Below are 56,401 nucleotides of genomic sequence, written 5' to 3' on the forward strand. Positions count from 1 at the left end.
CGAAACTGATTCGTAGAGCATGGATGGAAGTTGATACAGAAATTACTGCCTATAATGAAGCTTTAAACTGTGAAGTAGATGAAGTGCCAATCGTTATGGCTCCTGTTTCACATTCATACGGACTAATATGTGGTACGTTATCCGCAATTACGAGGGGGAGCAAACCTGTAATTATTACGAACAAAAATCCTAAATTCGCATTAAATATAGTTCGCAATACAGAAAAACATATCATATATGCAGTACCACTTATGTTACACATTATGGGGAGTTTTCCATTAGGAACGTTCCAGTTTCATAAAATTATGACATCAGGATCGCCTTTGCCAGAAGCACTATTTTATAAACTAAAAGAAATGACAACATATATGATGCAGCAATACGGTTGTTCTGAAGCAGGTTGTATTAGTATATGTCATGATATGAAGAGCCATTTAGATTTAGGAAACCCTCTATCTCATGCGAGTATAAGCATAGGTTCAGATGAAAATGCACCGGAAGAAATCGTCGTGAAAATGAATGATAAGGAAATTTTCACGAAAGATTTAGGGTATAAATCTGAGCGTGGCATTCATTTTATGGGGCGTATGGACGATGTAATTAATGTTTCAGGATTAAAAGTCTTTCCTATAGAGGTAGAAGAAACGATGCTTCAATTGGAAGGTGTGCAAGAGGCAATTGTATATCGAGGGAAACATCCTGTGATGGGCGAAATAGTTAAAGCGAAAGTGATCTCTCATGTTGATCCAGTGAAAATAAGAGAATGGTGTATTCAGCACTTACCTTCTTATAAAGTTCCGTATGAAATTGAAAGTGTAAATGAAATTCCTAAAAATAAAACTGGAAAAGTAAGTAGAAAGTTACTAGAGATGGGAGAGGTTACAACATGAGACGGGAAGCGTTAAAGAATGCCGTGTTAAAAATTATGATAGAAAAAATGGAACTGAAAAATGTAACGCATTTAGAAGAAACGATGCGCTTAAATCAAGATTTATATATAGATTCGGTAATGATGTTACAGCTTATTGTATACATAGAAATGGATGTAAAGCTATGCGTTCCAGAGGATGAGGTAGACCCAAAGGCATTTCTTACTGTAGGATCTTTGCTTGATTTTATGGAAGAGTTAGAGCCGTTACAGGAAGTAAATGTGAATAACTAACCTTTAGGAAAGGGGATGAGAGTATGACTTCAATTAAAGTGCACTGTTTAGTGAGTTGTTTTTGTGAAATTATAAAAAGGCGTAGCGACATTGATTTTCGTCCATTTTATTTTGGACTATGGGATGGAGATTTTGATATAACAGAAGGCGGAATTATTTCATATCACTCTGAAAACATTAACCATGATCATTATTTACTTTGGTTTGAAAAATTGTACGGTATTAAAGTAAACGAATGGTATGATCATGCAAAAGATAAAGATAGCAATGTAGAAACGTTTTTAGAATTAGTAGAAAACAAGCCGGAAAATCGTTATGTCATTGTAATGGTTGATATGTCTCTATTACCAGAGAGGGAAAATAAATTTCATCAAAAACCGTTTCCACATTATTTAATGATATCAAAAACAGAGAAAGAAGAAGAATGGTTCATGCTAGATCCTGATTTTCGTTGGGAAGGAAATATGGAAAGAGAAAAAGTACTTCACTCTATTCAAGATAACCCATTTGGTGGAGGTTATTTCATTGATATAGAAGGAATTGGAGAGCCAACGCAAGAAACAGTAGCTAGTTATTTCACAGAAACATTCAAAAAGAACGACAATGAACTGACTATGGAACTGAAAAATTTAATTGTAAAAATGGCAAATGAGGAAGAAGGATATGCGCTTTCTGGACTTGTAGCAGCAGTAAAACAAATACCAGTACTTGCAATTCGTAAATATAGTTATGAGCATGCCTTTGCATACTTCCGTGAAACGTTGCAATATTCGGAGCAAGAATTTGATTATTGGTGTGATCGAGTAGAGGATATTGTACAAGGATTTACAAATGTACAGTATCGTGCAATTAAAATGGCAATGACGAATAATAAAGGTATGCTAGTATCGATTATTGAAAAACTGGATGAAATGAATGCAATTGAACTGCAAATTAAGAAGGAATTAGAGAGACAGTTTCTATCATGGAAAGGTATGAAAACAAATCAATCTGTCGCAACTCTTTAATAAGCTAACTGAATTTAAGATAGGAGAGTTTAATGCTATGAAATATTCGCTATGTACCATTTCATTTCGTCATCAATTAATTTCATTTACTGATATTGTTCAATTTGCATATGAAAACGGTTTTGAAGGAATTGAATTATGGGGGACGCATGCACAAAATTTGTACATGCAAGAACGTGAAACGACAGAACGAGAATTGAATTTTCTAAAGGATAAAAACTTAGAAATTACGATGATAAGTGATTACTTAGATATATCATTATCAGCAGATTTTGAAAAAACGATAGAGAAAAGTGAACAACTTGTAGTACTAGCTAATTGGTTTAATACGAATAAAATTCGCACGTTTGCTGGGCAAAAAGGGAGCAAGGACTTCTCGGAACAAGAGAGAAAAGAGTATGTGAAGCGAATACGTAAGATTTGTGATGTGTTTGCTCAGAACAATATGTATGTGCTGTTAGAAACACATCCCAATACACTAACGGACACATTGCCTTCTACTATAGAGTTATTAGAAGAAGTAAACCATCCGAATTTAAAAATAAATCTTGATTTTCTTCATATATGGGAGTCTGGCGCAGATCCAATAGACAGTTTCCATCGATTAAAGCCGTGGATACTACATTACCATTTTAAGAATATATCTTCAGCGGATTATTTGCATGTGTTTGAACCTAATAATGTATATGCTGCAGCAGGAAGTCGTATTGGTATGGTTCCGTTATTTGAAGGTATTGTAAATTATGATGAGATTATTCAGAAAGTGAGAGGTACGGATCTTTTTGCTTCCTTAGAATGGTTTGGACATAATGCAAAAGAGATATTAAAAGAAGAAATGAAAGTATTAATAAATAGAAAATTAGAAGTAGTAACTTCGTAATGTGAAATGATGTGAGAGTCTCGTTTTAGAGGCTCTTTTTTTATGGTAAAAAATAACCAAAAATTTCCATGTATTTTAATTTGAATTTAACACAATTTATATATAAATAAGGAGGTGATTGGTAATGGCTAGAAATCGTAATTCTAATCAATTAGCATCACATGGAGCACAAGCAGCTTTAGATCAAATGAAATATGAAATTGCACAAGAGTTTGGTGTACAACTTGGCGCTGATACTTCTTCACGTGCAAACGGTTCTGTAGGCGGTGAAATTACAAAACGCCTTGTAGCGATGGCAGAACAACAACTTGGTGGCGGATATACTCGCTAATTGTAGAAGGTTATAGGAGAAAGGAAGGATTCTTCCTTTCTTTTTTTTTCAATTAATTGGTATGGATATATTGTGAACTGGATTCAAAGAATAGGAATAATACTATAATTTCCCCAATTTCTTTTGTTGTGAATGGGAAGTAGTAAAGATGTAATAGCCCTGGTGGAATGAAAAGTTACGTTCCAGCGGGGCTATTATATGGTAAGAAATATATGATGAAAGGTTTCGAAGCCAACATGTTAAAAAAAGAAAACTGTTGTTTAATTGCGCTTGCATCAGTTCCACTTGTTATGACATTAGGGAATTCAATGCTCATCCCAATCTTGCCGACTATTGAAAAGAAATTACATATTTCATCGTTTCAAGTATCCATGATTATTACAATTTACTCTATCGTAGCCATTCTACTTATACCGATTGCTGGTTATTTATCAGATAGATGGGGACGAAAGATGGTAATGGTTCCGAGTTTGCTGATTGCAGCTATAGGAGGAGCGATAACTGGTTGGGTATCTTGGAAAGTTGATAATCCCTACAATTGGATATTGATTGGTAGAGCGATTCAAGGTATTGGTGCTGCTGGTGCAATGCCAGTTGTTATACCGTGTGTTGGTGATTTATACAAAGACGAAAAACAAGTTAGTACAGGTTTAGGAATCATAGAAACATCTAATACATTTGGGAAAGTGCTGAGCCCTATTTTAGGGTCTGCTCTTGCTGCCGTTGTATGGTTCTTACCATTTTGGGCGATTCCAATTTTATGCGTAGTATCAATTGTTTTATTACTTGTTCTAGTAAAGGCAAAGAAACAAGAAGGAGAAGTACCACCACTTAAAGAGTTTATAAAATCTATTCTGTCTACGTTTCGAGAAAAAGGAAGATGGTTAATTGCCATTTTTGCATTAGGTGCAATTATTATGCTTATTTTATTCGGAATTCTCTTTTATTTGTCGACTATACTGGAATCAAAGTATGACATTCATGGTATATGGAAAGGGTGTGTGCTTGCTATCCCGTTACTTGTACTGTCACTTAGTTCCTATATGGCCGGTAAAAAAATTGGAGATAATCAAAATGTTATGAAGAAGTGTATTTATATTGGTTTTTTAATGGCAGCTGCATCAGTCATCATTCCTTTATTTATAAAAGGGATTTATTTACTACTTCTTTGTCTCGTTATTATGGGGATAGGGATTGGTATGGCACTCCCATGTTTAGATGCCCTCATTACACAAGGAATTGAAAAGGAGCAAAGGGGAACAGTTACGTCATTTTACAGTTCAATGCGATTTATCGGTGTAGCAGCTGGACCACCTTTATATTCTTTTTTCATGAAAGGGGCGGACCATGAAGTGTTTTATTTGACTAGTATTTTCGCTGCCATTGGTGCTGTTATAGCAATCATTTGGATTAAACCAGCAAAAGATGCAAAGGCGGTAAAACAGAAACCGGAACCTACTTCATAATTTGTAAGAGAATTGCATGATGTTTTGAGTAACATGCAATTCTCTTTCGTTCATTAAGAATAAATAACTTGTTTTAACATATAAAGTGCGACACCCCATATGATGAGACCAGAAAATTTATTTAATAATAAAATTGTCTTTCCGGTTGAGTCTAGTCTTTTTAGAAATTTCCCCGCTAAAGCTAAGCTTATAAACCAAATCCAAGAAACGATAATAGTTGCAAGTGTGAAAGCCCATTTTTCACTTCCTATGTATTGAATAGAATTTGTTCCAATTACACCGATTGTGTCTAAAATAGCATGTGGATTTAATAACGAAACTGATGCTGCGAAAAGGATTTGCTTTTTTAAGGGCATACTTTTTTCTTGTTTTACATCGTTGGAAGGGTTACTTCTCCAAATAACAAAGCCCATATATAGGAGAAAGAAAAATCCAATTATATATAACGAGTTAGTTAGCCAAGAAAAAGTAAGGAGTACAAGGGAGACACCTTGCACCGCAATCAATATGAGTAACGTATCACATATAGAGGCAGTTAATACTACAGGGGCTGCCCTCCAAATGTTTGGTTGGCTAGCGCCTTGGTTAAAGACAAAAACATTTTGTACACCTAATGGAATGATAAGTCCAAATGCAAGAATGATACCATGAATAATTGCTTCACTCATTATATTACCTCCTATTTTAATTCATTATGATAGTGTATATTGTATAGAAGAAATGAAAATTTGTATCCATCCATATGGTTGGGGAGTTTACCAACCAAAAAGAATATAAGGTGATATGATGGAAAGATTCGTTTGGAAACCGGATATGTCTCTAGCGACGCCGCTGTATAAACAAATAGAAACGTATATAAAAGAAAGGATCGTTAATGGAGAATGGACCGTTGGAACGAAATTACCTTCACAAAGAGATTTGGCCCATACATTTGGTGTGAATCGAAGCACAATTGTAATGGCTTTCGATGAACTAGTTGCGAAGGGATATATTGAAGGGAATGGCAGGAAAGGAACAATTGTTGTAAATAATAATGAGAATGCTTCAACTTACGCATCCCCGCCTAATTGGCAGTCTTATGTAGAAACAGGAGTTCATTATCCGAATCTCCCAGCTATTCAAGAGATTAATCAAGCTGAATTTTATCCACATGTAATTCGGTTAGGAACAGGTGAGCTCGCGCCGAGTCTCTTACCTGAGAAAAAGATGAAAGAAATTATGAATAAGCTTTTAAAGTCAAATGTGACGCTTGGGTATGAAGAGCCGAAAGGAAATCTGTATTTAAGGGAAAAGATTTCCGAATACTTAAAGGAGCATGGCGTATATGTATCTCCTGCCTCTATATTAATTGTTTCAGGAGCAATTCAAGCGTTGCAACTTATTTCTATGGGGCTTCTTTCGAAAGGGGCATCAATCTTATTAGAGAAACCATCCTATTTATATTCGCTTAATGTTTTTCAATCAGCAGGAGTACGTTTAATTGGAATCCCAATGGATGAGAGCGGGTTACATACATCATATATTAAGAAATATAAGAAGCAGTTCAATGCCTCTATTTTATATACAATCCCGTCTTTTCATAATCCGACGAATTTTAGTATGAATACTAAGAAGCGAAAAGAAATAATGGAAGTATGTAATGAAATTGGATTACCTATTATAGAGGACGCAGTGTATCAAGACTTATGGTTTGATGTACCTAGTTCGAAACCTTTAAAAGCCTATGATAAAAATGGAATTGTACTACATATTGGAAGCATGTCCAAAGTAATTAGTCCAGGTTTAAGAATTGGATGGATTGTTGGACCCGAGCCAGTAATTCAAAGATTGTCAGACATAAAAATGCAAACAGATTATGGTTCAAGCACTATATCTCAGCAAATTGCAGCAGAGTGGTTTACAAATGGTCTATATGATGAGCATTTGCGATTTGTAAGAAGTGAATTGAAAAAACGAAGAGATTTTATGTTACTAATGTTAGATAAATATCTTCATGAAATAGCAACTTGGCATGAACCAACAGGCGGGTTTTATATATGGGTACATATAAAAGTACCCATTTCATATCGCAGTTTATTTGATAAAGCTCTGCAAGAAAAGGTTTTATTAAACCCAGGTACTTTATATGATAGAAGTGCAAATCAATTTTTGCGCCTATCGTATTCATACGCAACGTTAGAAGAAATTGAAATAGGTATAAAAAAACTTGCACAACTAATGAAAAAGTAAGAGGAGAAAGTAATGAAACAATATGTAATTTGCCAAATGATCAATGGAGAAAAATATTTAGCTGCTTATGCGGAGACGCAGCAAGAAGCAATTGAAAAAGCAGAACTGTTAGGATTAAGAACGGGAAATCGTTACATAGTTATTACTGCAGAAGAAGCCGAAGGGTTATCGTACCCTTAAACAATGTACGAGATTGTATAGGAAGTAAATAAGCCTAGTAATATAAGAAATTACTAGGCTTATTTACTATTAATTTGTCAAACGTTTTTGTATGCAAAATAATAATATTATGAGTCAAGTTGACGAAAAAATCGATTTGTCTTTCGGTCTTGATTTCCTTTTCTATATTCATCAATATATTGCCTAAAGTTCCAAGCTTGTAAAAATTTATTAGCAGAGTTATAACCAGAATTGTAAAGCCATTCTTTTTCTTCCTTTGTCAGTTCAAAATTAGTACTTGTAATCGTTCCTGTTGGAATTGTAATGGTTCTTGCTTTTGATTCCTTATCTAAATGACGTAAATCGTGAGCTTGCATCATTGTTTTAAATAGTCCTTTGAACATAGAAATAGGCTCGTTATAGTGAGCAGGGTCAGCTTGAATCTCATCTTTTACAAAATGAAATCCGAAAGTCGGCCAGCGAGGAGCGGTAGGTGAATCGAAGATCCAAATTGGATAATTACTTAGAATTCCTCCATCAACCATATAACAAGGCTGCTTCCATTTTGGAGTTCTCCATTTTACGGGTTCAAAGAAGAAGGGGATTGTACTACTCATTCTTACCGCTTTAGCGATAGAGAAGCGATAATTTAAAAATCCGTAGTTTGGTAAGTCGTCAGGAAAGACAACCATTTTACCATTACTAATGTCAGAGGCAATGATTTTGAGTTTGTTTAGATCTGGTAAATCAGTAAATAAATGAACACCTTTTTTTCGAAGTAATTCTTCAATCCATTCTTCTATAAATACATTAGAGTATATACCTAGAGTAGTCCATGCACTTAGTCCCTTACCGATAAAAGGAATTCTATCAATAAAAGTTCTTTTCGTAAATTTATTATAATCAATATCAGTAATAATCGTTTTTAACTCTGAACAAGAATATCCTGCTGCTAGGAGCGCTGCAATAATCGAACCAGCCGATGTACCAGCTACACGTTCCCATTCATAACCTTTTTCGGCTAACGCGCAAATTGCCCCGACATGCGCAATACCGCGCACACCGCCTCCTTCAAAAACACCATCAATCTTCATTAAACATACTTCCTTTCGAATGAAAGATTTGGAAATGGCAAAAAAGCACGTATGGTACGTGCTTTTTTACAATAGTTTTTAAGTTTACTAGCAGCCTACAAAGCCGCCCCAACAGCTAGCTCCGATGATGATTAGAAGGATAAATAAAACGATTAATAAAGCGAAACCTCCGTAACCACAACCACCACAGCTACCGCCGTAACCGTAACCGCCGCAACTATATCCGTAACCCATGTGGAATTCCTCCTTATATTAAAAATGAAAATGAACGAGGGGAAAATGTACTGGAAGAACTAAAGAATTATCGTGTTTGTAGGAACAATGTATAGTATGCTTTTTTAAACTTGTTCGCGTACGAAGGATAAGCCCGTTTTTTGGAGGCTTGTTGATTTTGTAAAGAATGAAGTATAATCTTTGTACTATGATATAAATAAGTATGTAAATGTAAGGAGAATTTATGAATAAAAAAATTGAAGTATTAATTGATAAATATGAACTAACACACTTGAAAGAGGAACTTATTAATACTGTATTTCCTTGTATAAAAGTTGTGCCAAAGCAGCAGGAAACTGTTGCGATAGGTAGTTCGAAAATGGGGGGAGTTCCTGATTTACCAGCTTTGTTTGAATATCCAAAGCATAAAGGAAAGCCGCTACAATTTATCGCGCAATTTAACTTAAGTGATTTACAAAACGTTGGTATGGATCACAATCTTCCTAAGACGGGGATGCTGTATTTCTTTTGCATTGAAAATTATTTTGAAGAAAATGTGAATCTAACAGAAGCTGGGCGTGTACTTTATTATGATGTTCCTGTAGAGCAATTACGAAGAGAAAATGAAATACAAACGAAATATAACCAGTGTGCAATTACTTTTGAACTGACATACAAATTACCAGAGCTTTTCATTGAAGATGAGGCTGATTCAGATCGTTTCTTACAATTACTTGAAGAGCTAATTCCGGATAACTACGATAACCATCAAATGTTTGGTGAACCATTCTCTGTACAAGAAGAAGTGTTATATGAGACAGGAGAATATATGGGAGTAAACCCGCAGCAAATGACTCTTTTATTCCAAATTGATTCAGATCATAAAAATTGTAATATGGTTTGGGGAGAACTAGGGATGCTATATTTCTGTATTAGTAATGAAGATTTGAAAAATCAACGTTTTGAAAATACATGCTGCGTATTACAAACTTGCTAATGAAAAAAGGTTGTTCTTTTAAAAAGAACAACCTTTTTATGTGAATTAGTTAATATGCATAATCTCATATGACCTATACGAAAAAGTATTGTATACTCTGAAACTATACGATACTTTTTCGTATAGTTATAGAATGTAAGGAGTGACAAGATGGGAAAGACAAGCAAGTATGTGACAGCTGCCGCACTTTGTTCAACTATAGTAATGGGAGGCTTACAAGCGTCATCTGTATCTTATGCAGCTACAAATCCGACTGCAGTGACAGCACAATCAGATGTAAAGTTATTAGATGATTTCAGAAAAGAATTAAAAAAACAGATTGATAATCGAGAAGAAAATATTACAATCACATATAAAACAAAAGATAGAAATGCTAGAAATATTATGGATCAATTGTATGGTGAGTTTAATAAAATTGTAGATGCTGATGAGTATGTAAAATATAATGTAGCGTCTACTAGATATTCTATTAAAGGAATGCCAGGGAACTATACGTTTACACTGCAAGTAAAATACCGTGAATCAAAAGAACAAACTCAATATGTAAAAGCGCAGGCGAAAGCAATTGTTGGATCAATTGTAAAACTAGGGATGGATGAGCATGAGAAAGTAAAAGCTATTCACGATTACGTTGTGAAGCATGTGTCTTATGATACGTCTTATCAAGCGTATACAGCATATGAAGCGTTAGCGAATCGTTCTGCCGTTTGCCAAGGATATACTTTATTAACGTATGAGTTGTTAAAAGAGGCAGGTATTCAAAACCATATTGTAACAGGCACAGGAAATGGACAAGCTCACGCGTGGAATTTAGTGAACATCGAAAACAAATGGTATCACCTAGATACTACATTTGATGATCCAGTACCAGATAAAGCAGGGCGTATAACTTACTCATATTTTAATATGTCTGACGAACAGTTAAGTAAAGATCACGAATGGGATCGTAGCAAATATCCAGCGGCTACTACAAGTTATTTTGGTGAATTAACAAATAAAATAAAAGCTGGTAGCTCAAAAACTGTTGTATATGAGCAGATGTTAAAAGAAACAAATTTACAATACTTATCTGCAGAATACGGAGCAGAAAATTATAATGAATTTAAGCAAAAGTTGCAGCAACAGTTTGCAGCCAAACCAGAAAAAGTAGAAGTACGATATAAGCAGTCCATGGATGGAACGATGCAAGATATAAAGAAAGTATTAAATGAAATAAATTGGCCAAAAGGTGCAAAGCGTGTGTCTTATCAAGTAGCACCTTATAGTGCATTGGCTGGTTATTCATTGGCGACAATTACATTTACGTATTAAGCAATGAGAAAGAGCATCTGTAAAAGATGCTCTTTTTATATTTGTTGATTACTTTAAAATATTGGGAATTATGTGATAAAATAAAAAGGAGAGGATGTGAATGCTGAATGAACTTGTTCGAAAGTAATATTTTCATATTGATATATACTTGTTTAGTAATCGGACTTATCGTTTTGTTTTTCATATCATTTACTTTGTTTATTAGAAGAGTATTACAAAGCAGCGTTGCAAAGAAACACCACGTGATTAATATGAACCAGAAGCTAGATCGAATTATTGAATTGCTTGAAAAAGATGAGAAATAGCGATAGAAGAAGTATGAAAAGGGGAAGAGAATGGCGAATTATATAAAAGAATTACGTGAAAAAGTAGGGCATGATTATGTTTTCTTAAACTTTGCCGGTGGTTGTGTATTTAATAAAGAAGGAGAAGTATTACTGCAAAAAAGAGGAGACTTTAACGCTTGGGGCTTTCCAGGTGGCGCAATGGAGATAGGAGAATCGGCTGCGGAAACTGCAATCCGAGAAATAAAAGAAGAAACCGGGTATGATGTAGAAATAAATGAGCTTATTGGAGTGTATACAAAATATTTTCAATCATATCCAAATGGAGACAAGGCACAGTCAATTGTGATGTGTTTTTCATGCTCAATAGTTGGGGGCGACAAAAAAGTAGATGGTGATGAAACGTTGGATTTGAAGTTTTTCCCGTTAGACGACATGCCACCGTTATTTTGTAAACAGCATGAAGATTGCCTGCAAGATTTATTGGAGAAAAGAGTAGGGGTATATCGTTAACATATAAAAAAGAAGCTAAATGAGATTAGCTTCTTTTTTATGTTTTATTTCCACCAATCATCAAACATTGACGCTGGTACTTGTCTTTTATGCTCACTCACTGTGTAACGTTTTTCAATTTTCTCTGCAACGTCAGCTGGAACTGCTTTACCTTCTAAATAATCATCTAATTGATCATAAGTAATACCTAACTCTGTTTCGTCAGCTTGACCTGGTTTTTCATCTAATAAATCAGCTGTTGGCATTTTTAAGTAAAGTCGCTCGTCTGCACCTAACTCTTGTAATAATGCACGTCCTTGGCGCTTCGTTAATCCCGTTAATGGTAATAAATCTGCACCACCGTCTCCGAATTTTGTAAAGAACCCTGTTACAGCTTCTGCAGCGTGATCTGTTCCGATAACAAGTAGCCCTTTTTGTCCACCAATTGCATATTGAGTAACCATACGGATACGTGCTTTCACGTTACCTTTATTGAAATCTGTTAATGATTCACCCAATAAGTTTTCATATTGATTTGAAAAAGCATCAACAGTTGAAGCAATATCAAATGCAACAGATTGATCTGCTTGAATGAATTGTAATGCTAATTGTGCATCATCTTCATCTTTTTGTACTTTATAAGGAAGACGTACGGCGATAAACGTTACATTACCACCTTCGTTACGAATTTCTTCAACTGCAAGTTGTGCTAAGCGTCCTGCTAATGTAGAGTCTTGGCCGCCGCTAATACCAAGTACAAATCCTTTTGCGCCTGTTTTTTTTACATAATCTTTTAAGAAATCAACTCGTTTACGAATTTCAACTTTTGGATCAATTACAGGCTGAACATGTAATGCTTTCATAATCTGTTCTTGTAATGTCATTATGTTTTCCTCCTATTCATATTAAAGCGGTAAATAAGTTTATATGTATAATGGTACATACTTCTATCCTTTATTATTTCGCAAAACTAACGAATATACAATAGGATGTGTGTATGAATATGAATGTAGTCATTATAAATAAAGTACTACGTATAAGCAATTTTTTTAAACCTTTCAAAACTGTAAGGTTTTTGTCATTTGAATCGATGGAAGGTATTTCCGTACTTTACTAATATAAAAACATAGTTAGTAGAAAGAAGGGCGGAGAAGTAATATGAACATTAGAGAACTCGCATATCGGAATGTAACGCGAAATAGACGGACATACTCAGCCTATTTTTTGAGTAGTGCATTTGCTATTATGGCCTTTTTTGTGTATTCATTTTTTGCGTTTCATCCGGCATTAAGTGCAGGAGAATTGGGTCAGTACGTATTCGTAAGTATGTCTTTTGCACAGTCTATTATTTATTTATTTACATTCTTCTTTATTTTATATTCGATGGGAATGTTTTTAAAAACGAGAAAGCGTGAGCTAGGAATTTTAATGATGCTAGGTATGACGAAATATCAATTAAAGCGTCTTATCTTTTTTGAAAATATTATGATTGGAATAGGGGCAATTATTTTTGGTATTCTTTCAGGTATGTTATTTTCAGGGGTATTACTATTTGTCGCCCCGATGATATTAAAACTAGATATATCCTTATCCTATTACATACCGATGAAAGCAATTGTTGTAACAAGTATTATGTTTTTCATATTATTTATGATCATATCATTGTTTAGTGCAGGAATGATTCGTAAAAATAAAATTATGAAGTTGTTTAGAGGGTCAGCAGAGGCAAAACCGGAACCGAAAGCATCAATCATTTCTTCAATATTAGCAGTAGTATTGCTTAGTGCTGGCTATGTAGGAGCTCTTCTATCGCATGGCGCAATGGTATTTATTATGATGATTCCTGTTACAACGGTAGTTATTATTGGGACGTATTTGTTGTACAAGCAGCTGAGTGTCTTTATTATTCGATTATGTAAAAAAAGTAAACGTTTCTATTGGACACAGACTAATATTATTACGTTATCAGATTTAGCGTATCGCATGAGAGATAACGCAAGAATGTTCTTTATTGTAACCATTATTTCTACTGTAGCATTTTCCGCAATAGGGACATTAGTCGGATTCGCATCCATGACGAAAGGGATAATGGAGAGACCAATTGCGTTTCATTACCATTCTAAGCAAGGGAATAGTAACGAATCACAACATATACAAATGATTGACAAAGGATTAAAGAAACATAATATAGCAGCTTCAAAAACTAATATTTCGACAAAGAAAACGGAGGAACAGTCGTTAAGAAGCGCCACTTTTATAAAAGAATCAGATTATAAGGAATATGCAAAGTTAACAGGAGAACCATTTAATACTGTAGCCAATAAAGAGATTGTATTTTTGTCAGCTGATATACCAGGGCCAGCGATGAAAGAAAGAAAAGAAATTACTTTACCCAATATGAATGAAAGTTTAAAGGTGAAAAAAGTTACTTCATCTTCATTGGGGAAAATATTAAGAGGAAATGTTTATGTAATTTCTAATAATCAATATGATTCATTACAAGATGGATTTATAGAGACAAAAGATTATATGTATAAAACTGAAAGAACGAAAGATGAGATTGAAATTGGTAAAGAGCTTACTCATCAAATTAAACCGTATCAAGAACAGTCAACGTTTAGTGCGGAAGAGTACGAACAAAACCAAAGTTTACAAATTGCAGGACCGATTTTATTTGTAGGTTTCTTTATTGGTATAGTATTTTTCGTTTGCGCAGGAAGTTTCCTTTACTTCCGTTTATTCTCCGATTTGGAGGATGATGTTCGCTTGTTCGAAATGATTCGAAAAGTTGGATTGACGAGTGGGGAATTATCGAAGGTAGTTACAATTCGATTGGCGCTTTTATTCTTCGTTCCAATTGGTGTTGCAACATTACATGGGGCAGTAGCCTTAACTGCGTTAGGGCAAATGTTTGAGTACTCATTGTTTAAAGAAAATACAGTTGTATTAAGTATTTTCATAGGTATTCAAATTGTATACTTCTTACTTATAAGATCCCGTTATGTAAAACAATTGAAAGAGAGATTACGTATGCATTAAATGTGTTTTTTTAACTCGAGTACAAAATTTTCTAAAAAGAGGCAAGTATTGCCAAAAAGTGATAAAATGGAAAAAGCGAGGTGAAAAAATTAATATAGAGTAAGGGGGGGAGAAATATGAAAGCAACAGGAGTTATTCGAAAAGTAGACGAATTAGGACGAATTGTTATCCCTAAAGAATTACGCGATGTATTGGGAATACAAATCAAATCACCGCTTGAAATTTTTGTAGAAGCAGATAAAATCATTTTACAAAAATATCAACCTTACAATGCTTGCCAAATCACAGGTGATGTTTCAGAACAGAACATATCATTAGCAAATGGAAATATTACTGTTGGGATAGAGGGAGCGGAATATTTAGTAAAAGAAATAGAAAAGTTTTTAAACAAGAGTGAGGTTTAGTCTTAATTTATATTATTTTTCAAATTACATATCATTCTTTTAAAAGACTGTAAGAGGACCATTAATTGGTTCTCTTATTTTGGTTAGTAGTTGAACGACATGGGGTGTTACTTCCTACAAATCATAGGGAAAATAAAAAAGTAGTATAGAGTTAGTAAATGATGTTGAGAAATATTTGAAAAGAAGGAAAACAAAAAGAATAAAACGAATGTTACATTTACACGTATTCAAAAGTGGTCTGAAATGAAAATAATACATTTTCAGGAGGGATTACGATGAGTAGTACAGTGAATAAACAAAAAGGTATACAATTGATTCCGTTTACCGTAAATAAGGTGGTAGAACAAGTAAATGAAATTCCACCAGGTGTACAAATGATTCACGCTCCGCAAGTATGGGAAAAGAGTGTGAAGGGGCAAGATGTAGTCGTTGCCGTATTAGATACAGGGTGTGATACTAATCATATAGATTTAAAAGATCGTATTATCGACGGAAGAAATTTCACAAAAGATTATGAAGCTGATCCAAATGTGTATCTTGATAATAACGGACATGGTACTCATGTAGCGGGGACGATTGCCGCGACTGAAAATGGTGTCGGTGTATTAGGAGTTGCACCACTTGCTAAAATGTTAGTATTAAAAGTTTTAGCGGGAGATGGTTCTGGAAGTTATGAGCAAATTATTGAGGCAATTCATTATGCTGTAAATTGGAGAGGGCCGAATCAAGAGAAAGTGAGAATTATTTCAATGTCACTTGGTGGTCCGCAAGATGTTCCAGAATTACATGAAGCAATTCAAAATGCGGTAAAGCAGGATGTTCTCGTTGTATGTGCTGCTGGAAATAATGGAGATTGCGATGATGAAACAGAGGAATTAGATTTCCCAGGTGCTTACTCTGAGGTAATTGAAGTTGGTGCTGTTAATTTAGAGCGGAAGATTGCATGTTTTAGTAATTCAAATCAAGAAATTGATCTAGTAGCGCCAGGTGATGAAATATTATCTACGTATCCAGATGGGAAATATGCTGTGTTAAGTGGAACTTCTATGGCGACGCCGCATATTGCTGGGGCGCTCGCCTTGCTCATTAAACAGTGTGAGAAAGAATACGGTCGAAAGTTATCAGAGCCGGAAATATATGCACAACTTATTAAAAGAACTGTACCTTTAGGGTACGAACGTACATCTGAAGGGAATGGATTAATAGATTTATTAAAAGAATAGCCATATTAAAAAACATCTCATATGAATATGAGATGTTTTTTAATATGGCTTTGTCGCATGTAATACAACTTGTAACAAACCTGGGAATCTAGCATTTAAATCTTCTTCACGAATTGAAATGAAACGTTGTGTTCCTTCAAGGCGCGTGTACATAACACCTGACTCACGTAAAACTTTGAAATGGTGAGATAAAGTTGATTTCGCAATAGGGATGTTTAAAGCACCACAAGATTGTTCACTTTTCTCTAGTAACATATTTACAATTTGTAAACGAATTTGATCGCTAAGTGCATATAAGACAGAAGAAAATTGAATTTCTTCTCGATTTGGATGATAGAGTGTACGCATATTTCACCTACTTGTATAAGTTAAGATATTTGCACTATAACATATAAAGTGGTATATTTCTATTGTTCGAAAATATTCGAACAATAGAAATATAGGGGGAGAAAAAATGAAGTATACAAAATTGCAAAAGGCAGGATTAAATATTTCAAAGTTGGGTTTAGGTACAAATGCAGTAGGGGGACATAATTTATATGCTGATGTGAATGAAGAAGAAGGAAAGCGATTAGTAGAAGAAGCTATTCAGCAAAGGATTACATTTTTTGATACAGCAGATTCATATGGTTTCGGTAGATCAGAGGAATTAGTAGGAGAAGTATTAAAGGGAAAACGTCATGAGTTTATACTTGCTACAAAAGGTGGAATTCAACCGTTGTTAAATGGAGAAACTTATATTAACAATGAACCAAGTTATTTAAGAAATGCTGTGGAGAATAGCTTAAGAAGATTACAGACTGATTATATTGATTTATATTATTTACATTTTACAAATCCTGAAACAAGTTACATAGATTCAATCGGAGAGCTTACTCGTTTAAAAGAAGAAGGGAAAATTCGTTCAATTGGAATATCGAACGTAAACATAGAACAATTAAAAGAAGCGAACCAACATGGTCATATAGATGTTGTACAATCTCCGTACAATGTGTTAGAACGTACGGCTGAGGAAGAACTGTTGCCGTATTGTATAGAAGCGGGTATTTCATTTATTCCATATGGGCCTCTTGCTTTTGGAATATTAGGCGGAAAATATACAGAAGATTTTAAATTGAACGAAGTTGATTGGCGCCAAAATGTAAATCTATTTGAAGAAAATACATATAAGAGTAATTTTAAGAAAGTGGAAAAGTTAAAAGGGCTAGCTAAAGAAAATGATATTGAAGTGTCTCATTTAGCGTTAGCATGGTTATTAAATAAAGAAGGAATTGATACAGTTATACCTGGTGGAAAGCGGGCAGAGCAAATAAGAGAAAGTGTGAAAGCGGTAGACGTTTCATTGAATGAAAGAGTCATGAAAGAAATCCAATCTATTTTAGAAGATTAGTGAAACAGAGGGATAGTACCCTCTGTTTATATAAGGAGAAGGTCTAAATGAATAGAGTACTAGCTGTATTTTTCACGATAATGTTTATGATCGGTACAGACACTTTCTTAATTTCACCACTGTTGCCGACATTACAACAGGTGTATCATGTTTCAACCGAGTTGTCAGGATGGATGGTGAGTTCGTATGCTTTAGGGTATGCTGGATTTGCGCTTATTGCTGGTCCTATATCAGATGGATTAAACAGAAAAAAAGTGATGGTACTAGGTATGAGTTTTTTTGCAATAAGTACGTTTTTGTGTGGAATTGCACCGAGTTTTTTATGGATGCTAACATTTAGATTTTTAGCAGGTGTAAGTGCAGCTTTTGTATCTCCACAAGTGTGGGCATCCATTCCGCTCCTTATAGAGAAAAAGCAAATTGTGAAAGCAATTGGGGTTGCAACAGCAGGGTTATCAATCTCTCAAATTTTAGGGCTGCCACTGGGAGCTTATTTAGCAACGATACATTATACAATCCCATTCTATTTCATTGGTATATTATCAGCACTACTTGTTATTCTTATTTATGTTGTATTACCAGAAATACAGTCGGTTCATATAGGTGGAAATAAAAAAGTGATTTTACAGCGTTATAAACAATTACTTACAGATTCAAAGGTTTCACTTTCTTATTTTGCATACTTTGTTTTTCAAACCGGAAATTTTGCTGCATTTTCATTTTTTGGTGTATGGCTTTCCATTCAATTTGGCTTACAGGTTCATGAAGTAGGTACGGCTATGCTTGTACTAGGATTAGGAAATTTAGCTGGTAATATTTTTGGCCCTAGACTTGTAAATAAAATTGGATACAATCTTTCTTTCTATGGTGGAATTGTATTTACGGCAGTGTTATATGTAATACTTCCCTATTTAAAGAATCTTATTTTTGTTGAATTCTTTTTCTTTGTTTTATTTTTTGTGACAGGAATTTTGTTTGTATTAATGATGGGACATTTACAAAACATGTCTACTATAGCACGGGGAACAGGTGCTGCCCTTGCTAACGCCTCGATGTACATTGGCCAAATGATTGGTGCGGTAATAGCAGGAATGTTATTTGCAACATCTCACAATTTTATACTAGTAGGTAGCTTTACAGCGTTATTATATGTTGTAGCTTTATTTCTGTTTAGAAAAGGTGAAAACATTAGTAAAGATAATGAAAAAGGAATTGCATCATAAAGTTTTAGTAAATCAAAAAACAATTTTTTAGGATAAGTTAAAAAGGTGCTTTTTGATTGCATAGTTGCTGTATTTTTAATAATTCGTCGTTGAGCTGTATGATTGAAAAGGATTTGTAATAAAATTATGGGGAAATAAAAAACCCCTATATAGATAGGGGTTTATATATCGGCATATAGCTCCTCGGAAAAGGATATACCTAGTTTAACATATAGGAGTACTTATAATTGTGAAATAGATGTGAAAGTAATGTGAAAAATGTTGTAATAAAAAGCACTGTTTTAGCTAATGTAGCTAAAACAGTGCTTTTCTCTTTGATTGAACAGTTGCAGCATTTTCATCATGTATACCTGCATCTTTAATAATTCGTTGTTTTGCTTTATTTAATAGATGGTTTACTGCTTCACCAAAATAGTTAGCTTCGCTTTTTGTGCGGGCTTCTCGTAAACATTTATAGTTTTCTAGCAGTTCCTCTTTTTCGGAGTTTGTTAAGAAATCTTCTATTTTCTTTTTTGTCATACGAAACACCCTTTCTCCTGACAAACGACGCAATAGAAAATATTTATTTCTCATTATAACAATAATTTTAAAAGAAAGTATACACTAACGTCGCAATAATTTGTCAATTTCTTGAATCTTCTCATCAGCTTTCCCAATTTGCGTATTTTTAGCCTGTTCGCCACCAAGAGCTTGATGTAGTAAGAAAGTTTGACCGGAAATAGCAGTTACAATGGATACTTTTATAATTTCTTTTATTGCGGTGACATCGAATAAAACGAGTCCAAGAAGTGCAGCTAGGCTACCGGTAAAAACATCAGTTAAAAATCCAAAGTGAAAAAAAGTTTTCAAACGGCGTGGAAGCAATAACTTACCTTGGTTATTGATTAGATGGGAAACGAAGCCAGTAATGCCACCAACGAGAACAGCGGTTAGCCATTGATACATTTCCATCGAATCCACTCCTTTTAGTGAATAAGATTCGATTATTTTATATTGATTCCTTTTAATATTTCATATAAGCATATTGAGAAAGTTTGTTTGGGTATATTTTGTATTCAATTTAATTATAACAGAAAATTCCGATAGATTTCAGTCTATTATATGAATCATTTTTACAATAATATGAATGCAGAAAGGGGTGCGTCATATGAATATAGATTATCGAATAAGAAGTGTAGATGGTTATACAAAAAAAATAGGGGAATTAGTAAGCATGCTTGAGCATACGAGAGCTGTAACATTAGGCGAAGTAAAAAATTTATCAGTTGAGCAATTAGATTTAATTATGCAGAGCAGCGGAAATTCAATTGGCGCCTTATTAAAGCATATAGCAGCTATTGAAAAAGTTCATCAGCTTATTTCATTTCAAGATCGTGACTTTACAAAAGAAGAATTAGAAATATGGGAAGATGCATTGTATTTAGGGGAAGCAGGTAGAGCGATCTGTGGTCATGAAATACAGTATTATGTACAACTTCTACAAAGTGTTCGAGAAGAATCTCTGAAGTATTTAAGTGAACAAGGTAATGAGTGGCTCATGTCAGAAAGAAAGTGGCCTAACGGTGTAGTATATAACCAGCACTATCTTTGGTTTCATGTGCTAGAAGATGAAATTAGTCACCGAGGACAAATTAGAATGCTCAAAAACAAGTTATTTGAAAATTACGTTAAATGATGTAGCTTTTTATAGGAGAATTCCATATAATGAGAGTAATTAAAATAAGAACGGGGTGATGTATTATGGCGAAAATAACTTATATGAATAATAAACCAAATACAAAGGTGGATGGAAAGGGCGAAACGATATAAGTGAGCGCACTATCCTTCCACTTAGCTTAAACTAGGGAGGATATCAATTTGAATCAAAATATTTTAGAATCGTATGGCTGGGATTCTTTTTTTGAGGAACAAGCTGTAGAGAACTTTGAAGTAGGGCGTATTTTACTTGAGCATAAGCATATATATCGAATTATTTGTAATGATGGTGAATATATGGCAGAACTGTCTGGAAAGTTTCGGCATGAAGCAGTAACGAAGGGAGATTATCCAGCTGTTGGTGATTGGGTGTATATAAAGAAAATAGAGAATGAAAAGAAAGCTATTATTCATCGTGTTTTTCCGAGAAGAAGCTCTTTTTCTAGACAAGAAGCTGGTACTCGAACGGAAGAACAAGTAATAGCAGCAAATGTAGATTATTTATTTTTAGTGAATGCACTTAATCATGATTTTAATGTTAGAAGGATGGAACGTTATTTATTATTAGCGTATGAAAGTGGCGCTATGCCAGTTATTGTTTTAACAAAGAGTAGTATATGTAATGATGTAGAACAGAAAATTGTAGAAACGGAAGCTATAGCAATTGGTGTTCCTATTTTCGTTGTTGATAGTTTAGAGCATACAGGTATTGATTCGTTGAAACAATTCGTTTCTTCAGGGAAAACAATTGCTTTAGTTGGGTCATCAGGGGTAGGAAAGTCAACTTTATTAAATGCGCTAATAGGAATTGAGGTAGCAAAAACGGGAGATATACGTGAAGAGGATAGTAGGGGGAGGCATACGACAACGCATCGAGAGTTATTTCAATTGCCAAGTGGTGCTCTCGTAATTGATACTCCCGGCATGAGAGAATTGCAACTTTGGGAAGGAAGCGAAGCGATTCAAACAACATTCTCTGATATTGAAAAACTTGCGACAACATGCCGTTTTCGTGATTGTAAGCATGAGGATGAACCAGGATGCGCGGTGCATAGTGCAATTGATAACGGACTTATTACGATAGATCGTTTGAAAAGCTATAAAAAATTACAAAGAGAACTGGCGTATTTTATGAGAAAACAAGATGTAATCCTTGCCAGAGCAGAGCGTGATAAGTGGAAAAAGCTTTCTAAACAACATAAAAAAATGTAAAAACCAAAGGGTGCCCCTTTGGTTTTTTCTATTTGTAAATTTTATAATAATATTATTCATATATATAGACAAAGGGAACTTAATTGTTTAAACTTTACAAAGTATTCATCATAATGGGTTATGAAAATAATAATTAGGGATTGGGAAATATTCATAATTAACTCAATTTAACTTTAAAATTTGAAAATTAGGAGGTTCATAATGGATAAACTATTAAATTTGTTTCGTGATATGAAAGTAGCAAAAAAGCTATTAATTTCATTCTTTGTAATTTTAATTGCGGCTGTGTCTATTATCGGAGGCATGTCTTATCAAACAGCCAAAAAGAATTTTGAATCGCAAATTAAGAGTAGTGCCAACGACAATATAAAAATACTGGATAATTTAATCAATCAAATGATTGATGCAAAATTTAATGATGTAAATAATTTTGCACGGGTGATTCAGGGGAATATGTATCAAGGAGATAATCAGGATGAATTAAGAAAAATGTTATCTCAATATATAAATTTAAATAAAGATGTTGAACAAGTATATGTTGCCGGAAATGATAAAAAATTTGTACAAGAACCAAATATACAAATGGCAGCAGACTATGATCCAACAGAGCGTTCTTGGTATAAAGATGCAGTTGCAAAACAAGGTGGTATTGTTGTTACTGAGCCATATAAGGCAAAAGGAAATGGACATATTGTTGTAACAATCGCAAAACAAACAGAAGATAAAAATGGGGTTGTTGCGCTAGATTTAAGTTTAGATAATTTATTAAAAACATCAAAGTTAATTAATATTGGTAAAAAAGGATATGCCTTCATTTTAGATGGAAAGCAAAAAATAATTGCTCATCCACAAGAAAAATCAGGGGAAAAAGCGGCTGATTCTTGGGCAAAGAAAATTTATGAAGATAATCACGGTGCTTTTTCATATTCTTATGGCGGTAGTGAAAAGAATATGGTATTTGCTACAAATGTAAAAACAGGTTGGAAAATTGGTGGGACTATGTACTCAAGTGAAGTAATTGAAGCTGCTCAACCTGTATTTTATAATATGTTAATTGTTATGCTTATCTCATTAGTAATAGGTGGAGCACTTATTTATTTTGTAACACTTTCAATTACGAAGCCTTTAAAGAGATTAGTTGTTACCTCTAAAGAAATAAGTGAAGGGGATTTAACGCAAACAATTGAAATTCATTCTAATGATGAAATCGGCCAACTTGCTAAAGGATTTAATGAGATGACGAATTCGTTACGGACGTTAATCGGAAGAATTAACGATTCAGCTGGGCATGTTGCAGCGGCATCAGAAGAGCTAACTGCAAGTGTAAGGCAAGCAAGTGAAGCGACTGAGCAAATCACAATCGCAATGGATGAAATATCAAGTGGGGCAACGACGCAAACAACAAGTGTAGAAAATGGCGCTATGTTACTGTTTAATGTAACAGAAGGAATTCAGCATGTAGCAAATAGTTCATCATCTATTAATACGGCTTCTGCACATACTCGTGAAAAAGCAGAAGATGGTGGGAAACTAGTAGGAAGAACAGTAAACCAGATGCAGTCTATTGCAGAATCTGTGTCACAATCAGATGCAGTTATACAATTACTAAATAATAAATCAAAACAAATTGGTGATATTTTAGAAGTAATTCAAAATATTGCAGATCAAACAAACCTTCTAGCTTTAAATGCGGCGATTGAAGCCGCAAGAGCCGGTGAGCATGGAAGAGGTTTCGCAATTGTTGCAGATGAAGTGCGTAAATTGGCAGAGCAGTCTAGCGTATCTTCTAGTGAAATTAGTAAATTAATATGTGAAATACAAGATGATATGGGTAAGACAGTCAAATCTATGAATCATGTAAATGAGGAAGTTCAATCTGGACTTGTTATCGCAAATGAAACGAAGCAAAACTTTGCTGAAATTTTACAATCTACAAATGAAATAGCTAATCAAATTAAGACGATGGTTGAAACGGCTAATGGAATGTCAAAAGGGGCAAATGAAGTATCTATTTCGGTAGGACAAATTGCAATGACAGCGCAAAATAATGCGACAAGCACACAAAACGTTGCGGCTTCAGCTGAAGAACAGCTAGCTTCGATGGAGGAAATTGGATCCGCAGCGGGCACGCTATCTCAAATGGCTGAAGAGTTACAAGGACTAATTGACAGATTTAAAGTTTAATAGAGAACAGACTATCCCCTAGTAGCATTATGCCACTAGAGGGTAGTCTGTTTTATTGTGTAAAATCAAATAGGGATGTAGACTTTCTTTATGACGTTTAAAATGGCATTTTACATAATGTTTGTCGAAAAATAGAGGTATTTGTTAGCTTTGTGTATAATTATTAACGTATAGAATACAAATAAAAGGAGAGTATTATGGGAGTGTATTGGGGGACAAAAAGACATTCTTGGCTTAGTTACGTCTCATTTTGGCTAAGTATTTCATTTTTTATTGTTTTTCTAATTGAAGTGTTTATATTAAAAACACTTTCGAATAGCTCGGTACAAATTGTTAAATATTTTTATTTTATACTTGTACCAGTAAATATTTTTCTTAGTTTAAAGTTACTATTTAAGAAGAATGAAAAGAAAGCGTTACCTATTTTTAGTTTCATTGTCTCATTATTATTTGCAATTTTAATAATCGTATTAGTTTTAGCAGCTATAGGGAAGTTCTTTTAAGGGGAGTGGTATAAGTCACTCTCCTTTTTTATTTGTGGTAGTCTTATTATATGTAAAAGTATGAATGCTGTGAGCTAATAAAAGCGGAGAGTAGACAATATTTGCATGGATTAAAGTCTGACGCTATTTAAACTTGTAAGAGTGTATGGAGTAATGAGGTAATATACATAATAATGGAGATAGAATTAGTTATTTTATAAGTATCTATGAAGCAAATGAATACGGTAAGAACGGTGATATATGGTACAATAGCTATGGATAGTGATAGAGATAAAGGGTATATAAAATACTCATCGTTTTTTAGTAAGAGAGGGGTTATCTTATGCTATACGAGGATTTGGAGACATTATTTCAAACAGCTCCGAAAGAAGATAGAGGCGGATGGAAATATATAATCCAAGAACAAAATGATACATATAAAATTGTTGATGAAATACTGAAAAATCAAATGAGTGTCGAATTGTATTTTAATGAATACGATGAGGTGAAAATCACTTTATATAAAGATGGAATTCCCATTACGACTATACAAAGAATTGTGATTTCAAAAGTTGAATTAGACGAAGATGAAGAGGGTATTCAATTTGTTTTAGAGCGCATGCCTAGTCGAATGATTCGGTTGCAATTAAAGCCATATTTAGCATTAGAAATGGGGCCGTACTGGGAAGTATGTGATGATTGTGAATGAACATAAAAAAGCATCCAATAACATGGATGCTTTTTTATGTTTTTTGAAGTTGTTTAAACGCAATGATTGGAAGTATAACAATACTTACCCATCCGATGATAGGATATAGAATGTGAAGTAAGTCACTGTAACCGATGTAACTAAAGCAATAACTAATTAGTAAAATGAAGAAAATAATATTGTTATTTTTCCACCCGGTAATAGATTGCATCTGTTTTGTCATCCCGAACACATTACCAACTAAAGTTGTGAAAACTTCACCGAAAATAATGAGAACGAAGAAGAAGTGAAAAGTTGCATTAAATCTTCTTATGACTTCAGCCATTGGGATGTTATATTGATAAAATTGATCGACTGATAAGATTGCTAAATGGCTGCATAATAAAATTAAAGAAAGTCCAGCACCACCTAAAATCCCACCCCAAAAAATGGCTTTTCGATCCTTTACTTCACTGGCTAATGGGACGAGAACACTTTGGGCAAGAGAAAGATTTAAGGCGACATATGTAATAGGGCTAGTAATCCATTTCATATTCCAACTCTCTGCAGGAATAGTGTTATTAATGGAAGGTGTACCGTGAAAAAAGGTCGTAATAGCAAGTCCGATAATAAAAATCATCATAATAGGTACGACAAGTGTATTTACTTCAAAAACACCTTGTAATCCGCGGCTACTTATAATGAGACAAGCGATAACTGTAATGAGAATACCGAGTTGTCTTGGTAAGCGAAGTTGCTCTTCAAATACTGCACCAGCCCCTGATAACATAACGCTCGTTACGCCGAATAAAACGAGTAATAATAATGTGTTTACAACATTCCCAAATACATCCCCAAATAAATACTTGTTAAATTCTTGCGCTGAAAATGCCCCGATTTGTGATGAAAGTAACATCATCTTTGTGCCGAGCCAAATAAAAAAAAATCCACTTACACATATGCCAATTGTCCCGTATAATCCATTCACTGTGAAAAATTCAACAATTTCTCGTCCAGTAGCAAATCCAGCTCCAACGACAGTTCCGATATAAGTAGCGGCTACTTTCTTTGCTACTTGCCATTGTTGATTGTCCATGTTATCCCTCTTTCTACTATGATGAGCTTGATGTACTATTATGCATATGTATGAGCTTGGACAATTAGACGTATGAAGTGTTTGAAAAAATACATGAATTAAATGATATTAGGGAAGTATTAAAGGTGTTAAAACTTTGTTACATATAAGCCGATTGTTCGAAAGGAAAGGGAATGTATGGTAAAATGTAATTAGGTTATTAAAAGATAAACATTACAAAATGATAAGAGGAGTGGATTGTATGAGTACGAAAACAAATGTTGTTGAAGTATTAAACAAGCAGGTAGCAAACTGGAATGTGTTATATGTGAAACTACATAATTATCACTGGTATGTGACAGGGCCACACTTCTTTACATTACATGAGAAATTTGAAGAGTTTTATAATGAAGCTGGAACGTATATTGATGAGTTAGCAGAACGTATTTTAGCTTTAGAAGGTAAACCATTAGCGACAATGAAAGAATATCTTGCAACATCTAGTGTCAGCGAAGGGACAAGCAAAGAATCTGCAGAAGAAATGGTGCAAACATTAGTGAATGATTATTCTGCACTTATTCAAGAATTAAAAGAAGGTATGGAAGTTGCGGGCGAAGCTGGCGATGAAACATCAGCTGACATGCTGTTAGCAATTCATACAACATTAGAACAACATGTATGGATGCTAAGTGCATTCTTAAAATAACGATAAAAAATATAAAGAAACCCATTGAAAAATTATTTCAATGGGTTTTTTTATGATTTTTCAGTTTTCTTTTATGCTATAATATAGTAAAAAGGAGGCGATGCGATGTTTCGCTTTTTCAGAACTGGAAAAGAAGAGCGGGAAATTACGAAAGATGAATTAGAACAAGCGATGGCTCAGTTTTTAGAAACGAATGCTAATATCGTTTATACAGTATTAGTAAATGAAGATTATACAGTAAATTATGATTTGTTAAAACCGTATTTACCTGCATTTCCAACAAATGATTTTCTCATAACGAAGGAAACGCTTGAGGTATTTGAACATACAGCAGAAAATTTAAACCTAGTGAAAGAAATTGATGTCGTACAAAAGGCAGTAGATCAATACGTAACAGAAAAAGAAATGTTCCCAATTGTTGAAGGTAGCGAAGATCGCCTCATATGCGGAATGAAACTAGGACCTTACTTAAATCGTAGCTTAAAAAGAGACTTATATATTTCAGAAAAACATTATTTAGTTTCAAGTAAACCAGATAGAAAAAAACAAAAGAGCGGGTAGACGTAATGAAAACAACAATACATATATTGTTGTCTTTTTTTGTTTGTTAAAATATTGACTTTTCAGTTTATTAATATTTATATTAAATGTATTGGATAGGGAAGGATAACTATTAAGTATCATTCGGAGAATAAGATATTGCTAGGGCGAGTTATATAAAATCTTCACAAAGTGGTATAAAGATTCGCAAAATAAATATTATAAAAAGTTTCGGGGGAATTGGTACATGAAAAATAGTATGACTTACATTCAATTATTAAATGAAACGTTACGTTGTTATGCAAATAAAGGAAGTTTTGAAGCGTACAATTATATAATGGAAAACGCTATAGGTGTAATAGGGAATGAGGCGCAAATATATAATTTTAAGTATGCGCTCGCAAGTGCATCAGGACTTGAAAAAGAAGCATTACATTTAATGAGGGAGGCCATTATAGAAAAGGGATTCTGGTATGGAAATGAATATTTAATTTCCGACGAAGATTTAAAATCACTACATAAATTTAAAGAATTTCATACAATGGTGCAATTATGTAAAGAAAGAGAAGAATTAGCACATAAAAAGGAAAGACCAGATGTGAAATATATATATAGCAAGAAAGAGGGGAATCTACTACTTACAATACATGGTGACCAAGAAAATATTCAAATAATAGAGCCATATTGGAAATCAGTTTTGACACAAGATTACACGTTAGCTTTACTACAGTCTTCACAAATTCAGTTTTCAGATGGATTTGTTTGGGATGATTTAGAGAGAGGGAAAGGGGAATTAAAAGAGCATTACAATAAGTTTATAGAAAATCATACAGTAGAAAATGTGATAATTGGTGGTTTTTCTGCAGGGGCAAGAGTAGCTTTATATACGATTTTACAAAAAGATATAGATGTAGATGGTTTTATTTTTATGGCACCATGGCTTCCTGAGATTGAAGAATGGGATGAGTTGCTAAGAGTGCTGCAGGATAAACATATAAAAGGATATATAGTATGCGGGGATCAAGATGAAGATTGTTTCGAATCCACGCAGCAATTTGTACGATTATTAAGAGATAAGAATATAGAACATAAGTATAAAGTTGTGCCTAACTTAGATCATGATTATCCTATTAACTTTGATGAGCTATTAAAAGAAGCTATTGAATATATAGGAAATAAAAACAATAAGTAGTAAGAAAAAGAGATGCATCATATGTGATGCATCTCTTTTTAGAGTTATAAATTAAAAGCATTTGCTAGTAAGCGATAAGACTTTAATTTATGTTCAAATTGATGGGTAATCGTGACAATCATAAATTCGTCAGTATTGTATGATTTGCTTAAGTTTATTATTTTTTCTTTTACAGAAGGCGGATCACCAACAATCATACGTTGACGATTTTCTTTTATACGGAATAAATCATAAGCACTGTATGAATAATTTTGAGCAGTTTCAATAGAAGGTGTACCAGTAGTTCGTTTTCCTTGCTCTAATAATAAGATTGATAAATCTAAACTAGAAGCAATTTTTTCCGCTTCTTCATTTGTTTCTCCGCATATAACAAAGATGGCAACGATTGAATTAGGCCTATCTCCTAAAAATGAAGGCTGATATTGTTCTTGGTAAGCCCTCATAACTTCAGGGCCTCCGAAGCCATTAATAAATTGTGCAAATGCGAAAGAAGCTCCGTTGTTTGCAGCAATTTTAGCGCTCTCTCCGCTAGAACCGAGCATCCACATTTCAGGAGATGTTGGGATAACTGGAGTAGCTTTTAAGTTTGCATAGTGATGGTTTTCTGGTATTTGATCATGTAAGTACATTGCAACGTCTGCAATTTGTTCTGGATATTGATCAAGTGAGACCATTTTTCCTTCTTGAAGTGCGCGAGTTGCTATTGGCATACCACCAGGAGCTCTACCAACACCGAGATCGATGCGGTTCGGATACAGTGCTTCTAGAACACGGAAATTCTCAGCAACTTTATATGGGCTATAATGTGGTAACATAACACCACCTGAACCGACTCTAATACGATCCGTTTTTGCGGCAATATGAGAAATAAGTATTTCTGGACTTGAACCAGCTAAGCTTACGGAATTATGATGTTCGGATACCCAAAAACGTGTGAATCCGAGTTTTTCAACTTCTTGTGCAAGCGTAACTGTATGTGAAAAAGCTTGGGCTGCTGTGCTACCATCTGAAATAGGTGATTGGTCTAATACACTTAACTTGATCATAGAATATACCTCTCAATCTTAATGTACATCCTATTATATATTTACTTATGAAAAATGCGTAGTGAAATGCTCAAAATGAAAAGCGGATAATCCTATTTCCGCTTTTAACGAGAAAATCCGCGTTCATAATGATTCATTTCGACCAGATTTAAAATATATTCATAGTTGTCAATTTCACATTTTAGCTGTTCACGTTCTTTTTCAGATAGTGTCATATTGCTAAGTTTTTTACATAAGTTTTGTTTCTTTAATTCTAAATGCTTTTTTGTAGCGTGGTAATCATAAGTATGTTTCATTTTTTAGTCACTCCTTCGTTGCGGTTGCTATATTATACGAAGCATAAAGAAATATGAAATCTGTCTCTTATGTACTTTTAGTGAATATTCAAATTGCAAGGGTGTTATGTTTATGGAGATTTATGAATAAAATGCACTAAACCACTAACGTCCATTTGATGAAGTAAGGGGTGGAATTGTGCAGAAAGATATAATGTATAACACTGAAATGGATGAAGCGTTAAAAGTTATAGATAAAGGATTGAAGAAGACGATATATCCAAAACAAATTATTGTAGTGGGAGCTGGTATGGCTGGATTAGTTTCAGCATCTTTATTAAAGGCTGCAGGACATGATGTGAAAATTTTTGAAGCAAACAACCGGGTAGGTGGCCGTATAGAAACGGTTAGAATGGAAGATACCGGATTATATTTAGATGTCGGAGCAATGAGAATTCCGTATTCACATACATTAACGATGGCGTATATAAGAAAATTTGGGCTACAGGTGAGTCCTTTTATTAATAGAAATGAGACGGATATTATATACGTAAATGGACGGAAAACGACGTTGAAACAATATGAAAAGAATCCAAGTATTTTAAGGTATCCTGTGGAAATGAATGAAGTGGGAAAAACGTCTGAAGAACTATTGTTATTAGCAGTACAGCCGATAATAAATTTTATTAAAAGAAATCCAGAGAAAAATTGGGATGTTGTAGTGAAGGATTTTGGGAGATATTCCACAGGACAATTTTTGAAGTATCACCCTTATCAGTATAATACTTACTTTTCGCCAGTAACAATTGAGATGATTGGTGTTCTATTAGATTTAGAAGGTTTTTTGGAACGATCGTTTGTAGAGACTTTACGCTTTCTATACATTATGCAAGAGGAGAGCGGATTTTGTGAAATTGTGGGCGGGAACGATAGATTGCCAAAGTCATTTTTACCGCAATTAGAAGAGAATATTATATATAATCAAAAATTAATGAAGCTACATCAACACGATAATGGTGTGACAGCTTTCTATCGGAACGAGGAAACTTTTGAATATAGCAGTATTACAGGAGATTTAGTTATTGTTACCATTCCGTTTTCGACAATGCGTTTTGTAGAAGTAGATCCGTTTGATTCTATATCTCATGAAAAATGGAAAGCAATTCGTGAATTACATTATATGCCTGCGACGAAAATAGGAATTCAATTTAAAAGCCGATTTTGGGAAGAACAAGGACAATTAGGTGGCAGAATTATAACAGATTTGCCAATTCGTTATGCCTATTATCCAAGTTATGGAATTGGTGAGAAAGGACCGGCTATGATGTTAGGTAGCTATACATGGTCTTATGACGCATTGTTATGGGATGGTTTATCAAAAGGTGATCGTATTTATTACGCATTACACAACTTAGCAACAATATTAGGTGGTCAAGTGTATGATGAGTTCATAGCTGGAATATCAAAAAGCTGGACATTGGATCCGTATGCGCTTGGAGGGTTTGCACTTTTTCAAGCAGGTCAAGAATCTGAGCTGCAACCAGCGATTGTCAAACCAGAGGGGAGAATATTCTTCGCTGGAGATCATACAACGCTATATCACGGATGGATTCAAGGTGCGATTGAATCTGGAATTCGTGTAGCGTTGGAAGTGAATGAGTAAAAGGTTTTCAATTCAGAAAATTCTTTACTATATAACTTGAGATGGATATTATTATATATAAAAGAATTATGGGGAGTGTTTACAGTGAATCCGTTATTATTCGATTTTCCTTCTGAATTTTATACTGACAGGCTTTTTATTCGAATGCCGAAACCAGGAGATGGTAAAGTTGTATATGATGCAATTCAGGCTTCAATAGAAGAACTAAAACCTTGGATGGTGTTTGCACAAAAAGAGCAAACAGAGCAAGAAATAGAAGAAAGTATTAGAAAATCACATATTCAATTTTTGCAACGTGAGGATTTAAGATTACTAGTGTTTTCGAAAGAAACAGGTGAATTTATTGCTTCAGCCGGATTACATCGTATTAATTGGGATATACCTCAATTTGAAATCGGATATTGGATTGATACAAGGTTTAGCGGAAAAGGCTATATGGTAGAGGCTGCGAGAGGTATAACGGATTACGCTTTTTCTGAATTGAAAGCAAACCGTGTAGAAATTCGTTGTGATTCTTTAAATAAAAAGAGTAGAGCGATACCTGAGAAATTAGGCTTTAAGTTAGAAGGTACGTTAGAAAGTGCGAGTGTTGCGGTAGATGGAAACGGATTAAGGGATATGTGTGTATTTGCCATGACTAGAAATACATATGAAAAAGAAGAGCTGTAAGAAAACAGCTCTTCTTTTTATGCATTATGGTACAGGATGTCCGTTAGAGCTTTCGAAAATTGTAAACCATTGTTGACGGTCTAAGTTAACTTTTGTAGCAAGAGCGGCAGTTTTTACGCGATCTAATTTACCAGAGCCAACGATTGGCATCATATTAGTTGGATGAGCAAGTAACCAAGCATACATAACCGTATCGATACTAGAAACACCTAGCTCAGTAGCAACTTTTTGCACAGTTTCGCGTACACGTACAGCACGTTCTGATTGACCAGTAAAGATCTCACCACCAGCAAGAGGTGACCAAATCATTGGATTGATTCGTTTTTCTTGGCATAAGTCAATTGTTCCTTTTTCAAAATGCTCAAGCTGCAATGCAGAAACTTCAATTTGGTTCGTAATAAGTGGAAAATCTAAGTACGAACTTAACATATTAAATTGTGAAGGTAAGAAGTTAGATACACCGAAGTGACGAACTTTTCCTTCTTGTTTTAATTGTGTAAATGCTTTTGCCACTTCATTTGGATCCATAAAAGGATCGGGACGATGAATAAGTAATACGTCAATATAATTTGTATGTAAATTTTTAAGTGATGCTTCTACACTTTGCATAATATGCTCTGCACTAGTATTGTAGTGAGCAACATATCGCTCTGGAAATTTCGGTGATGGGGGAGCGATTCCACACTTTGTAATAATTTGCATGTTTTCTCGTAAGGAAGGCTTTAATTGTAAAGCTTCGCCAAATAACCCTTCACACGTATATCCGCCGTAAATATCAGCGTGATCAAAAGTAGTAATTCCCATATCCATACAATCTTCAATGAAAGAAAGTAATTCTTGTTTTGTCATATTCCATTCTGCTAAACGCCAAAATCCTTGAATAATACGAGAAAATTCTAGCGTTTCAGCCATTTGAACTCGCTCCATTATAAGTACCCCCTTGATGAATAATAATGTTTTGAAAAGGCTTTCTTACTACATATTATTATATAGTTAATTAGGTGTACAAACAATAAATATGTTTTGCTATAAAAACGATTTTTTCTATCATGCCTTTCGAGAGGACTCCCACCTCTAAACGTAAATGAAGGTGGTGAGGTGAATCGAAAGAAATATTTTATTTTCAAGCAAAAAAACAGAAACGTATGTTCCGTTTTTGCTATAATATCCTTAACAGGAGGTGAATAAAATGACAAAGGAAAATCCATCAAACTATAAAACTCTTCAAATCTGGATTAAAAAAGGGCATCGTATGTATTCTTATTTTCAAGAATGTTGTCATAACGCTAAGAACATGTACAACACCACAAACTTTTATATACGCCAGGTGTACACTGGATTAACGCAAGAAAAAGAGTTGCAGCCTTTGCAAAAAGAAGTTCTGGATCATATTCATAAAAATATTGGTAAGATGAATGACACACAACGTCTTGCCTATCAGAAGAAATTGGAAAAAGAGAAATTAAAGCCTAAAGAAGAACAGAAAGAGATTACATGTAATTTGTTTTCAGAACCTAATTTTGAAAAACCTTATGTAGATTACAACTTTCTAGATGCACTATTTAAGGCTATGATTCAAAATGATTATCGAGCTTTGCCTACGCAATGTAGCCAGTCAATCATGAAAGGTTTGTTCCAAAATTGGAAATCTTTTTTTGCTAGTTTAAAAGACTATAAAAAGAATCCAAACAAATATGCTGGACCGCCTAGAATTCCAAAGTATATTCGTTCTTCTGAAAAAGAGATTCTGTATACAAACCAAGATTGCATCATTAAAAACGATAGATTTTTAAAGTTTCCAAAGACGAAATTGCAATTAAATATTGGGAAACTAGGTTTCACTGAGGGTAAACTGAAACAAGTTCGTGTGATTCCAAAATACAATGAATATGTAGTGGAATTGGTAATTGATGTTCCTTCTGAACAACAAATGATTGAAGAGAATGCTCGTTATATGAGTATTGATTTAGGGATTGATAACCTTGCAACCATCGTAACAAACACAGGTATGAAACCTGTCCTTGTTAAGGGCAAACATGTCAAAAGCATAAATCAATATTACAACAAAATGAAGAGTCATTTTACAAGCGTTCTTAGAAATGGAAAACAAACGAATGAAGGGCCTTTTACTTCTAAAAGGATAGAAAAACTTCATCAAAAACGTTACTTGAAAATAAAAGACGTCTTCCATAAAGTTAGTCACCATATCGTAAAACTAGCTCAAGAAGAAGAAGTTTGTAAAATTGTTATTGGTCAAAACAAAAGTTGGAAACAAGAAACGAATATGGGAAAAAGAAATAACCAAACGTTTTGTCATATCCCACATAGTTTATTGATTCAAATGATTACATACAAAGCAAATGCTGTAGGCATTCAAGTTGTTGTAACTGAAGAATCATATACATCGAAAGCAAGTTTTCTGGATAACGACTTCATTCCAACGTATGGAGAAAATGACCAAAATACAACTTTTTCAGGAAAACGAATAGAGCGCGGCATATATCGTTCAGCAAATAAAACTTTAATTCATGCAGATGTAAATGCTGCGGCTAACATTTTACGAAAGGTAATCCCAAATGCATGGACAAATGGGATAGAGGGGTTAGGCGTGAAACAGCTCGCTAATGTGTTAACTCCCCTCACGTTAATCGTCCGTTAGGTCGAAACGTTAGAAACCCCCACTTCAAGATTTGCTAAGTGGGGGAGTGTTCATATGCTATAATGTAGAAACATATAGCTAGAAGGAGATGTACGAAATGATTCCAGTAACAATATTAACTGGTTTTCTTGGATCTGGGAAAACGACATTATTAAATCGTATTTTATCAGAAAATCACGGTAAGAAATTAGCGGTGATTGTAAATGAAATAGGGCAAATTGGCATTGATAATCAGTTGATTATGAATGTGGAAGAAGAAATTATGGAAATGACAAATGGCTGTTTATGCTGTACTGTACGTGAAGATTTACTCGTTGCTTTAAAACAGTTACTGGACGTAAAAGCGGAAGGGAAAATGGATTTTGATGGTTTAGTAATTGAAACGACTGGCCTTGCAAATCCAGGGCCGATTATTCAAACATTCTTTTTAGATCCAGTCATTCAATCTGCATACCAAATTAATGGTGTTGTAACGGTGGTAGATAGTTATCATATACATAAACATTTTGAAAAAGGATTAGAAGCAAAAGAGCAAATTGCGTTTGCTGATGTCGTTTTAGTAAATAAATTAGACTTAATTGAAGAGAGTGAGAAAGAAAATCTTTTGCATGAACTTCAAGGAATTAACCCGACTGCAAAGTTAATCGAGGCGACTAACTGTGAGGTAGATATACCATCTTTATTACAAATTCAAACGTTTAAAACGAAAGATACGTTGCAAATTTACCCTCATAAAGAACATAACCACTTAGAAGGTGTGAAATCATTTGTATTACGTGAAGAACGTCCGCTGGATTTACAAAAGCTTAATGAGTGGATGTCAGCTGTCGTTCAAGAGCTAGGGGAATATTTATATCGTTACAAAGGAATTTTATCGATAGACGGAGTAGATAAACGTATCGTTTTCCAAGGTGTACATACGTTATTTGCCGCTTCGTACGATAGAGAGTGGCAAGAGGGTGAAGAGCGAGTAAGTGAAGTAGTTTTTATCGGAAGAGATATTAATAAAGAGTGGTTCCAAGAACATTTCGAGGAGTGTGTGAAATAAGTCTGCGTAAATTGCAGGCTTATTTTTTATGAGCATTCTATTAGATTACAAAACAGAATTAAATAAGGGAAAGAAACTAAAAATTGATACATGTATAATAAAAAGCCTGTTTTCACAGGCTTGTATTTTCGTCTATTAGTAACTCCATTACAACACCCACAACTGGACCTTCATCATCAATATCACCATTTAAGCGGAAACCAAATGATTCATACAGTCCCATTGCAAGTTTGTTGGCTGGATGTAAACTTAAGTAAATTATTTTGCATTCAAATTTTTCTTGTAAGAATTGAATGAGTAAGCGAAGGAAACGTTTTGCGTATCCTTTTCCTTGATATTGTTGGTCAATCATAAAGCGATCGAGCCATACACTTTTATGTTTTACTGAATACCATCCATACATTGCATAACCTACAAGTGTTTCTCCATCATATAAACCTACTGACGTTCCGTTTCCTTCATATAATGATTCTGCTAAAGAAAACGCGTTACTTTCAATAAATTGTTGCTGATCTTTTGCGACGTCTAAAGCAACTACTGAACGCCAATTTTTTGCTGTTACTTCACAAATGTGAAGATTCATAATTCCAACTCACCTTCTAAATTAATATAGCTTTAAAGCTAATATGGATAATTTTACTTGTTATTTTGGTCAAGTCAAGGATAAATACATAAAAAGGCAGCTGAATACTAGATTCAGCTGCCTAGAAAATATAATGTATTAGTTTGTTGCTTCTTTCAATGTGTTTACGTTTTCTTCCATTAAAGTGAAGTAATCTTTATTATTTTTTGCATCATCTTCAGAAACAGTAGCTAAGTGATTTAAGCGTAAAACTTTTGTACCAGTTTCTTTTTGAATAACAGATGCTACTTTTGGAGTAGAGAAAGTTTCGAATAAAATATATTTTAGATTATGTTCTTTTACTGTTTTTGTAATGTCAGCAAGCTGTTTTTGAGATGGCTCATCAGAAGCTGAAATTCCAGCGATAGGAATTTGTTTTAGGCCGTATCGTTGTTCCCAGTAACCATAGGCAGCATGAGAAACTAAAATTTCTTTCGTTTTTGCGTTCGCTACAGCTGCCTTAAATTGATCGTCTAAATCAGTAAATTTAGTTTGAAGTGCTGCAAAGTTTTTTTCGAATTCTTTTTTATGTTCAGGTTGTAATTCTACAAGTGCATTTTTAATTTTTTCTGCCTGTTTCATTGCTAGAGTAGGATCTAACCAAACATGTGGGTCTTTATCGTGATGATGTTCATCTTCTTTATGGCCATCTCCATGATCATGATGCTCTTCTTCAGTAGAAGCACGAAGCTCAATACCTTTAGATGCATTTACAATTTTAACATTTTCTTTTTGTAATGTTTTTTCCATTTTTTCAGCAAATGGTTCTAATTCAGCGCCGTTATAAACGAATAAATTGGCTTTTGCAACTTGTACTGTTTGTTTTTGACTTGGTTCAAATGTATGTGAATCTGCACCAGGTGGGTAAATTGCTTCAACATTTACATAGTCGCCACCGATTTTCTTTGCGAAATCAGCAAGTGGGAAAATCGTTGTATAAACTGTTAGCTTTCCATCTTTCTTGGCATTACTTTCTTTTTTATTTGAGCAGCCAGCGAAAATTAAGGTAAAAATAAGTAAGAATGAAAATATAGTCAATCTTTTAGGCATGAAGTTCTCCTCTTTTCTTTTTTACGGATATATTTTCCCCAATTATAGAAGAAAAATATCATTTTAATACAAAACGGAATAATTACGTTTTAGTTTGCGAACTTAGTATAATACATCTTTAATAAAGTTGCAATAAATAATAATCATTCCGATTTGTTTTTGTTATAAAGTTGTCAAATATAGGTGTATTATTTTTGCAAATGCATGCATATGTGACAACGCTGTTTTCATATATTGAAAAGGAGGTAAAGAGGGGGATGAGCGCTTGGGTTACTTAATGGAAGCTATTTTATTAATATTAGCGGTAGTATTGCCATTATCTTTCGTATTAATTTTTTTAAGAAGATTAATAAGTAATTTAGGGGACGCTACAACAATAACGAAATTACAAGAGAGAGATGAGAAAAAAGAGTGAGTAAAGCACTATGCGTACGCATAGTGTTTTACTTGTGGTAAAATAAGAGCAGGAAACTCCTAAAGGTTGTATTTTACTGAAGGAGAGAAAAGTAAAATAAGAGGTATATGCATATATGAATAAGCGAACAGCGTTAATACTTGGTGCAAGTGGTTTAGTTGGACAAGAGATAACGCGTCTATTACTTGAATCAGATTACTACGATTCGGTTACTATTTTTGTAAGAGAGCCAATGCAATTGCAACATGAGAAGTTACAGCAGAAACAAGTTGATTTTTCGGTATTAGAGGAATATAAAGAGTTCTTTGCTGTGGATGATGTTTTTAGTTGCTTAGGAACAACAATAAAAAAAGCAAAAACAAAAGCAAATTTTAAAAAAGTAGATTATGAATATACGTTACGAGCTGCTTGTTTAGCTGAAAAACAAGGGGTGCAAAATTTCCTTGTTGTGTCTTCTATGGGAGCGAATCCTAAATCATTTTTCTTTTATTCACAAGTGAAAGGAAAAATGGAAGAAGAATTGCAAAAGTTAGTGATCGGTGGTATTCACATTTTTAGACCATCATTATTAGTAGGAAACCGACAAGAATTTCGTTTCGGCGAACGAATGGCTGAAAAGTTATCTCGTATTATTCCTTTTATTTTTAAAGGGGCTTTCAAAAAGTATAAACCAATTTCAGCTAAAGATGTGGCGAAAGGTATGTATATAACCGCGCTGCGAGAAGAATCGGGTATCCATACTTATAATTCAAATGAAATTACAACGATAGAATAAATAAAACCGAGAAGAATGACTTCTCGGTTTTATTTATTCGTATGAATTTTTCCTGGTGCTCGCTTATATTGGTGAGGTTCTTGCAATTCAAAGCCAAGTTCATTGGCCGCTATTCTTGGGAAGTACGGATTGCGAAGTAACTCACGTCCGATGAAAATTAAATCTGCTTCGTTCTTATTTAAAATTTGTTCTGCTTGTGACCCAGTCGTAATCAATCCAACTGCACCAGTTGCAATCTTAGTATGCTCTTTAACATGTTTGGCGTATTGTACTTGGTAACCAGGATACACATCAATATGTGCTGGTACAACTGCACCAGAACTACAATCGATTAAATCTATTCCCTGTTCTTTCATCCACTTTGTATACTGAACATAATCTTGAACTGTTAGCCCGTCAGGATGATAATCATTTGCTGAAATACGAACGAATATTGGTCCGTCCCAAACTTCATTTACAGAGTCGATAATTTCGCGTAAGAAACGATAGCGGTTTTCAGGTGAGCCGCCGTATTCATCCGTTCGTTTATTAGTAAGTGGTGATAGGAATTCATTGATAAGGTAACCGTGAGCGCCATGTAATTCGATAACATCAAATCCGGCTTGTTTTGAACGTAACGCGGCCCTCTGAAAAGCTAATATAGTCTCTTTGATTTGCTGTATATTCATTTCTACTGGTATTTTCATCTTATCATTAAAAGGAATTGCAGAAGGAGCGAAAGCATTCGTATCTAATTCAGCTTTTCTTCCGGCGTGAGCGAGTTGAATGGCAGCTTTTGCGCCGTTATCATGTATAAAAGTAGTCGTTTTATGTAAGCCTTCAGTTAGGTTGTCATCCCAAATGCCCAAGTCTTTGTTAGAAATTCGACCTTCAGGTAACACGGCTGTTGCTTCAATCATAACTAAACCAACTTGACCGGCAGCTCTTGTTCCATAATGAATGAGATGGAAATTTGTTACTTGGCCATCCTCGTTTTCCGACGAATACATACACATAGGCGACATAACGATACGATTTTTTAGTGTAACGTTCTTAATTGTATAAGGTGAAAAAAGCTTGGAATTCATCAAATAGCCTCCTTGATTGAATTTTCTTATATTTTACCATTCTCTTTTTTGTTTCTCTAATAAAACGCTTATACGAAAAATTTTGTATATTCGTGTTACAATGACTAATATGAACTGAATTGGAGGATGGCATATGTACCAGGCTTATTATGAAAGCGAAGTAGGTTTGCTTGAAATTAAAGCGAATCAAGAAGGAATTACGTCTGTTATATTTGTTGATGAACGACAAGAAGAAAATAAAAATGAAATGATAGAACAATGTATAAATGAGTTAGATGAATATTTTAAAGGGAAAAGAAAAGAGTTTACGGTCCCGCTGTCTGCAGAGGGAACAGCATTTCAAAAAAATGTATGGGATGCACTTTATACTATTCCATACGGCGTAAGTGCTTCATATTTAGATATTGCAGAGAAAGTTGGAAATATAAAAGCTGTACGGGCAATAGGAGGGGCGAATAGTCGGAATCCAATTTCAATAATTGTTCCATGTCACCGTGTAATAGGAAAGAGTGGAAAGCTTGTTGGATATGCTGGTGGTTTATGGAGGAAAGAGTGGCTATTAAAACACGAAGGTATTTTGAAATGACGTATGGATGGGAAGAGGGATTGTTTTGAAATGTATAAATTGTGGGCAACCTTGCGAGGAGGAACAGTTAAATTGTGCAAGTTGTCAGCGAAACTTGGATAATGAACAAGAGGAAGGTAGCTCGTTAATAGATAATGAACTGGAAGTATATGTAGGGAGACAATATCCGTATTATCAAAGGAAATGGGAGCTTGAGAATAAGCGGATTGCTAGGTGGAGTTGGAATGGTTGGGCTGCTATTTTCAATATAGGCTGGCTAGGATATCGTAAATATTATATACCAGCTGCTTTATTTATGCTGTTATTAGTAGCTTGTGATGCATTTTCGTACTATATGGGATTTAATGTAGCGTTGCCAATCATTAATATGGTGCCTCTGACGTTTTTATTACTCATTTTTATTCTTTTTGGAATGGGGATTTTTGCAAATGGATTATACTATCAATTTGCGGAAAGACGTATATACCGAATAAAAGCAAGAGAAATAAAAGATAAATCAGTTGAAAACTATCTAATCAATGATAGCGGCGGAACGAGCAAAATGGGAGCGACAATTGTTACTATTTTAGCAGTTGCTAGCATATTTTTTAGTCATTTCTTTTTTCCGACTGATCGAGACGTTATTCAAAAGGTTCGTACAAGCTCGCTTTATGAATATCCTTTCTTTTCAATAGGTGAATCTTTCGAAAATTATTTTCAAAATTCAGGTTGGATATATTATCGTGGAACGGAAGGGTTAGAATTAGTAGAATTCCAAGGATATAACACCGGAACGCCAAGACAAAAGGTGAAGATTCAATTTGTTGTCGATTATAAATTAGGTGAAGTGGAACCATACTCACTTATGGTTAATGGTGAATCTAAAACTGAAGAAGAGTTTTTGAAGCTGATGGAAGAAATATTTAAAGTTCAAAATCCATTTGATATAGAGGATGGATTACAAGTAAATGCTATTCAAGAAAGCGACTGGAAAGAAATTTCCGGTCGCTTTTTTCTATGTTTGTTAAAATAAATATTTAAAATAATCAGAATCTTTTGTATAATGAAATATATTATATAGGATTTAACTTATACATATAGATTGGGGGAAGGAAGAATGAAGAGAAAGACAACAACAATTGCTGCACTTGCGTTAACGACAAGTGTATTGGTTGCAGGATGTGGGAATGGTGAGAAGGCTTCGACAACGAAGAAAGAATCGAATAAGGGAATGGCCGATAAACAAGTTTTAAATTTGCTAGAAACAGCTGAAATTCCTTCAATGGATACATCTAAATCAACGGATTCTGTATCTTTCCGTGTATTTGTAAATGCAATGGAAGGTTTATATCGTCTAGATAAAGATAATAAACCAACACCAGGTATGGCAAAAGATGTGAAGATTAGTGAAGATAAAAAGACATATACATTTGAATTACGTGATGCGAAATGGTCAAATGGTGATCCAGTTCGAGCACAAGATTTTGTATATGCATGGCAACGTACATTAGATAAAGCATTAGCGGCAGAATATGCATTCATTTTATTTGATGTGAAAAATGCACAGAAAGTAAATAAAGGTGAATTACCAGCAGATCAATTGGGTGTTAAAGCGAAGGATGATAAAACGTTGGTAGTAGAATTAGAGCAACCAGCACCTTATTTTCTTGAGCTTACGTCGTTCCCTACATTTTTCCCATTAAATGAAAAATATGTGAAAGAGCAAGGAGATAAATACGGATTAGAAGCAGATAAATTATTATATAATGGACCATTTACAATGAGTCAATGGAAACATGAACAAAATTATCAGTTGAAGAAAAATCCTAATTATTGGGATAAAGATACTGTAAAATTAGACGAAATTAATGTAAGTATTGTGAAGGAAACAAGCACGGGAGTAAATTTATATGATAGTGATCAAGCAGATCGAGTTATTTTAACTTCTGAATTTGTTGATAAATATAAAAAGAATAAGCCAGATGAATTTAAAACGAAGTTAGATCCACGCATATATTTCTTGCGTTTTAACCAAAAAAATGCAACATTTAAAAACCAAAAAGTACGTGAAGCGATTGATTTAGCATACGATAAAAAAGGAATTGCTGATGTCATTTTAAATGACGGTTCATTGCCAGCATATTTCTTAGTACCTGAAAAATTTACGACAGGTCCGGATGGAAAAGATTTCCGCTCTGTAAATAAAAACTTCCGTGATAGTAAAGATAATGCAGAGAAAGCAAAAAAATTATGGGAAGAAGCGAAGAAAGAGCTTGGTCAAGATACAATTACAGTTGAATTACTAAACGATGATAACGGTAGCCGGAAAAAAGTGGGTGACTTTATTAAGGAAGAACTAGAGAAAAACTTGCCTGGTATTAAAGTGAATTTGAAACAGCAACCATACAAGCAAAAGCTAGATTTAGAAAAGAAATTCCAATATGAATTCTCATTATCTGCATGGAGCCCTGATTATCCGGATCCAATGACTTATATTGATATGTTTGTTACTGGAAGCTCATTTAATGAAATGGATTATTCTAATCCGAAGTATGATGATTTAGTAGCGAAATCAAAAGGAGAGCTATTAAAAGATGATAAAGCACGCTGGAATGCACTTGCGGAAGCTGAAAAAATCTTAATTGGTCAAGACGCAGCAATTTCTCCTACGTACCAACAAAGTACAGCTTATTTAGAGAAGCCATTTGTAAAAGGTATTGCTAATCATACGTTTGGTGGGGACTTCAGTTATAAATGGGCATATATTACAAAAAAATAGTATAATAAAAGATGAGTGAATTTTCGCTCATCTTTTATTTGTATAAGGAGGAATTATAGTTGTTAAGGGGAATCAATCATATTTGTTTTTCGGTATCTAATTTAGAAAACTCTATTATGTTTTATGAAAAAGTATTAGAAGGAGAATTATTAGTTAAAGGAAGAAAATTGGCTTATTTTAACATATGTGGAGTATGGATAGCGCTTAATGAAGAGACGCATATTCCGAGAAATGAGATTCATCAATCCTATACGCACATTGCATTTTCTGTTGAACGAGGAGACTTTAAATGTTTAATACAGCGATTAGAAGAAAATGATGTTCATATTTTACAAGGAAGAGAACGTGATATCAGAGATTGTGAATCTATATACTTTGTTGATCCTGACGGTCATAAATTTGAGTTTCACTCAGGGACACTGCAAGACCGTTTAAATTATTATAGGGATGAGAAACCTCATATGACATTTTATTAGGGAGGGATAGCATTTGCATGCACTTGTAATTGGTGGAACAGGAATGCTAAAGAAAGTTTCTATGTGGCTTTGTGAGAAAGGATTTTATGTTTCTATTATCGGGCGAGATGAAGTGAATTTAGAAAATGTTAAGAGAATGAGTTCTGCACCAGAAAATATTACATGCCTTTCGTTAGATTATCATAAGGATGAAGATGTAAAGCTAGCTATTAAAAGTACAATTAAGAAAAATGGCCCGATCACATTAGTTGTTGCATGGGTACACACAAGTGCAAAGCATGCACTATCAAATATTTGTAAAGAACTAGATTTGTCGTCTAAAACATATAGTTTATTTCATATTTTAGGTAGTAAAGCATCACGTATGCCTGCACAAAAAATAGGAAGTACGCGATGTATTTATTATAGAATTATTTTAGGTTTTATTTTAGAAGATACATATGGAAGATGGCTTACGCATGAAGAGATAGCTGATGGAGTTATAAAAGGGATTGAAAGTAAACGAGCGGAGTGGATTGTAGGGAGAGTTGAACCGTGGGAATTACGACCAACATGGTGAGGGGGAGTAAGAAATGAAAACAACTATATATGTAACAAGGCATGGTGAAACAGAGTGGAATGTAGCGAAGCGAATGCAGGGACGAAAAAATTCTGCTTTAACTGAAAATGGTATAGTTCAGGCGAAACAATTAGGGAATCGAATGAAAGATTTACCAATCCATGCGATCTATAGTAGTCCGAGCGAAAGAACACTTCATACGGCAGAGTTAATAAAAGGGGAACGTGATATACCCATTATAGCGGATGAGCATTTCTATGAAATCAACATGGGTATATGGGAAGGACAAACAATCGCGGATATAGAAAAGCAATTTCCAGAAGAAGTACATCTATTTTGGAATGAGCCACATCTTTTTCAGTCAACATCAGGCGAAAATTTCGAGGCCGTTTATGAAAGAGTAATTGAAGGGATGCAACTTCTTTTAGAGAGGCATAAAGGACAAAACATATTGATTGTTTCTCATGCGGCAGCAGCAAAATTACTTGTAGGGCATTTCGCGGGAATTGAAATAGAAAATGTGTGGGATGATCCATTTATGCATAGTGCCAGTTTGAGCATAATAGAATTTGAAGAGGGTATTGGTAAAGTGAAACAATTTGCAGATATAAGTCACTTTCAATAAATGTAAAAAAGGCCGCAAAACGGCCTTTTTTGGGTGGTATAAAAACTAGCAGTTACGTTTTTTATACCAGAAGTGATCGAATTTCTTATTTTTGCAAGATGGGAATTTATGTCCGCCTTTGCAATCATTCCATTTGTGTTCGCTATCGTGACAGTCTTTACCATGATCACATGAATCATCGCAAGAGTGACCGTGTCTGTTAGGGAAGAATTCGCATTTTTTACAGAAACTTCGTTTTGTCCAGAAAAATTTCTTTTCAAAGCGTATGCATTTTGTAACGAAAGTGCAATGTTTTCTGCGAGTACGTTTTGTAACTAAAACGCATTCTTTTCTACGCGTTACTTTCGTAACGAACGTCCATTTTTGAACACGTACACGAGTACATTTCGTAACGAATGTCCATTTTTTTACATGTGTACATTTTGTAACGAACGTACAATGTTTCACGCGAGTACATCTTGTTCTTGGACATTTACCCCCAGTTGTACATTTACATCCAGTTGTACAATGATGATGAGTGAATTTATCATCATCGCATTCAAAAGTACTTGGATCTTGGTGTAAGAAATCCTCCATCCCAGCACTTTTGATTTCTTCGACAGCTTTTCTAATATCACGTTTCATAGAAATCCTCCTTATCATGTATTAAAGTGAAAAGGTATTCTTTTTCCTTAACATGATATGTATGTAGGCATCTTTCTGAACAGGACAAGAGTGTAATTTTATATAAATAGATGATTGCGGATGTATGGACAAGACAAGGCGCATACATTGAATGAAGAGAACTGAGAAGGGATGAGAAAACATGTTGCCTTCATATGATTTTTTTGTTCATCCAATGTACTTAGTGGAATTGAAAAAGGACATTTGGTCAGATAGTCCAGTGCCGGCAAAATTAACTTATGGAAAAAAGAAGTATGACATTGATATCGTATACCGTGGGGCTCATATTCGCGAATTTGAGAAAAAGTCTTATCATGTTATGTTTTATAAGCCTAAAAAATTTCAAGGTGCGAAAGAGTTTCATTTAAATTCGGAGTTTATGGATCCGTCTCTCATACGAAATAAATTATCTTTAGATTTTTTTCATGATATTGGTGTACTTTCGCCAAAATCACAACATGTATTTATAAAAATTAATGGTCAAATTCAAGGTGTGTATTTACAGTTAGAATCGGTTGATGAAAATTTTTTGAAAAATAGAGGATTACCGAGTGGTTCTATTTATTATGCGATAGATGATGATGCGAATTTTTCATTAATGAGTGAACGAGATAAAGATGTTAAGACAGAGCTCTTTGCGGGTTATGAATTTAAATATTCGAATAAAAATAGTGAAGAACAACTGAGTGAATTTGTATTTCAAGCGAATACTTTGACGAGGGAAGCCTATGAAAAAGAAATTGGGAAGTTTCTACATGTAGATAAATATTTACGATGGTTAGCAGGAGTTATTTTTACGCAAAACTTTGATGGTTTCGTTCATAACTATGCACTATATCATAACGATGAAACAAATTTATTTGAAGTTATACCGTGGGATTATGATGCGACTTGGGGGCGAGATGTACAAGGGAGACCACTTAATCATGAATATATTCGCATTCAAGGGTATAATACGTTAAGTGCAAGATTGCTAGACATACCTGTATTTAGAAAGCAGTATCGAAGTATTTTGGAAGAAATATTAGAAAATCAATTTACAGTTTCGTTTATGAGGCCGAAAGTAGAAGGGTTGTGTGAATTGATTCGCCCATATTTACTACAAGATCCATACATGAAAGAAAAATTAGAAACATTTGATCAAGAGGCTGATATGATTTATGAATATATAAATAAAAGAAGAAAGTATATACAAGACCACTTACATGAATTGGATTAATTTTGAAAGAGATTGAAACGTTATCAATCTCTTTTTTTTGTATAATAAAGATGTATCAATAAAAATGAAGTAATATATTTGATAGAGAATGGGGATGCGGATATATGACGATTAAATGGATTGATTGGGTAAAACAAATACAATCTATAGCTCAAGCGGGTTTAACGTATTCTAAGGATGTGTATGATATTGAGCGTTTCCAGCAATTACGAGATATTTCTATTTCAATGATGTCACATTACACGAAAACAGATTGGGAAGTCGTAGAGAAATTATTTGCAAGTGAGACAGGCTATCAAACACCTAAAGTTGATATAAGAGCGGTTGTTTTTCAAAATGAAAAGTTATTATTTGTGAAAGAAAAAAGCGATGGAAAATGGGCATTGCCAGGTGGATGGGCTGATGTCGGTTATACGCCAACCGAAGTTGCAGCAAAAGAAGTTTTCGAAGAGACTGGTTATGAGGTAGATCATTTTAAGTTACTAGCTATATTTGATAAAGAAAAACATCAACCATCTCCATCGGCGACGCATGTATATAAGATTTTCATTGGATGCGAGATTATTGGTGGAGAAAAGAAAACTAGCATTGAAACAGAAGAGGTGGAGTTTTTTGGTGAAAATGAATTGCCTAATTTATCAATTGCTAGAAATACAGAAGACCAAATTAAAGAGATGTTTGCCTACATGAAAGACCCACAGAAAGAGAAATTAATAGATTAATCCTGCTTGAATTGTACATATTGTTAAAATGAAGATATTGGCAGATTGCAGCCTTTATGTAATAATGGGATGGTATGTGAAGAAAAAAGGAGATAAAAAAGAACATGTTAGCAAACATAATAGATCAGTTATTGCAATTTTTTGCAAGCTTAGGTTACTTTGGAGTAGCTCTTGCTTTAATGATTGAAGTAATCCCAAGTGAAATTGTACTTTCGTATGCTGGCTTTTTAGTAGCGAATGGTAAAATTAGTTTTGTTGGTGCAGTTATCGCCGGAACGATTGGTGGTACTTTAGCACAAATCTTTTTATACTGGCTTGGATACTACGGAGGGCGTCCGGTTGTAGAGAAATACGGGAAATATCTACTTATTAATAAACATCATTTAGACATAGCAGAAGGTTGGTTTAAACGTTATGGAGCAGGCGTAATATTTTCTGCGCGCTTTATACCAGTAGTACGTCATGCGATCTCTATTCCAGCAGGACTAGCTAAGATGCCATTAAAACTATTTACACTTTATACGGTTGTAGCGATCATTCCGTGGTCAATTCTATTTATATACTTAGGTGAAAAACTTGGTGGGAATTGGCGACAAATTAAAGAGTATGCATCTGATTACACACATTACATAATTATAGGAGCTGTTCTTTTTATTGCTCTATACTTTGGTTTAAAGTATTTCAAAAAGAAAAAAGCTGCGCGTTAATGAAGTGACCCCTAAAAGTTAGACACGGTTATTTCATTAGGCAGCTTGATAAAAATGAGTCCGGTATTGCACCGGGCTCATTTTTAATTTTGCTTTTATCCGTTTTGTATTGTAATAATCTATATATTTTTCTAATTCTATTTTGAAGTGCTCTACACTTTCAAACTCTTTTATGTAGAGAAACTCAGACTTCATGATTCCAAAGAAATTCTCCATTACTGCGTTGTCATAACAGTTGCCTTTACGAGACATACTTTGTACGATACCTCTTTTTTGTAATGCGTGACGGTACTGTTTCATTTGATAATGCCACCCTTGATCTGAATGCATCATTAGTTGGTGATTTTCAGGTAAACCTTCTAATGCTGTCTCTAACATTTCTGAAACAAGTGAATACGTCGGTCTAGAGCCAATTGTATAGGTAATGATTTCACCATTATACAAGTCTAATACAGGTGATAAATAAAGTTTCTCACCGAATAATTTAAATTCTGTAATATCGGTTACCCATTTTTCATTTGGCGTATCTGCCGTAAATTTACGCTCTAAAATATGAGGTGCGATTTTACCAACTGTTCCTTTATAAGATTTATATTTTTTCATACGTACAAGACATTTTAAACCTAACTCTTTCATAATTCGTTGCACTTTTTTATGATTCACTATTTGATTACGATTGGCTAACTCATCACGAATACGACGATATCCATAACGACCTTCGTGTTCATCATAAATCGCTTTAATTTCTACTTTTAAATCGGCATCTGGATCGATTCTATCCATTTGTTTTACATAAAAATAATAGGTGCTTCGAGGGATATCCGCTAACTTTACTAATTCTTTCACTTGAAACTCATGCCTTAATTCATAGACTACTTGTGCCTTGTCTTGTTTGGTGATTTTTCCTTGTTTTGAACTAAGGCATTCAACTTTTTTAAATACGCATTTTCCATACGTAAGCGTTCTAATTCAGCTTGTAACGCTTCAACTGAACCTTCTGCCGGAATCTTTTTAGTATCATGTTTTGTGTTTTTATTTTTCATGGATGGACGCCCCTTTTTCTTTGGTTCAAGGGCATCTAAGCCACCTACTTCAAATTGCTTCTTCCATTGATAAACCGTTGTAAAAGAAGGAATCATGAAGATAGCCGCTGTATCCATTAACGATATACCCGATTGAGCCATAAAATTTAGTACGTCTAGTTTAAACTCTGCGGTGTAATTTGTATAGACCTCGTGTAAACCTTCTTCTCCATGGAGTTCGTATAAGCGTAACCAGTATTGAAATTGTGCCTTTGTAATATGCATCTGTTTTGCATATTCTGCTTGAGAAATTATTTTCGGATTAAATCCTTGAACGAGCGTTAACTTTAAATCCTTCGTAAATTTTGTCATACAAAAAACTGCACCTCCAATTGTTAGACTGTGTCTAACAATTGGGGTGCAGTTCATAAAGTCCAATGATTTTTCATTGGCTTTTTTATTTGTTTCCGGTTCTAAAAAAAAGGAGTTGTCCATAATGTGTAATAATAAAGCGTAGCGGAGGAATGTGATGAAAGGGTCACCGTTTATACGTGGAACTATATTTTTAACGATGGCAACGATGATATCAAAAATGTTAGGATTTATATATGTTATACCATTTACAGCAATGGTCGGTACGAGTGGGTATGTTTTATACACGTATGCATATCGTCCCTATACCATTATGCTCAGCATTGCGACAATGGGATTACCACTTGCAGTTTCAAAAATGGTATCAAAATATGATCAACTGAATGATTATCATACGGTTAAGAGAGTGTTGAAAAGTGGAATCGTGTTTATGTTTATAATGGGAGTCATTTCGTGTTTTACGTTATATATGCTAGCTCCGCATTTAGCTAAGCTTGTCATCGATGGGAATGATCAAACGGGGAATAGTGTAGGAGCGGTTACTACTAATATTCGAATTGTAAGTTTTGCGTTAATACTTGTGCCAGTAATGAGTTTATTAAGGGGCTTCTTTCAAGGATTCCAATCGATGGGGCCTTCTGCATTAAGTGTCGTTGTAGAGCAATTTTTTCGGGTTTTAACCATTTTAATAGGAAGCTTTGTCGTTTTATATATTTTAAAAGCATCTGTCTCGCTAGCAGTTGGTATTTCAACATTTGGTGCCTTTATGGGAGCGGTTGGTGGATTAACTGTTTTAAGTGCGTATTATATAAGAAGGAGAAGGCACTTAAAGAAAAAAGAGATGGAAAGTATACCACAAACAACGAAATCTTTTTTCTCATTGTATAAGGAGCTCTTTACATATTCTATTCCTTTTGTTGTGGTGGGCTTAGCAATTCCGTTGTATCAGACGATTGATACATTTACAATTAATAAACTACTTATACAAATAGGGTATATGCAAGGAGAAGCGGAAAAAATTAATGCGATAATTGGTCTTGTTCAAATGGTTGTGCTTATCCCGGTATCCGTTGCGACAGCTTTTAGTATGTCTCTCGTACCAGAGATGACGAAAGCTTACACAGCAGGAAATACGAAGCTATTGTACAAACATTTTACGAGAACAAATGTATTAGTAGTAGCAATTACGGTACCGGCGGCAATTGGAATGATGGTGTTAGCCAAACCTGTATATACTCTTTTATTCGGTGCTGGAAATGATCCAGAGATGGGGAGAATCATTTTACAGTATTATGCTCCCGCTTGCATACTATTTTCTCTTTTTACAGTAACGGCTGCTATGCTACAAGGAATCAATCAACAGCAGAAGACGGTGCTAGGACTAGTGATTGGAATTATTGTGAAGATAGTTTTAAATATTGTATTGCTTCCGTATTTCGATTATGTAAGTTTTATCATTTCAACATACGCTGGCTATACGATTTCAGTCGGTTTTAACTTGTGGATGCTTTCTAAATATGTTATAAAGGCAACATAAGCTTTTAAGGCAGAGAGCACTCTGTCTTTTTCTATGTTTATCCCGCTTTAACGGGCAGTGAGACCCTCACCTCAAAATTCAGCGAAAGAAAAGAAGTTTGGTTGGGGGCGGGTAGCCTGTAAAAGCCCGATTTGTGAGGGCTAATAATCAGTGGGGGGATGAAGCCACCCACTGATTAAAGTTTCACTTTATAATATTTTTCCTATAAAAACGTTTTCAAAATAATTTTTCTATTGAAATTTAAACGTATGTTTCATATGCTGAGAATGGCGGTTTAAAAACTGTGATTTAAGAGAGGTAGATTCCTACATGTAAAAAGAATCGGGGTGATAGTATGTTAAATATATATTTAACAGACCGAAACGGAAAACTACAAGAGATTGAGGAAATGCAAAAGGGGTGCTGGATTAATGTACTTCATCCAACAGAAGAAGAAATTCAATATCTAGTACAAACTTTAAATGTAGACTTAGATTTCATTAAAGACCCTTTGGATGATGAAGAACGCTCTCGTATTGAAAAGGAAGACAATAATACTTTAATTATCGTGGATATTCCGACAGTTAGACATGACGAAGAAGGAAATTCGATTTATGACACGATTCCAATAGGTATGATTGTGATGCCGGATTGTTTTGTTACAATCTGCTTAGAAGAGAATCCAATTTTTGAACGTTTTATTAATCAACGTATTAAAGAATTTTATACGTTTAAAAAGACGCGCTTTGCACTTCAGCTCTTATATACGATTTCTACTTATTATTTAAGATACTTAAAGCAAATAAATCGAAAAACAATTGATTTAGAGCATCAATTAAATCAGTCAATGAAAAATAAAGAGATTTTCACATTATTAGGCCTTGAGAAAAGTTTAGTATACTTTACAACGTCATTAAAGGCTAATAAAATTGTAATTCAAAAGTTAATGCGTAATAGTACATTTTTAAAAATGTATGAAGATGATCAAGATTTATTAGAAGATGTATTAATTGAAAATAAACAGGCTATTGAAATGGCGGAAATATATAGTCACATTTTAAGTGGAATGATGAATACTTTTAGCTCCGTTATATCAAATAATTTAAATAGTGTTATGAAACTGTTAACGTCAATTACGATCATTTTATCTTTACCGACGATGGTTTCTAGTTTCTTTGGAATGAACGTAAAGGTTCCGTTTGAAGGGGAAGCCCACGGTTTTGTAATTGTACTCATCATATGTGTAACACTATCTTTCACGTTAGCTTTTGTTTTTTGGAAGAAACGTTACTTTTAACGATAAGAAAGCTGCTCTAGCATAGTTATATAACTACGCTAGAGCAGCTTTTTTGCTATGAAATCTCAAATTTTGAATAGAATATAACTTGTACAATGTAATGTATATAAAGGGTATGTATGCCATATAAACCTTGTCCAATTAATGAAATGGGGTTAAAATTACATATTGTTAATGAAAAGTTGGAGGAAATACATCATGGAATTGTTTCAATTACCGAAAGCATTCCTGCAAATGAATACAATTTTTATCTCCATATTGATCGAAGCACTTCCGTTTGTGCTAATTGGTGTATTTATTTCAGGATTCATTCAAATGTTCGTGACAGAAGATATGGTGGCTAAATGGATGCCGAAGAACCGATTTCTGTCTGTTTTATTAGCTACTTTTTTAGGCATGTTGTTTCCAGGTTGTGAATGTGGAATTGTTCCGATTGTAAGACGATTAATCGGAAAAGGCGTTCCACCATACGCAGGGATTGCATTTATGTTAACTGGTCCAATTATTAATCCAGTTGTTTTATTTGCAACATACGTTGCCTTTGGGAGTAGTATGCACATGGTATGGTATCGTTCTATTGTAGCGATTATCGTAGCCATTATCGTTGGAATTATATTATCCTTTATGTTTAAAGAACATCAATTAAGAGATGATCACTTCCCAGAAGTGAATAATAAGCGTCCACTGCGTAAAAAAATGTGGGATGTATGTACACACGCTGTTGAGGAATTCTTCTCAATGGGAAAATATTTAGTACTAGGTGCGTTAATTGCAGCAGCGGTACAAACGTTTGTACAAACTTCAACACTTCTTGCTATTGGACAAGGTCCGTTTTCTTCATCAGCTGTTATGATGGGACTTGCTTATATATTATCACTTTGTTCAGAGGCAGATGCATTTATCGCTTCTTCGTTCCAAAGTACGTTTTCAACAGCTTCACTTGTCGCGTTCCTCGTTTACGGACCGATGGTGGATATTAAAAATATGTTTATGATGCTTGCGACATTTAAAACTAAATTTGTAATTGTTGTTATAGTTACAGTTACTCTTGTTGTTTATGCAAGCTCACTACTCATTTATGCGATGGGGTGGTAGGTTATGTTTCGAGCATATATATTATTAGGTTTTACAATATTAATTGCGCAGCTTCATATTTCCGGTAACATTACGAAGTATATCAATATGAAGTATGCCTATTTATCAACAACAGCAGCAATTATTTTAGGTTTCTTAACGATTGTACAAATTATCGTCGTTTTCCAAAAAGAGCACCAAAAGGAAAAAGAGAAAAATGATTGCAGTTGTGACCATAGCCATTGCGGACATGATCATTCAAAAGATGAGAATACATGGTGGAAAAAAGCATTTTCGTACTCCTTGTTTTGTTTTCCAATTATCTCAGGCTTATTTTTCCCGATTGCAACGTTAGATTCAGATATTGTTAAGGCGAAAGGATTTCATTTTCCTGTTGCACAAGCAGAAAGTAAGGATCCATTTATGACAAGACAATTTCTAAGACCTGATACGAGCATTTATTACGGGAAAGAAGGATACCGCGGTGTAATGGAAAAAGGGAAGAAAGAGTTTGTTACGAAAGACAATATTAATTTGAAAGATGAAGACTTCCTAAAGGGTATGGAAACAATTTATAATTATCCTGGCGAGTTTACTGGGAAAAAATTATCTTTTAAAGGGTTTGTTTTTAGAGATGATTCTTCTAAAAAAGAACAATATTTCTTATTCCGTTTCGGTATTATACACTGTGTAGCGGATTCTGGTGTATATGGTATGTTAGTGAAAAAACCAGAAGGCGTAGAGTGGAATAATGATGACTGGATTCAAGTAGAAGGAGAGATAACTACTGAGTTTTATCAGCCGTTTCATGCGAATATTCCTGTATTAGAAGTAACAAAATGGAATAAAGTTGAACAGCCGAAAGAACAATATGTATTTAGAGGAGCCGATTGATAAAATCGGTTCTTTTTTGTGGACTAAAAGTTCTGAATGTTGCTAATATTAAACGTGTAGTTCATTTGGTATAGGGATTATTGAAATATTAGGGATAGATCATTAAAGGGGTGATAACAATGACAGAAGTAAAGGGGAAAACAGCCAATGAGTCAAGGGTGTTCAAAACGAGCCGGGTATTCCCAACAGATTTAAATGATCATAACACGCTATTTGGTGGGAAGATATTAGCGGAGATGGATATGGTTGCTTCTATTTCAGCATCCAGACATTCGAGAAAGGAATGTGTCACAGCATCTATGGACTGGGTTGATTTCTTACATCCTGTTCGTTCTTCAGATTGTGTTAGTTATGAATCTTTCGTAATTTGGACGGGAAGAACTTCGATGGAAGTGTTTGTGAAGGTAGTGGCTGAAGATTTAATTTCAGGTGAGAAGCGTATAGCGGCAACGTCATTCGTTACTTTTGTTGCACTTAGTAAGGGAAATAATCCAGTTCCAGTACCGCGTGTTATCCCTGAAACAGAAGAAGAGAAAGAATTACATCGTATTGCAGTGTTACGTGCAGAGCAGCGTCATATACGTAAGGCAGAGAGTAAGAAAGTAGCTACATTGTTAACCTTTTGAGATAAATGTTTAGCCATTTAAGTTACAATAGCAGGCGGAAATGGTTTTAAAATGAAAAGCGGACACCTAAAAATAGGTGTCCGCTTTTATAGTTTTTTCATCCACATATCATATGACAGTAGCTACTTAGCAGAAGCAAGCAGCACCGACGATGATTAAGAGGATAAATAATACGACTAATAGCGCAAATCCATTACCATGTGCGAAGCCCATTGTTATTTCCTCCTTTTATTTTAAGATACAACATACAATATGCAAATGAGCTATTGTTTGATATGGACATATATCATGCAATGACATATTTTCTTGAATGATAATGTAATAAAAAAGGGAAGATATAGAAATAACAGTAAGTGGAGAAAGGAATTTATCCATGAAGCACTTTTTCGCTATAATCCTTTGTTTAATAGGTGTATTCATTTGGATGAACATCGATGTGGAAATGGGGAAGGAAATGGCTAGTGAATATGAATTAGGACAAGTTCGATTAGGTGAATTTCAACTATATACGAACGGTGAAGAGTTATATAGAAAATTATTTGAGGATATAAACGAAGCAGAAAAGTATATATATATCCATTTTTATATTGTAGGAAAAGATGAAATAAGCGAAGAGTTTTTACAGTTATTAGAGAAAAAAGCATCTAGTGGAGTAGAAGTGAAATTGTCAGTCGATCGGATAGGTGGATATAAGCTGAAGAAAAAGGTAATTAGCCGATTAAAGGAAAACGGTGTGAAGTTTACATTTAGTAAAAAACCGAAACTGAAAAATGTTTTCTATTCTTTGCATCAACGAAATCATAGACGTATTGTTACGATAGATGGAAAGGTATCATACGTCGGTGGTTTTAATATCGGAAAGGAGTACCTTGGACAAGATCCGAAGTTTGGGCCATGGCGTGATTATCACATGCGCATCCATGGTGAGGGTGCAGCGGATATGGAAAGAAAGTTCGCCGAAGATTGGAAAGAAGATACAGGAGAAAAAATGCCTATACATGAAAGTATACCGACATTAGGGAATGTAAAATATCAATATTTATTTTCAAATGGAAAAGGCTTATGGGAAAAGTATGGGGCACTTTTAAAAAAGGCTAAAAAGTCTTTAATTATCGCTACACCATATTTTGTACCAAGTAAAGAAATGGTGAAAGAGTTAAAAGCTGCATTAAATCGTGGTGTTAATGTGAAAATTCTCGTGCCATTTAAAAGTGATGCCATATTGTTAAAACAAGCTGCCTATCCATATTTGAAAGATATGTTACATGCTGGAGCGGAGATTTATCAATATCGAAATGGATTTTTTCATGGGAAAGTA

Annotated in this window: 63 protein-coding genes (2 of these 63 running past the window's edge); 46 read left to right on the plus strand and 17 right to left on the minus strand. The window is 34.3% G+C overall.

Translation table 11 applies throughout. The annotated features are described in order from the left end of the window. The 6 genes from ACUXVC_RS09755 to ACUXVC_RS09780 all read left to right on the plus strand — a co-directional run. Positions 1-890 carry the 3' portion of an AMP-binding protein gene (locus ACUXVC_RS09755; protein ID WP_098127526.1) on the plus strand. 349 nt of this gene lie to the left of the window's left edge, so only the last 890 of its 1,239 coding nucleotides appear in the window; its start codon lies beyond the left edge, outside the window; its stop codon occupies positions 888-890. Continuing rightward, positions 887-1,162, plus strand: a complete 276-nt coding sequence (gene asbD / locus ACUXVC_RS09760) for a petrobactin biosynthesis protein AsbD (protein ID WP_001250560.1) — start codon at positions 887-889, stop codon at positions 1,160-1,162. The genes ACUXVC_RS09755 and asbD overlap by 4 nt, the downstream gene beginning before the upstream one ends. Positions 1,163-1,185: 23 nt before the next feature. Then, positions 1,186-2,169, plus strand: a complete 984-nt coding sequence (locus tag ACUXVC_RS09765; RefSeq protein WP_000200705.1) for a DUF6005 family protein — start codon at positions 1,186-1,188, stop codon at positions 2,167-2,169. 37 nt (positions 2,170-2,206) lie between these two features. Beyond that, complete coding sequence (locus ACUXVC_RS09770; protein WP_098976721.1) at positions 2,207-3,049, plus strand: sugar phosphate isomerase/epimerase family protein; 843 nt, start codon at positions 2,207-2,209, stop codon at positions 3,047-3,049. Positions 3,050-3,173: 124 nt separating this feature from the next. Beyond that, positions 3,174-3,380, plus strand: a complete 207-nt coding sequence (locus tag ACUXVC_RS09775; RefSeq protein WP_000113545.1) for an alpha/beta-type small acid-soluble spore protein — start codon at positions 3,174-3,176, stop codon at positions 3,378-3,380. Between the two features lie 236 nt (positions 3,381-3,616). Further along, entirely contained in the window at positions 3,617-4,846 is a 1,230-nt protein-coding gene (locus tag ACUXVC_RS09780; protein WP_033667350.1) for an MFS transporter, read from the plus strand. A 53-nt stretch (positions 4,847-4,899) separates the two neighbouring features. On the opposite strand, the gene ACUXVC_RS09785 is transcribed toward ACUXVC_RS09780, so the two are convergent. Next, a complete protein-coding gene (locus ACUXVC_RS09785) occupies positions 4,900-5,514 on the minus strand; it encodes a LysE/ArgO family amino acid transporter (RefSeq protein ID WP_001287303.1) in 615 nt (204 codons plus the stop codon). Positions 5,515-5,632: 118 nt separating this feature from the next. On the opposite strand from ACUXVC_RS09785, the gene ACUXVC_RS09790 reads away from it, so the two are divergent. Both ACUXVC_RS09790 and ACUXVC_RS09795 read left to right on the plus strand, forming a co-directional pair. Then, positions 5,633-7,075 (plus strand): aminotransferase-like domain-containing protein, encoded by a 1,443-nt coding sequence (locus tag ACUXVC_RS09790; RefSeq protein ID WP_144465424.1) that lies wholly within the window; start codon positions 5,633-5,635, stop codon positions 7,073-7,075. 12 nt (positions 7,076-7,087) lie between these two features. Next, positions 7,088-7,255 carry a DUF3933 family protein gene (locus tag ACUXVC_RS09795; protein WP_000816390.1) on the plus strand — a complete coding sequence of 56 codons (168 nt, stop codon included), beginning with the start codon at positions 7,088-7,090 and terminating at the stop codon, positions 7,253-7,255. Positions 7,256-7,362: 107 nt separating this feature from the next. Here ACUXVC_RS09795 and ACUXVC_RS09800 read toward each other — a convergent pair whose 3' ends face one another. Next, entirely contained in the window at positions 7,363-8,328 is a 966-nt protein-coding gene (locus ACUXVC_RS09800; protein WP_000686807.1) for a patatin-like phospholipase family protein, read from the minus strand. Positions 8,329-8,415: 87 nt separating this feature from the next. After that, on the minus strand, positions 8,416-8,562 hold the full coding sequence (locus tag ACUXVC_RS09805) for a YjcZ family sporulation protein (RefSeq protein WP_000540425.1): 147 nt from the start codon (positions 8,560-8,562) through the stop codon (positions 8,416-8,418). Positions 8,563-8,785: 223 nt separating this feature from the next. On the opposite strand from ACUXVC_RS09805, the gene ACUXVC_RS09810 reads away from it, so the two are divergent. The 4 genes from ACUXVC_RS09810 (at position 8,786) to ACUXVC_RS09825 (ending at position 11,646) form a co-directional block, all read left to right on the plus strand. Beyond that, complete coding sequence (locus tag ACUXVC_RS09810; protein WP_016081983.1) at positions 8,786-9,538, plus strand: YwqG family protein; 753 nt, start codon at positions 8,786-8,788, stop codon at positions 9,536-9,538. Positions 9,539-9,688: 150 nt separating this feature from the next. After that, positions 9,689-10,849, plus strand: a complete 1,161-nt coding sequence (locus ACUXVC_RS09815; protein ID WP_098976724.1) for a transglutaminase domain-containing protein — start codon at positions 9,689-9,691, stop codon at positions 10,847-10,849. 107 nt (positions 10,850-10,956) lie between these two features. Further along, on the plus strand, positions 10,957-11,154 hold the full coding sequence (locus tag ACUXVC_RS09820) for a DUF4083 domain-containing protein (RefSeq protein ID WP_098976725.1): 198 nt from the start codon (positions 10,957-10,959) through the stop codon (positions 11,152-11,154). Between the two features lie 30 nt (positions 11,155-11,184). Next, the gene (locus ACUXVC_RS09825) at positions 11,185-11,646 is read left to right on the plus strand and encodes an NUDIX hydrolase (RefSeq protein ID WP_000024996.1); all 462 of its coding nucleotides are present in this window, start codon (positions 11,185-11,187) and stop codon (positions 11,644-11,646) included. A 44-nt stretch (positions 11,647-11,690) separates the two neighbouring features. Here ACUXVC_RS09825 and nadE read toward each other — a convergent pair whose 3' ends face one another. Further along, positions 11,691-12,509: an ammonia-dependent NAD(+) synthetase gene (gene nadE / locus ACUXVC_RS09830; RefSeq protein ID WP_000174904.1), complete on the minus strand. Its 819-nt coding sequence runs from the start codon at positions 12,507-12,509 to the stop codon at positions 11,691-11,693. A 274-nt stretch (positions 12,510-12,783) separates the two neighbouring features. On the opposite strand from nadE, the gene ACUXVC_RS09835 reads away from it, so the two are divergent. The 3 genes from ACUXVC_RS09835 (at position 12,784) to ACUXVC_RS09845 (ending at position 16,291) form a co-directional block, all read left to right on the plus strand. Next, entirely contained in the window at positions 12,784-14,664 is a 1,881-nt protein-coding gene (locus tag ACUXVC_RS09835; protein WP_001025995.1) for an FtsX-like permease family protein, read from the plus strand. A 116-nt stretch (positions 14,665-14,780) separates the two neighbouring features. Then, positions 14,781-15,068, plus strand: coding sequence for an AbrB/MazE/SpoVT family DNA-binding domain-containing protein (locus tag ACUXVC_RS09840; protein ID WP_000648324.1), 288 nt, complete (start codon positions 14,781-14,783; stop codon positions 15,066-15,068). 275 nt (positions 15,069-15,343) lie between these two features. Then, positions 15,344-16,291, plus strand: coding sequence for a serine protease (locus ACUXVC_RS09845; protein WP_053564709.1), 948 nt, complete (start codon positions 15,344-15,346; stop codon positions 16,289-16,291). Positions 16,292-16,330: 39 nt separating this feature from the next. On the opposite strand, the gene ACUXVC_RS09850 is transcribed toward ACUXVC_RS09845, so the two are convergent. Continuing rightward, complete coding sequence (locus ACUXVC_RS09850) at positions 16,331-16,639, minus strand: ArsR/SmtB family transcription factor (protein WP_053564708.1); 309 nt, start codon at positions 16,637-16,639, stop codon at positions 16,331-16,333. A 106-nt stretch (positions 16,640-16,745) separates the two neighbouring features. Here ACUXVC_RS09850 and ACUXVC_RS09855 point away from each other — a divergent pair, with 106 nt between their 5' ends. Next, entirely contained in the window at positions 16,746-17,681 is a 936-nt protein-coding gene (locus ACUXVC_RS09855) for an aldo/keto reductase (protein ID WP_053564707.1), read from the plus strand. 47 nt (positions 17,682-17,728) lie between these two features. Beyond that, complete coding sequence (locus tag ACUXVC_RS09860) at positions 17,729-18,904, plus strand: MFS transporter (RefSeq protein WP_061661205.1); 1,176 nt, start codon at positions 17,729-17,731, stop codon at positions 18,902-18,904. Positions 18,905-19,198: 294 nt separating this feature from the next. Here ACUXVC_RS09860 and ACUXVC_RS09865 read toward each other — a convergent pair whose 3' ends face one another. Continuing rightward, positions 19,199-19,423 carry a hypothetical protein gene (locus tag ACUXVC_RS09865; RefSeq protein WP_000162602.1) on the minus strand — a complete coding sequence of 75 codons (225 nt, stop codon included), beginning with the start codon at positions 19,421-19,423 and terminating at the stop codon, positions 19,199-19,201. A gap of 84 nt (positions 19,424-19,507) precedes the next feature. Beyond that, positions 19,508-19,855, minus strand: coding sequence for a DUF4257 domain-containing protein (locus ACUXVC_RS09870; RefSeq protein WP_000426321.1), 348 nt, complete (start codon positions 19,853-19,855; stop codon positions 19,508-19,510). Between the two features lie 196 nt (positions 19,856-20,051). Here ACUXVC_RS09870 and ACUXVC_RS09875 point away from each other — a divergent pair, with 196 nt between their 5' ends. The 5 genes from ACUXVC_RS09875 (at position 20,052) to ACUXVC_RS09895 (ending at position 25,186) form a co-directional block, all read left to right on the plus strand. Beyond that, complete coding sequence (locus ACUXVC_RS09875) at positions 20,052-20,579, plus strand: DinB family protein (protein ID WP_001018102.1); 528 nt, start codon at positions 20,052-20,054, stop codon at positions 20,577-20,579. Between the two features lie 182 nt (positions 20,580-20,761). Continuing rightward, on the plus strand, positions 20,762-21,811 hold the full coding sequence (rsgA, locus tag ACUXVC_RS09880; protein ID WP_001073089.1) for a ribosome small subunit-dependent GTPase A: 1,050 nt from the start codon (positions 20,762-20,764) through the stop codon (positions 21,809-21,811). Between the two features lie 201 nt (positions 21,812-22,012). Further along, a complete protein-coding gene (locus ACUXVC_RS09885) occupies positions 22,013-23,995 on the plus strand; it encodes a HAMP domain-containing methyl-accepting chemotaxis protein (protein ID WP_065483269.1) in 1,983 nt (660 codons plus the stop codon). A 197-nt stretch (positions 23,996-24,192) separates the two neighbouring features. After that, on the plus strand, positions 24,193-24,498 hold the full coding sequence (locus ACUXVC_RS09890) for a hypothetical protein (protein WP_000539571.1): 306 nt from the start codon (positions 24,193-24,195) through the stop codon (positions 24,496-24,498). A gap of 322 nt (positions 24,499-24,820) precedes the next feature. Beyond that, entirely contained in the window at positions 24,821-25,186 is a 366-nt protein-coding gene (locus ACUXVC_RS09895; protein WP_000965063.1) for a DUF3979 family protein, read from the plus strand. A 34-nt stretch (positions 25,187-25,220) separates the two neighbouring features. Here the strand turns inward: ACUXVC_RS09895 and ACUXVC_RS09900 are convergent, their stop codons facing one another. Beyond that, positions 25,221-26,261: a YkvI family membrane protein gene (locus ACUXVC_RS09900; RefSeq protein WP_000370209.1), complete on the minus strand. Its 1,041-nt coding sequence runs from the start codon at positions 26,259-26,261 to the stop codon at positions 25,221-25,223. A 241-nt stretch (positions 26,262-26,502) separates the two neighbouring features. Here ACUXVC_RS09900 and ACUXVC_RS09905 point away from each other — a divergent pair, with 241 nt between their 5' ends. The 3 genes from ACUXVC_RS09905 (at position 26,503) to ACUXVC_RS09915 (ending at position 28,678) form a co-directional block, all read left to right on the plus strand. Continuing rightward, entirely contained in the window at positions 26,503-26,946 is a 444-nt protein-coding gene (locus tag ACUXVC_RS09905; RefSeq protein ID WP_000105199.1) for a Dps family protein, read from the plus strand. A 105-nt stretch (positions 26,947-27,051) separates the two neighbouring features. Next, positions 27,052-27,507, plus strand: a complete 456-nt coding sequence (locus ACUXVC_RS09910) for a DUF3939 domain-containing protein (protein ID WP_000488209.1) — start codon at positions 27,052-27,054, stop codon at positions 27,505-27,507. Between the two features lie 226 nt (positions 27,508-27,733). Then, on the plus strand, positions 27,734-28,678 hold the full coding sequence (locus tag ACUXVC_RS09915) for an alpha/beta hydrolase (protein ID WP_071731025.1): 945 nt from the start codon (positions 27,734-27,736) through the stop codon (positions 28,676-28,678). Between the two features lie 44 nt (positions 28,679-28,722). Here the strand turns inward: ACUXVC_RS09915 and ACUXVC_RS09920 are convergent, their stop codons facing one another. Next, positions 28,723-29,724 carry an LLM class flavin-dependent oxidoreductase gene (locus tag ACUXVC_RS09920; protein WP_095691046.1) on the minus strand — a complete coding sequence of 334 codons (1,002 nt, stop codon included), beginning with the start codon at positions 29,722-29,724 and terminating at the stop codon, positions 28,723-28,725. A gap of 104 nt (positions 29,725-29,828) precedes the next feature. Next, on the minus strand, positions 29,829-30,020 hold the full coding sequence (locus ACUXVC_RS09925; protein WP_000683366.1) for a DUF3896 domain-containing protein: 192 nt from the start codon (positions 30,018-30,020) through the stop codon (positions 29,829-29,831). Positions 30,021-30,198: 178 nt separating this feature from the next. Here ACUXVC_RS09925 and ACUXVC_RS09930 point away from each other — a divergent pair, with 178 nt between their 5' ends. Then, positions 30,199-31,662, plus strand: coding sequence for a flavin monoamine oxidase family protein (locus ACUXVC_RS09930; RefSeq protein WP_446026023.1), 1,464 nt, complete (start codon positions 30,199-30,201; stop codon positions 31,660-31,662). An 84-nt stretch (positions 31,663-31,746) separates the two neighbouring features. Next, positions 31,747-32,331, plus strand: a complete 585-nt coding sequence (locus ACUXVC_RS09935; protein ID WP_446026024.1) for a GNAT family N-acetyltransferase — start codon at positions 31,747-31,749, stop codon at positions 32,329-32,331. A gap of 24 nt (positions 32,332-32,355) precedes the next feature. On the opposite strand, the gene ACUXVC_RS09940 is transcribed toward ACUXVC_RS09935, so the two are convergent. Next, the gene (locus ACUXVC_RS09940; RefSeq protein WP_069355452.1) at positions 32,356-33,258 is read right to left on the minus strand and encodes an aldo/keto reductase; all 903 of its coding nucleotides are present in this window, start codon (positions 33,256-33,258) and stop codon (positions 32,356-32,358) included. 262 nt (positions 33,259-33,520) lie between these two features. Between ACUXVC_RS09940 and ACUXVC_RS09945 the strand changes: the two genes are divergently transcribed. Together ACUXVC_RS09945 and ACUXVC_RS09950 are read left to right on the plus strand one after the other, a co-directional pair. Further along, positions 33,521-34,990, plus strand: a complete 1,470-nt coding sequence (locus tag ACUXVC_RS09945) for an RNA-guided endonuclease InsQ/TnpB family protein (protein WP_106822295.1) — start codon at positions 33,521-33,523, stop codon at positions 34,988-34,990. 97 nt (positions 34,991-35,087) lie between these two features. Continuing rightward, entirely contained in the window at positions 35,088-36,038 is a 951-nt protein-coding gene (locus ACUXVC_RS09950; protein ID WP_053564697.1) for a CobW family GTP-binding protein, read from the plus strand. Between the two features lie 112 nt (positions 36,039-36,150). Here the strand turns inward: ACUXVC_RS09950 and ACUXVC_RS09955 are convergent, their stop codons facing one another. Beyond that, positions 36,151-36,621 (minus strand): GNAT family N-acetyltransferase, encoded by a 471-nt coding sequence (locus ACUXVC_RS09955; RefSeq protein ID WP_050843336.1) that lies wholly within the window; start codon positions 36,619-36,621, stop codon positions 36,151-36,153. Between the two features lie 138 nt (positions 36,622-36,759). Next, positions 36,760-37,710, minus strand: coding sequence for a metal ABC transporter substrate-binding protein (locus ACUXVC_RS09960; protein ID WP_001126154.1), 951 nt, complete (start codon positions 37,708-37,710; stop codon positions 36,760-36,762). Positions 37,711-37,975: 265 nt separating this feature from the next. Between ACUXVC_RS09960 and ACUXVC_RS09965 the strand changes: the two genes are divergently transcribed. Beyond that, a complete protein-coding gene (locus ACUXVC_RS09965; RefSeq protein WP_000540932.1) occupies positions 37,976-38,125 on the plus strand; it encodes a hypothetical protein in 150 nt (49 codons plus the stop codon). A gap of 115 nt (positions 38,126-38,240) precedes the next feature. After that, positions 38,241-38,900, plus strand: a complete 660-nt coding sequence (locus ACUXVC_RS09970; protein WP_001042736.1) for an oxidoreductase — start codon at positions 38,241-38,243, stop codon at positions 38,898-38,900. A 29-nt stretch (positions 38,901-38,929) separates the two neighbouring features. Here the strand turns inward: ACUXVC_RS09970 and namA are convergent, their stop codons facing one another. Further along, entirely contained in the window at positions 38,930-39,967 is a 1,038-nt protein-coding gene (namA, locus tag ACUXVC_RS09975) for an NADPH dehydrogenase NamA (RefSeq protein WP_078401164.1), read from the minus strand. A 133-nt stretch (positions 39,968-40,100) separates the two neighbouring features. Here namA and ACUXVC_RS09980 point away from each other — a divergent pair, with 133 nt between their 5' ends. From ACUXVC_RS09980 to ACUXVC_RS10005, 6 genes are all read left to right on the plus strand, one after another. Next, positions 40,101-40,553, plus strand: coding sequence for a methylated-DNA--[protein]-cysteine S-methyltransferase (locus tag ACUXVC_RS09980; protein WP_069355456.1), 453 nt, complete (start codon positions 40,101-40,103; stop codon positions 40,551-40,553). Between the two features lie 7 nt (positions 40,554-40,560). Further along, a complete protein-coding gene (locus tag ACUXVC_RS09985; protein WP_078401163.1) occupies positions 40,561-41,565 on the plus strand; it encodes a DUF2628 domain-containing protein in 1,005 nt (334 codons plus the stop codon). A gap of 84 nt (positions 41,566-41,649) precedes the next feature. Continuing rightward, entirely contained in the window at positions 41,650-43,311 is a 1,662-nt protein-coding gene (locus ACUXVC_RS09990; RefSeq protein WP_000824276.1) for a peptide ABC transporter substrate-binding protein, read from the plus strand. 59 nt (positions 43,312-43,370) lie between these two features. Beyond that, on the plus strand, positions 43,371-43,787 hold the full coding sequence (gene fosB, locus ACUXVC_RS09995) for a FosBx1 family fosfomycin resistance bacillithiol transferase (RefSeq protein ID WP_446026025.1): 417 nt from the start codon (positions 43,371-43,373) through the stop codon (positions 43,785-43,787). 13 nt (positions 43,788-43,800) lie between these two features. Next, positions 43,801-44,346 (plus strand): short-chain dehydrogenase, encoded by a 546-nt coding sequence (locus ACUXVC_RS10000; RefSeq protein WP_069355458.1) that lies wholly within the window; start codon positions 43,801-43,803, stop codon positions 44,344-44,346. A 13-nt stretch (positions 44,347-44,359) separates the two neighbouring features. Next, positions 44,360-44,971: a phosphoserine phosphatase 1 gene (locus ACUXVC_RS10005; protein WP_053564690.1), complete on the plus strand. Its 612-nt coding sequence runs from the start codon at positions 44,360-44,362 to the stop codon at positions 44,969-44,971. 45 nt (positions 44,972-45,016) lie between these two features. Here the strand turns inward: ACUXVC_RS10005 and exsB are convergent, their stop codons facing one another. Further along, positions 45,017-45,595, minus strand: a complete 579-nt coding sequence (exsB, locus tag ACUXVC_RS10010; RefSeq protein WP_144465426.1) for an exosporium protein ExsB — start codon at positions 45,593-45,595, stop codon at positions 45,017-45,019. Between the two features lie 181 nt (positions 45,596-45,776). Between exsB and cotH the strand changes: the two genes are divergently transcribed. From cotH to ACUXVC_RS10025, 3 genes are all read left to right on the plus strand, one after another. Further along, entirely contained in the window at positions 45,777-46,853 is a 1,077-nt protein-coding gene (gene cotH, locus ACUXVC_RS10015) for a spore coat protein CotH (RefSeq protein ID WP_000938001.1), read from the plus strand. Between the two features lie 104 nt (positions 46,854-46,957). Further along, positions 46,958-47,575: an NUDIX hydrolase N-terminal domain-containing protein gene (locus ACUXVC_RS10020; protein ID WP_000153584.1), complete on the plus strand. Its 618-nt coding sequence runs from the start codon at positions 46,958-46,960 to the stop codon at positions 47,573-47,575. 104 nt (positions 47,576-47,679) lie between these two features. After that, on the plus strand, positions 47,680-48,282 hold the full coding sequence (locus ACUXVC_RS10025; protein ID WP_000880691.1) for a DedA family protein: 603 nt from the start codon (positions 47,680-47,682) through the stop codon (positions 48,280-48,282). Positions 48,283-48,318: 36 nt separating this feature from the next. Here the strand turns inward: ACUXVC_RS10025 and ACUXVC_RS10030 are convergent. Then, positions 48,319-49,676 (minus strand): IS3-like element ISBce18 family transposase gene (locus ACUXVC_RS10030; RefSeq protein ID WP_097856517.1). Its coding sequence is split into 2 segments (ribosomal slippage): positions 48,319-49,220 and positions 49,220-49,676, totalling 1,359 coding nucleotides; the frame shifts between segments, so codons are not numbered across the junction. 157 nt (positions 49,677-49,833) lie between these two features. On the opposite strand from ACUXVC_RS10030, the gene ACUXVC_RS10035 reads away from it, so the two are divergent. The 5 genes from ACUXVC_RS10035 (at position 49,834) to ACUXVC_RS10055 (ending at position 55,083) form a co-directional block, all read left to right on the plus strand. Continuing rightward, entirely contained in the window at positions 49,834-51,213 is a 1,380-nt protein-coding gene (locus ACUXVC_RS10035) for a putative polysaccharide biosynthesis protein (RefSeq protein WP_078401162.1), read from the plus strand. Positions 51,214-51,547: 334 nt separating this feature from the next. After that, complete coding sequence (locus ACUXVC_RS10040; RefSeq protein ID WP_000932389.1) at positions 51,548-52,489, plus strand: magnesium transporter CorA family protein; 942 nt, start codon at positions 51,548-51,550, stop codon at positions 52,487-52,489. A 198-nt stretch (positions 52,490-52,687) separates the two neighbouring features. Beyond that, entirely contained in the window at positions 52,688-53,584 is an 897-nt protein-coding gene (locus ACUXVC_RS10045) for a permease (protein ID WP_000418716.1), read from the plus strand. Positions 53,585-53,587: 3 nt separating this feature from the next. Continuing rightward, the gene (locus tag ACUXVC_RS10050) at positions 53,588-54,457 is read left to right on the plus strand and encodes a TIGR03943 family putative permease subunit (protein WP_000488059.1); all 870 of its coding nucleotides are present in this window, start codon (positions 53,588-53,590) and stop codon (positions 54,455-54,457) included. Positions 54,458-54,576: 119 nt separating this feature from the next. Further along, positions 54,577-55,083: an acyl-CoA thioesterase gene (locus ACUXVC_RS10055; RefSeq protein WP_053564687.1), complete on the plus strand. Its 507-nt coding sequence runs from the start codon at positions 54,577-54,579 to the stop codon at positions 55,081-55,083. Between the two features lie 126 nt (positions 55,084-55,209). Here the strand turns inward: ACUXVC_RS10055 and ACUXVC_RS10060 are convergent, their stop codons facing one another. Further along, complete coding sequence (locus tag ACUXVC_RS10060) at positions 55,210-55,296, minus strand: YjcZ family sporulation protein (RefSeq protein ID WP_000505094.1); 87 nt, start codon at positions 55,294-55,296, stop codon at positions 55,210-55,212. A gap of 160 nt (positions 55,297-55,456) precedes the next feature. Here ACUXVC_RS10060 and cls point away from each other — a divergent pair, with 160 nt between their 5' ends. Beyond that, positions 55,457-56,401, plus strand: partial view of a cardiolipin synthase gene (gene cls, locus ACUXVC_RS10065; protein WP_142947183.1) — the 5' portion only. It continues 240 nt past the right edge of the window; the window shows 945 of its 1,185 coding nt (coding positions 1-945); it begins with the start codon at positions 55,457-55,459; its stop codon lies beyond the right edge, outside the window.

The organism is Bacillus sp. N6 (genome assembly GCF_052805735.1).

What these genes read in the sequence shown, in the direction of transcription:
- asbD (WP_001250560.1), top strand. Translation starts at nt 887, where the DNA reads ATGAGACGGGAAGCGTTAAAGAATGCCGTGTTAAAAATTATGATAGAA.
- ACUXVC_RS09765 (WP_000200705.1), top strand. Translation starts at nt 1,186, where the DNA reads ATGACTTCAATTAAAGTGCACTGTTTAGTGAGTTGTTTTTGTGAAATT.
- ACUXVC_RS09770 (WP_098976721.1), top strand. Translation starts at nt 2,207, where the DNA reads ATGAAATATTCGCTATGTACCATTTCATTTCGTCATCAATTAATTTCA.
- ACUXVC_RS09775 (WP_000113545.1), top strand. Translation starts at nt 3,174, where the DNA reads ATGGCTAGAAATCGTAATTCTAATCAATTAGCATCACATGGAGCACAA.
- ACUXVC_RS09780 (WP_033667350.1), top strand. Translation starts at nt 3,617, where the DNA reads ATGTTAAAAAAAGAAAACTGTTGTTTAATTGCGCTTGCATCAGTTCCA.
- ACUXVC_RS09785 (WP_001287303.1), bottom strand. Translation starts at nt 5,514, where the DNA reads ATGAGTGAAGCAATTATTCATGGTATCATTCTTGCATTTGGACTTATC.
- ACUXVC_RS09790 (WP_144465424.1), top strand. Translation starts at nt 5,633, where the DNA reads ATGGAAAGATTCGTTTGGAAACCGGATATGTCTCTAGCGACGCCGCTG.
- ACUXVC_RS09795 (WP_000816390.1), top strand. Translation starts at nt 7,088, where the DNA reads ATGAAACAATATGTAATTTGCCAAATGATCAATGGAGAAAAATATTTA.
- ACUXVC_RS09800 (WP_000686807.1), bottom strand. Translation starts at nt 8,328, where the DNA reads ATGAAGATTGATGGTGTTTTTGAAGGAGGCGGTGTGCGCGGTATTGCG.
- ACUXVC_RS09805 (WP_000540425.1), bottom strand. Translation starts at nt 8,562, where the DNA reads ATGGGTTACGGATATAGTTGCGGCGGTTACGGTTACGGCGGTAGCTGT.
- ACUXVC_RS09810 (WP_016081983.1), top strand. Translation starts at nt 8,786, where the DNA reads ATGAATAAAAAAATTGAAGTATTAATTGATAAATATGAACTAACACAC.
- ACUXVC_RS09815 (WP_098976724.1), top strand. Translation starts at nt 9,689, where the DNA reads ATGGGAAAGACAAGCAAGTATGTGACAGCTGCCGCACTTTGTTCAACT.
- ACUXVC_RS09820 (WP_098976725.1), top strand. Translation starts at nt 10,957, where the DNA reads ATGAACTTGTTCGAAAGTAATATTTTCATATTGATATATACTTGTTTA.
- ACUXVC_RS09825 (WP_000024996.1), top strand. Translation starts at nt 11,185, where the DNA reads ATGGCGAATTATATAAAAGAATTACGTGAAAAAGTAGGGCATGATTAT.
- nadE (WP_000174904.1), bottom strand. Translation starts at nt 12,509, where the DNA reads ATGACATTACAAGAACAGATTATGAAAGCATTACATGTTCAGCCTGTA.
- ACUXVC_RS09835 (WP_001025995.1), top strand. Translation starts at nt 12,784, where the DNA reads ATGAACATTAGAGAACTCGCATATCGGAATGTAACGCGAAATAGACGG.
- ACUXVC_RS09840 (WP_000648324.1), top strand. Translation starts at nt 14,781, where the DNA reads ATGAAAGCAACAGGAGTTATTCGAAAAGTAGACGAATTAGGACGAATT.
- ACUXVC_RS09845 (WP_053564709.1), top strand. Translation starts at nt 15,344, where the DNA reads ATGAGTAGTACAGTGAATAAACAAAAAGGTATACAATTGATTCCGTTT.
- ACUXVC_RS09850 (WP_053564708.1), bottom strand. Translation starts at nt 16,639, where the DNA reads ATGCGTACACTCTATCATCCAAATCGAGAAGAAATTCAATTTTCTTCT.
- ACUXVC_RS09855 (WP_053564707.1), top strand. Translation starts at nt 16,746, where the DNA reads ATGAAGTATACAAAATTGCAAAAGGCAGGATTAAATATTTCAAAGTTG.
- ACUXVC_RS09860 (WP_061661205.1), top strand. Translation starts at nt 17,729, where the DNA reads ATGAATAGAGTACTAGCTGTATTTTTCACGATAATGTTTATGATCGGT.
- ACUXVC_RS09865 (WP_000162602.1), bottom strand. Translation starts at nt 19,423, where the DNA reads ATGACAAAAAAGAAAATAGAAGATTTCTTAACAAACTCCGAAAAAGAG.
- ACUXVC_RS09870 (WP_000426321.1), bottom strand. Translation starts at nt 19,855, where the DNA reads ATGGAAATGTATCAATGGCTAACCGCTGTTCTCGTTGGTGGCATTACT.
- ACUXVC_RS09875 (WP_001018102.1), top strand. Translation starts at nt 20,052, where the DNA reads ATGAATATAGATTATCGAATAAGAAGTGTAGATGGTTATACAAAAAAA.
- ACUXVC_RS09885 (WP_065483269.1), top strand. Translation starts at nt 22,013, where the DNA reads ATGGATAAACTATTAAATTTGTTTCGTGATATGAAAGTAGCAAAAAAG.
- ACUXVC_RS09890 (WP_000539571.1), top strand. Translation starts at nt 24,193, where the DNA reads ATGGGAGTGTATTGGGGGACAAAAAGACATTCTTGGCTTAGTTACGTC.
- ACUXVC_RS09895 (WP_000965063.1), top strand. Translation starts at nt 24,821, where the DNA reads ATGCTATACGAGGATTTGGAGACATTATTTCAAACAGCTCCGAAAGAA.
- ACUXVC_RS09900 (WP_000370209.1), bottom strand. Translation starts at nt 26,261, where the DNA reads ATGGACAATCAACAATGGCAAGTAGCAAAGAAAGTAGCCGCTACTTAT.
- ACUXVC_RS09905 (WP_000105199.1), top strand. Translation starts at nt 26,503, where the DNA reads ATGAGTACGAAAACAAATGTTGTTGAAGTATTAAACAAGCAGGTAGCA.
- ACUXVC_RS09910 (WP_000488209.1), top strand. Translation starts at nt 27,052, where the DNA reads ATGTTTCGCTTTTTCAGAACTGGAAAAGAAGAGCGGGAAATTACGAAA.
- ACUXVC_RS09915 (WP_071731025.1), top strand. Translation starts at nt 27,734, where the DNA reads ATGAAAAATAGTATGACTTACATTCAATTATTAAATGAAACGTTACGT.
- ACUXVC_RS09920 (WP_095691046.1), bottom strand. Translation starts at nt 29,724, where the DNA reads ATGATCAAGTTAAGTGTATTAGACCAATCACCTATTTCAGATGGTAGC.
- ACUXVC_RS09925 (WP_000683366.1), bottom strand. Translation starts at nt 30,020, where the DNA reads ATGAAACATACTTATGATTACCACGCTACAAAAAAGCATTTAGAATTA.
- ACUXVC_RS09940 (WP_069355452.1), bottom strand. Translation starts at nt 33,258, where the DNA reads ATGGAGCGAGTTCAAATGGCTGAAACGCTAGAATTTTCTCGTATTATT.
- ACUXVC_RS09945 (WP_106822295.1), top strand. Translation starts at nt 33,521, where the DNA reads ATGACAAAGGAAAATCCATCAAACTATAAAACTCTTCAAATCTGGATT.
- ACUXVC_RS09950 (WP_053564697.1), top strand. Translation starts at nt 35,088, where the DNA reads ATGATTCCAGTAACAATATTAACTGGTTTTCTTGGATCTGGGAAAACG.
- ACUXVC_RS09955 (WP_050843336.1), bottom strand. Translation starts at nt 36,621, where the DNA reads ATGAATCTTCACATTTGTGAAGTAACAGCAAAAAATTGGCGTTCAGTA.
- ACUXVC_RS09960 (WP_001126154.1), bottom strand. Translation starts at nt 37,710, where the DNA reads ATGCCTAAAAGATTGACTATATTTTCATTCTTACTTATTTTTACCTTA.
- ACUXVC_RS09970 (WP_001042736.1), top strand. Translation starts at nt 38,241, where the DNA reads ATGAATAAGCGAACAGCGTTAATACTTGGTGCAAGTGGTTTAGTTGGA.
- namA (WP_078401164.1), bottom strand. Translation starts at nt 39,967, where the DNA reads ATGAATTCCAAGCTTTTTTCACCTTATACAATTAAGAACGTTACACTA.
- ACUXVC_RS09980 (WP_069355456.1), top strand. Translation starts at nt 40,101, where the DNA reads ATGTACCAGGCTTATTATGAAAGCGAAGTAGGTTTGCTTGAAATTAAA.
- ACUXVC_RS09985 (WP_078401163.1), top strand. Translation starts at nt 40,561, where the DNA reads ATGGGAAGAGGGATTGTTTTGAAATGTATAAATTGTGGGCAACCTTGC.
- ACUXVC_RS09990 (WP_000824276.1), top strand. Translation starts at nt 41,650, where the DNA reads ATGAAGAGAAAGACAACAACAATTGCTGCACTTGCGTTAACGACAAGT.
- ACUXVC_RS10005 (WP_053564690.1), top strand. Translation starts at nt 44,360, where the DNA reads ATGAAAACAACTATATATGTAACAAGGCATGGTGAAACAGAGTGGAAT.
- exsB (WP_144465426.1), bottom strand. Translation starts at nt 45,595, where the DNA reads ATGAAACGTGATATTAGAAAAGCTGTCGAAGAAATCAAAAGTGCTGGG.
- cotH (WP_000938001.1), top strand. Translation starts at nt 45,777, where the DNA reads ATGTTGCCTTCATATGATTTTTTTGTTCATCCAATGTACTTAGTGGAA.
- ACUXVC_RS10020 (WP_000153584.1), top strand. Translation starts at nt 46,958, where the DNA reads ATGACGATTAAATGGATTGATTGGGTAAAACAAATACAATCTATAGCT.
- ACUXVC_RS10025 (WP_000880691.1), top strand. Translation starts at nt 47,680, where the DNA reads ATGTTAGCAAACATAATAGATCAGTTATTGCAATTTTTTGCAAGCTTA.
- ACUXVC_RS10035 (WP_078401162.1), top strand. Translation starts at nt 49,834, where the DNA reads ATGAAAGGGTCACCGTTTATACGTGGAACTATATTTTTAACGATGGCA.
- ACUXVC_RS10040 (WP_000932389.1), top strand. Translation starts at nt 51,548, where the DNA reads ATGTTAAATATATATTTAACAGACCGAAACGGAAAACTACAAGAGATT.
- ACUXVC_RS10045 (WP_000418716.1), top strand. Translation starts at nt 52,688, where the DNA reads ATGGAATTGTTTCAATTACCGAAAGCATTCCTGCAAATGAATACAATT.
- ACUXVC_RS10050 (WP_000488059.1), top strand. Translation starts at nt 53,588, where the DNA reads ATGTTTCGAGCATATATATTATTAGGTTTTACAATATTAATTGCGCAG.
- ACUXVC_RS10055 (WP_053564687.1), top strand. Translation starts at nt 54,577, where the DNA reads ATGACAGAAGTAAAGGGGAAAACAGCCAATGAGTCAAGGGTGTTCAAA.
- ACUXVC_RS10060 (WP_000505094.1), bottom strand. Translation starts at nt 55,296, where the DNA reads ATGGGCTTCGCACATGGTAATGGATTTGCGCTATTAGTCGTATTATTT.